At 64.0% G+C, this 55,158-nt stretch carries 57 protein-coding genes (2 of these 57 running past the window's edge); 16 read left to right on the forward strand and 41 right to left on the reverse strand.

Annotated features, from left to right (window positions below):
• The 8 genes from BA022_RS00775 to BA022_RS00805 form a co-directional block, all read right to left on the reverse strand.
• A protein-coding gene (locus tag BA022_RS00775) for a glycosyltransferase family 2 protein (protein WP_088886255.1) crosses the window boundary here: on the reverse strand, positions 1–154 show its beginning. It extends 872 nt beyond the left edge of the window; the window shows 154 of its 1,026 coding nt (coding positions 1–154); the start codon lies at positions 152–154; its stop codon lies off the left edge, out of view.
• Entirely contained in the window at positions 151–1,203 is a 1,053-nt protein-coding gene (locus tag BA022_RS00780) for a glycosyltransferase (RefSeq protein WP_088886256.1), read from the reverse strand. The genes BA022_RS00775 and BA022_RS00780 overlap by 4 nt, the downstream gene beginning before the upstream one ends.
• On the reverse strand, positions 1,200–1,889 hold the full coding sequence (locus BA022_RS00785) for a class I SAM-dependent methyltransferase (protein WP_088886257.1): 690 nt from the start codon (positions 1,887–1,889) through the stop codon (positions 1,200–1,202). The genes BA022_RS00780 and BA022_RS00785 overlap by 4 nt, the downstream gene beginning before the upstream one ends.
• Positions 1,882–3,261, reverse strand: a complete 1,380-nt coding sequence (locus tag BA022_RS19010) for a glycosyltransferase (protein WP_187305996.1) — start codon at positions 3,259–3,261, stop codon at positions 1,882–1,884. The genes BA022_RS00785 and BA022_RS19010 overlap by 8 nt, the downstream gene beginning before the upstream one ends.
• An 11-nt stretch (positions 3,262–3,272) precedes the next feature.
• A complete protein-coding gene (locus tag BA022_RS00790) occupies positions 3,273–3,938 on the reverse strand; it encodes a methyltransferase domain-containing protein (RefSeq protein WP_088886258.1) in 666 nt (221 codons plus the stop codon).
• 6 nt (positions 3,939–3,944) lie between these two features.
• The gene (locus tag BA022_RS00795) at positions 3,945–5,381 is read right to left on the reverse strand and encodes a lipopolysaccharide biosynthesis protein (RefSeq protein WP_088886259.1); all 1,437 of its coding nucleotides are present in this window, start codon (positions 5,379–5,381) and stop codon (positions 3,945–3,947) included.
• A 147-nt stretch (positions 5,382–5,528) separates the two neighbouring features.
• On the reverse strand, positions 5,529–7,514 hold the full coding sequence (locus BA022_RS00800; RefSeq protein WP_088886260.1) for a polysaccharide biosynthesis protein: 1,986 nt from the start codon (positions 7,512–7,514) through the stop codon (positions 5,529–5,531).
• A gap of 4 nt (positions 7,515–7,518) precedes the next feature.
• Entirely contained in the window at positions 7,519–8,157 is a 639-nt protein-coding gene (locus tag BA022_RS00805) for an LON peptidase substrate-binding domain-containing protein (protein ID WP_088886261.1), read from the reverse strand.
• A gap of 88 nt (positions 8,158–8,245) precedes the next feature.
• Between BA022_RS00805 and BA022_RS00810 the strand changes: the two genes are divergently transcribed.
• Positions 8,246–8,794 (forward strand): YggT family protein, encoded by a 549-nt coding sequence (locus BA022_RS00810; RefSeq protein WP_088886262.1) that lies wholly within the window; start codon positions 8,246–8,248, stop codon positions 8,792–8,794.
• 78 nt (positions 8,795–8,872) lie between these two features.
• Here BA022_RS00810 and accD read toward each other — a convergent pair whose 3' ends face one another.
• The 25 genes from accD to grpE all read right to left on the reverse strand — a co-directional run bounded on the left by accD (position 8,873) and on the right by grpE (position 35,542).
• Positions 8,873–9,745 carry an acetyl-CoA carboxylase, carboxyltransferase subunit beta gene (accD, locus tag BA022_RS00815; protein ID WP_088886263.1) on the reverse strand — a complete coding sequence of 291 codons (873 nt, stop codon included), beginning with the start codon at positions 9,743–9,745 and terminating at the stop codon, positions 8,873–8,875.
• Between the two features lie 60 nt (positions 9,746–9,805).
• The gene (trpA, locus tag BA022_RS00820) at positions 9,806–10,615 is read right to left on the reverse strand and encodes a tryptophan synthase subunit alpha (RefSeq protein WP_088886264.1); all 810 of its coding nucleotides are present in this window, start codon (positions 10,613–10,615) and stop codon (positions 9,806–9,808) included.
• Positions 10,612–11,880: a tryptophan synthase subunit beta gene (trpB, locus tag BA022_RS00825; RefSeq protein ID WP_088886265.1), complete on the reverse strand. Its 1,269-nt coding sequence runs from the start codon at positions 11,878–11,880 to the stop codon at positions 10,612–10,614. The genes trpA and trpB overlap by 4 nt, the downstream gene beginning before the upstream one ends.
• Positions 11,881–12,624, reverse strand: coding sequence for a phosphoribosylanthranilate isomerase (locus tag BA022_RS00830; RefSeq protein WP_088886266.1), 744 nt, complete (start codon positions 12,622–12,624; stop codon positions 11,881–11,883).
• Positions 12,621–13,445, reverse strand: a complete 825-nt coding sequence (gene truA / locus BA022_RS00835; protein ID WP_088886267.1) for a tRNA pseudouridine(38-40) synthase TruA — start codon at positions 13,443–13,445, stop codon at positions 12,621–12,623. Before truA ends, BA022_RS00830 begins: the two co-directional genes overlap by 4 nt.
• Positions 13,446–13,515: 70 nt before the next feature.
• Complete coding sequence (locus BA022_RS00840) at positions 13,516–16,173, reverse strand: motility hub landmark protein FimV (RefSeq protein WP_088886268.1); 2,658 nt, start codon at positions 16,171–16,173, stop codon at positions 13,516–13,518.
• 268 nt (positions 16,174–16,441) lie between these two features.
• A complete protein-coding gene (gene asd / locus BA022_RS00845) occupies positions 16,442–17,572 on the reverse strand; it encodes an aspartate-semialdehyde dehydrogenase (RefSeq protein ID WP_088886269.1) in 1,131 nt (376 codons plus the stop codon).
• 262 nt (positions 17,573–17,834) lie between these two features.
• Positions 17,835–18,602 carry an SDR family oxidoreductase gene (locus tag BA022_RS00850; protein WP_088886270.1) on the reverse strand — a complete coding sequence of 256 codons (768 nt, stop codon included), beginning with the start codon at positions 18,600–18,602 and terminating at the stop codon, positions 17,835–17,837.
• Between the two features lie 163 nt (positions 18,603–18,765).
• Positions 18,766–19,839, reverse strand: a complete 1,074-nt coding sequence (leuB, locus tag BA022_RS00855; protein WP_011806354.1) for a 3-isopropylmalate dehydrogenase — start codon at positions 19,837–19,839, stop codon at positions 18,766–18,768.
• Between the two features lie 96 nt (positions 19,840–19,935).
• Complete coding sequence (gene leuD / locus BA022_RS00860; protein ID WP_011806353.1) at positions 19,936–20,586, reverse strand: 3-isopropylmalate dehydratase small subunit; 651 nt, start codon at positions 20,584–20,586, stop codon at positions 19,936–19,938.
• 41 nt (positions 20,587–20,627) lie between these two features.
• Positions 20,628–21,035, reverse strand: a complete 408-nt coding sequence (locus tag BA022_RS00865; protein ID WP_088886271.1) for a hypothetical protein — start codon at positions 21,033–21,035, stop codon at positions 20,628–20,630.
• Between the two features lie 32 nt (positions 21,036–21,067).
• Positions 21,068–21,190, reverse strand: a complete 123-nt coding sequence (locus BA022_RS00870; RefSeq protein ID WP_011806351.1) for an entericidin A/B family lipoprotein — start codon at positions 21,188–21,190, stop codon at positions 21,068–21,070.
• A gap of 13 nt (positions 21,191–21,203) precedes the next feature.
• Positions 21,204–22,625, reverse strand: a complete 1,422-nt coding sequence (gene leuC / locus BA022_RS00875; RefSeq protein WP_088886272.1) for a 3-isopropylmalate dehydratase large subunit — start codon at positions 22,623–22,625, stop codon at positions 21,204–21,206.
• A 40-nt stretch (positions 22,626–22,665) separates the two neighbouring features.
• Entirely contained in the window at positions 22,666–23,622 is a 957-nt protein-coding gene (locus tag BA022_RS00880; RefSeq protein ID WP_047350751.1) for a LysR family transcriptional regulator, read from the reverse strand.
• 184 nt (positions 23,623–23,806) lie between these two features.
• Positions 23,807–25,171 (reverse strand): MBL fold metallo-hydrolase, encoded by a 1,365-nt coding sequence (locus BA022_RS00885; RefSeq protein ID WP_088886273.1) that lies wholly within the window; start codon positions 25,169–25,171, stop codon positions 23,807–23,809.
• 44 nt (positions 25,172–25,215) lie between these two features.
• The gene (locus BA022_RS00890) at positions 25,216–26,376 is read right to left on the reverse strand and encodes a cytochrome P450 (RefSeq protein ID WP_011806347.1); all 1,161 of its coding nucleotides are present in this window, start codon (positions 26,374–26,376) and stop codon (positions 25,216–25,218) included.
• A 63-nt stretch (positions 26,377–26,439) separates the two neighbouring features.
• Positions 26,440–27,924: a 4-hydroxy-3-polyprenylbenzoate decarboxylase gene (gene ubiD / locus BA022_RS00895; RefSeq protein WP_088886274.1), complete on the reverse strand. Its 1,485-nt coding sequence runs from the start codon at positions 27,922–27,924 to the stop codon at positions 26,440–26,442.
• A gap of 56 nt (positions 27,925–27,980) precedes the next feature.
• A complete protein-coding gene (locus tag BA022_RS00900) occupies positions 27,981–28,568 on the reverse strand; it encodes a UbiX family flavin prenyltransferase (protein ID WP_088886275.1) in 588 nt (195 codons plus the stop codon).
• Positions 28,565–28,963, reverse strand: coding sequence for a putative zinc-binding protein (locus tag BA022_RS00905; protein WP_015913934.1), 399 nt, complete (start codon positions 28,961–28,963; stop codon positions 28,565–28,567). The genes BA022_RS00900 and BA022_RS00905 overlap by 4 nt, the downstream gene beginning before the upstream one ends.
• A complete protein-coding gene (gene ubiT, locus BA022_RS00910; protein WP_088886276.1) occupies positions 28,960–29,478 on the reverse strand; it encodes a ubiquinone anaerobic biosynthesis accessory factor UbiT in 519 nt (172 codons plus the stop codon). The genes BA022_RS00905 and ubiT overlap by 4 nt, the downstream gene beginning before the upstream one ends.
• Before the next feature lie 25 nt (positions 29,479–29,503).
• Positions 29,504–30,406 carry a U32 family peptidase gene (locus BA022_RS00915; RefSeq protein ID WP_088886277.1) on the reverse strand — a complete coding sequence of 301 codons (903 nt, stop codon included), beginning with the start codon at positions 30,404–30,406 and terminating at the stop codon, positions 29,504–29,506.
• 108 nt (positions 30,407–30,514) lie between these two features.
• Positions 30,515–31,561 (reverse strand): ubiquinone anaerobic biosynthesis protein UbiU, encoded by a 1,047-nt coding sequence (gene ubiU / locus BA022_RS00920; RefSeq protein WP_011806341.1) that lies wholly within the window; start codon positions 31,559–31,561, stop codon positions 30,515–30,517.
• 190 nt (positions 31,562–31,751) lie between these two features.
• On the reverse strand, positions 31,752–32,882 hold the full coding sequence (gene dnaJ / locus BA022_RS00925) for a molecular chaperone DnaJ (RefSeq protein WP_015913930.1): 1,131 nt from the start codon (positions 32,880–32,882) through the stop codon (positions 31,752–31,754).
• A 95-nt stretch (positions 32,883–32,977) separates the two neighbouring features.
• On the reverse strand, positions 32,978–34,918 hold the full coding sequence (dnaK, locus tag BA022_RS00930) for a molecular chaperone DnaK (protein WP_088886278.1): 1,941 nt from the start codon (positions 34,916–34,918) through the stop codon (positions 32,978–32,980).
• A gap of 87 nt (positions 34,919–35,005) precedes the next feature.
• Entirely contained in the window at positions 35,006–35,542 is a 537-nt protein-coding gene (gene grpE / locus BA022_RS00935; RefSeq protein ID WP_011806338.1) for a nucleotide exchange factor GrpE, read from the reverse strand.
• Positions 35,543–35,781: 239 nt separating this feature from the next.
• Here grpE and rpsF point away from each other — a divergent pair, with 239 nt between their 5' ends.
• From rpsF to dnaB, 5 genes are all read left to right on the forward strand, one after another.
• Entirely contained in the window at positions 35,782–36,159 is a 378-nt protein-coding gene (gene rpsF / locus BA022_RS00940; RefSeq protein WP_011806337.1) for a 30S ribosomal protein S6, read from the forward strand.
• A 25-nt stretch (positions 36,160–36,184) separates the two neighbouring features.
• On the forward strand, positions 36,185–36,475 hold the full coding sequence (priB, locus tag BA022_RS00945; protein ID WP_088886279.1) for a primosomal replication protein N: 291 nt from the start codon (positions 36,185–36,187) through the stop codon (positions 36,473–36,475).
• Between the two features lie 18 nt (positions 36,476–36,493).
• Complete coding sequence (gene rpsR / locus BA022_RS00950) at positions 36,494–36,775, forward strand: 30S ribosomal protein S18 (protein ID WP_011806335.1); 282 nt, start codon at positions 36,494–36,496, stop codon at positions 36,773–36,775.
• A gap of 14 nt (positions 36,776–36,789) precedes the next feature.
• Entirely contained in the window at positions 36,790–37,242 is a 453-nt protein-coding gene (gene rplI, locus BA022_RS00955; protein WP_011806334.1) for a 50S ribosomal protein L9, read from the forward strand.
• Positions 37,243–37,423: 181 nt separating this feature from the next.
• Positions 37,424–38,842: a replicative DNA helicase gene (gene dnaB, locus BA022_RS00960; RefSeq protein WP_011806333.1), complete on the forward strand. Its 1,419-nt coding sequence runs from the start codon at positions 37,424–37,426 to the stop codon at positions 38,840–38,842.
• A 71-nt stretch (positions 38,843–38,913) separates the two neighbouring features.
• Here dnaB and BA022_RS00965 read toward each other — a convergent pair whose 3' ends face one another.
• The 4 genes from BA022_RS00965 to BA022_RS00980 all read right to left on the reverse strand — a co-directional run bounded on the left by BA022_RS00965 (position 38,914) and on the right by BA022_RS00980 (position 42,226).
• Positions 38,914–39,279, reverse strand: coding sequence for a hypothetical protein (locus BA022_RS00965; protein ID WP_088886280.1), 366 nt, complete (start codon positions 39,277–39,279; stop codon positions 38,914–38,916).
• The gene (locus BA022_RS00970) at positions 39,279–41,042 is read right to left on the reverse strand and encodes a PhoH family protein (protein WP_088886281.1); all 1,764 of its coding nucleotides are present in this window, start codon (positions 41,040–41,042) and stop codon (positions 39,279–39,281) included. The genes BA022_RS00965 and BA022_RS00970 overlap by 1 nt, the downstream gene beginning before the upstream one ends.
• 155 nt (positions 41,043–41,197) lie before the next feature.
• Entirely contained in the window at positions 41,198–41,686 is a 489-nt protein-coding gene (locus BA022_RS00975) for a peroxiredoxin (protein ID WP_011806330.1), read from the reverse strand.
• Between the two features lie 165 nt (positions 41,687–41,851).
• Entirely contained in the window at positions 41,852–42,226 is a 375-nt protein-coding gene (locus tag BA022_RS00980; protein ID WP_088886282.1) for an Mth938-like domain-containing protein, read from the reverse strand.
• A 152-nt stretch (positions 42,227–42,378) separates the two neighbouring features.
• Here BA022_RS00980 and BA022_RS00985 point away from each other — a divergent pair, with 152 nt between their 5' ends.
• From BA022_RS00985 to moaD, 6 genes are all read left to right on the forward strand, one after another.
• Positions 42,379–43,611, forward strand: coding sequence for a pyridoxal phosphate-dependent aminotransferase (locus BA022_RS00985; protein WP_088886283.1), 1,233 nt, complete (start codon positions 42,379–42,381; stop codon positions 43,609–43,611).
• A 70-nt stretch (positions 43,612–43,681) separates the two neighbouring features.
• Entirely contained in the window at positions 43,682–45,043 is a 1,362-nt protein-coding gene (locus BA022_RS00990) for a homoserine dehydrogenase (RefSeq protein WP_088886284.1), read from the forward strand.
• A 15-nt stretch (positions 45,044–45,058) separates the two neighbouring features.
• Positions 45,059–46,489 (forward strand): threonine synthase, encoded by a 1,431-nt coding sequence (gene thrC, locus BA022_RS00995; protein ID WP_088886285.1) that lies wholly within the window; start codon positions 45,059–45,061, stop codon positions 46,487–46,489.
• A gap of 79 nt (positions 46,490–46,568) precedes the next feature.
• On the forward strand, positions 46,569–47,120 hold the full coding sequence (gene mobB / locus BA022_RS01000) for a molybdopterin-guanine dinucleotide biosynthesis protein B (RefSeq protein ID WP_088886286.1): 552 nt from the start codon (positions 46,569–46,571) through the stop codon (positions 47,118–47,120).
• Positions 47,117–48,361, forward strand: coding sequence for a molybdopterin molybdotransferase MoeA (locus tag BA022_RS01005; RefSeq protein ID WP_088886287.1), 1,245 nt, complete (start codon positions 47,117–47,119; stop codon positions 48,359–48,361). Before mobB ends, BA022_RS01005 begins: the two co-directional genes overlap by 4 nt.
• Positions 48,358–48,621: a molybdopterin converting factor subunit 1 gene (moaD, locus tag BA022_RS01010; protein WP_011806323.1), complete on the forward strand. Its 264-nt coding sequence runs from the start codon at positions 48,358–48,360 to the stop codon at positions 48,619–48,621. Before BA022_RS01005 ends, moaD begins: the two co-directional genes overlap by 4 nt.
• Before the next feature lie 6 nt (positions 48,622–48,627).
• Here moaD and BA022_RS01015 read toward each other — a convergent pair whose 3' ends face one another.
• From BA022_RS01015 to BA022_RS01025, 3 genes are all read right to left on the reverse strand, one after another.
• Positions 48,628–48,957 (reverse strand): hypothetical protein, encoded by a 330-nt coding sequence (locus tag BA022_RS01015; protein WP_011806322.1) that lies wholly within the window; start codon positions 48,955–48,957, stop codon positions 48,628–48,630.
• Between the two features lie 78 nt (positions 48,958–49,035).
• On the reverse strand, positions 49,036–49,176 hold the full coding sequence (locus BA022_RS01020) for a DUF3149 domain-containing protein (protein WP_088886288.1): 141 nt from the start codon (positions 49,174–49,176) through the stop codon (positions 49,036–49,038).
• A gap of 112 nt (positions 49,177–49,288) precedes the next feature.
• Positions 49,289–49,543 carry a hypothetical protein gene (locus BA022_RS01025; protein ID WP_088886289.1) on the reverse strand — a complete coding sequence of 85 codons (255 nt, stop codon included), beginning with the start codon at positions 49,541–49,543 and terminating at the stop codon, positions 49,289–49,291.
• A 66-nt stretch (positions 49,544–49,609) separates the two neighbouring features.
• On the opposite strand from BA022_RS01025, the gene moaE reads away from it, so the two are divergent.
• From moaE to BA022_RS01040, 3 genes are all read left to right on the forward strand, one after another.
• Complete coding sequence (gene moaE / locus BA022_RS01030; protein ID WP_011806320.1) at positions 49,610–50,086, forward strand: molybdopterin synthase catalytic subunit MoaE; 477 nt, start codon at positions 49,610–49,612, stop codon at positions 50,084–50,086.
• A gap of 68 nt (positions 50,087–50,154) precedes the next feature.
• The gene (clpB, locus tag BA022_RS01035) at positions 50,155–52,758 is read left to right on the forward strand and encodes an ATP-dependent chaperone ClpB (RefSeq protein WP_088886290.1); all 2,604 of its coding nucleotides are present in this window, start codon (positions 50,155–50,157) and stop codon (positions 52,756–52,758) included.
• 64 nt (positions 52,759–52,822) lie between these two features.
• A complete protein-coding gene (locus BA022_RS01040) occupies positions 52,823–53,128 on the forward strand; it encodes a hypothetical protein (RefSeq protein ID WP_088886291.1) in 306 nt (101 codons plus the stop codon).
• Between the two features lie 83 nt (positions 53,129–53,211).
• Here BA022_RS01040 and BA022_RS01045 read toward each other — a convergent pair whose 3' ends face one another.
• On the reverse strand, positions 53,212–53,616 hold the full coding sequence (locus BA022_RS01045) for a GFA family protein (RefSeq protein WP_015913916.1): 405 nt from the start codon (positions 53,614–53,616) through the stop codon (positions 53,212–53,214).
• 115 nt (positions 53,617–53,731) lie between these two features.
• Between BA022_RS01045 and BA022_RS01050 the strand changes: the two genes are divergently transcribed.
• Positions 53,732–55,158: the 5' portion of a coniferyl aldehyde dehydrogenase gene (locus BA022_RS01050; protein ID WP_041838875.1), read on the forward strand. The gene runs 10 nt beyond the window's last position; only the first 1,427 of its 1,437 coding nucleotides appear in the window; its start codon is at positions 53,732–53,734; the stop codon falls past the right edge of the window.

Here is a 55,158-nt window from a genome sequence, read left to right on the forward strand (position 1 = left end):
CGTCATCACTCACTCCGTCAGCGATCAGTACTTCCATGCCCCAACCCTCGGGCAGTTGTTGGCCCAGTACGGAGTCGCAAAAATCATCAATAAACGCGATCTCATTGCGACAAGGGGCGATGACACTTATCAGTCGATGTGTAGGAGGGGTCATTGCAGGAGCCCTCGGTACAGCCGGTCCATATGATCCATTTGGGTTTTGCGATCGCCGCTGAGTGCAATGCGCTCGGCGTTCTGAAGCCCCACCTGCTGCATGCCCACATCATCTTTCATGAGCCGCGCCAGCACTTCGGCAAGCGCGGTTGCGTTGCCGGCCGGGATGAGTAGATCCGAAGAGATCCATTGCCTGTTGGCATCCAAGTCGGTAGCCACCACCGCCAAGCCGCAGGCCATGCTCTCCAGCATGGCCACAGAAGTCGCATCGCTCTCAGGGATGCTGACGGACACTTTGCACCGTGCCAGTACGTTAGCCATGCCTGCGTCATCAAGATGGCCGTGGAATGTCACGTTGCGCGTCAGACCCAACGTTTGAACTTGTGCACGCAGTGTTGACTCGAGCGAGCCTCCCCCCAAAAGGTGCAATGCTAGAGGCGCATCTGGCAGCATTTGGCGCAACAGCGCAAAGGCTTGGATTAACGTTCCAATGTGATAGTTGGGTTCCCAGGCGCGCAGGCTGATGATTTGCAGACCTTCTTTATGCTCCCATGGTGTTGGAGCGAAGCGCATGCGGTCGACTCCCCAGTGAATCTCATGCACCGGCGCGCTTGGACTGTAAAGCCGCGCAGCCTCGACGAGGCTGGCGGAGTCGCCCGTGATCAGATCGGCGCGGCGGAGGATCCACCTGGTAAGCCAGCGCATCCAAGGACGGGTGTGCGGCGTAACGAGTAAATCGCTGCCCCATGCCGTCATCACAAGTGGATGGCGGGCGCAGCGTGCGGCGAGATAGCCGTAGGAGGTGAGATAGTGTGCGTGCACGATATCGGGTGTCAGTTCACGCATGTACCGCCGTGCTGCGCCAACACGAAATAACCAGTCAGTTGTTCTGCGTATAGGGGAGAGCACCCTCTGAGATACCCCAGAGGTAGCATCAGGACGCGCTGTAATTAACGAAACACGATAACCACGCCCTATCATCTCATTGGCCCAGCGTTGGATATGAGGGCTGGTTGCATCTCCAAGAAGGCAGATATGCCGCTGGCTCATAATTTTTGTCCCCAACCCAGCCAGTGGGTTTTATAGAGACCTATCAAATCAAACGCTCGCATGCCGCGCTCGCCAAATATGGCATTGATTCTACGCAGCAGTCCGAGGTGAGTAGTAAGAGGATGCCAATTCCATCGTAGTCCAGGCAGTAGTTTTTCTATCTCGGCTCGAGGTATGTCACGGAAATGTGGATCTCGCGTGTTTGTCCGCGCAGCGTCGTACCACAATAACCAGCCGCCGGGACGAAGCACACGTAGCATTTCTGTAGCAAGCGCATAACGAGTGGAATCCTCAACGATTGAACTAAAAACTACGTTCTGAATGACGAGATCAAAACTTGCGGATGGGAATGGTAAAGTAGTATCAGATATCAAATTGACCTGTGCAATACCAAGCGATCGAGCTTCTTCAATTCGATGAGCACTTACATCCACGCCGAAAATATTCTTTGGACGCGCCCCCCAGCGCAAGAAACTAGCAAACTCTTGGCCTTGTCCGCAGCCAACATCGAGCAGGACTGCCTCTTTTATCTTTAAACCTGTACGCTTCAAACCTTGCAGCGTTATGCGCTCACGCTCTTGCATAAGATGTACAGCGACCGGATTGGCTAAGGTCCAAAAGCCACTCAGCAATTGGTCAGCATCACGTTCCTGATAGCGACGCTGAATGCGATCAATTTCATCCATATTTTTTACGACGGTGGGTTTGAACGTGGCGCTGCTGGCATTCGCGAATAAAATTAGCTAGTTGTCGAGAGAGTTCACGGCGCTCAAAAGTCGTGACCGGTTGAATTTCTTCGTTTCCTTCCGCAGGGTCTTTCAATCTGCTTGATGCTAATGTGTGGAATGCGTTCGTTAACCCATCAACATCTTCACTTCTGATAACGAGACCTCTTGAGTGACGTCGGATTAGATGTGCTGCATCACCATCCGGATCTCCCAACATCAAGATGGGCTTGCCAACCCTGAGGTACTCAAATATTTTGCCGGGTAGCCAGCCGCGCACAGCATCGCCACGTCCATTGCCACCCACCACCAGTAGCAAAGCATCTGCAGAATCGAGCTCTGCCAAGGCGTGAGCATGCGGAACGTAAGGAATGATTTCAACTATTCCGGGGAATTGTTGTTCAAACACTTGAAATGCATGTAGGAATCGGGCGCCAATGTTTCCTATCAATCGAACACGTAGATTGTGTGATGGCTTTTGTGGATTTGTGAGATAGCGTTTAAGGCCTTCAAGAAGCGCGTGTGGGTCGCGAGGCCCATAAAATGTGCCTGTATGCACAATAGTAAAATCACTATTTTTCTGAGCAAGTGTTGATTGCGTTAAGAAGTCCGCCTCATCATAACCGTTAGGAATGAAAGCGGTAAGTACTCCTGGTGGCACCCGTGAGGCTAGCATTCTGTGCCAGGTGGGGGTAACTGTAATAACACCTGTAGCACGAGCGAGCCACCGTTCCTCGGTGCGGCGATCTAATATTTTTCGCCAAAAAGGCAGATCATAAGATGGATTGTCAGTCCACAAGTCCCGAAAATCGATGATCCAAGGAAGATTAAACTCAAGTGCGAGCCGCTCGCCCAGCATATGAGTGGAAACTGGGGGGGCGCTGCTCATAATCAATTCTATCGGCTCGCCATTCTCCGCCGATTCGCGAATTATCTGCCGTGCCTTTTTGAGCGCTTGGTGTGCCCAGGCAGCAGCGTCATCGGGCATCTGGAGGCTGCGGGCGCTAAGAAGAATTATTTCTCGTAATCTCTTTTGAATACTTGTAGAGATTCTGGATAAATGAGTTAGAGATGACGTGGGTGCCCCATTTTTATCAGATCGCCGTCGTGTGGCCATTCTCGACATCCAAGGGGTAAATTTGATGCGGTGTACATCTATTTCTCTTGGAATTTCTTGCAAGAATGTGTCGTCGCGAACATAGCATGGATCATCGCATGCCAGAATAACCGGTTTTACACCATAAATGGGGAGGTATTTGCTAAATTTTAAAGCACGCTGTACACCTGCCCCCCCCATGGGGGGGTAATAGTAGGCAATTTGTAAAATCTTCATGATTTCACGTGTTAGTTTGCTTTTTGAAGTAACCAATAATCGCAATAGGGCAGCGTTTGGAAACGTTTGGTCTGCCATCCCTGGGTGTTCAGCAGGTGATTTATTTGAGAACGAGAGATATGGCCGTCGCCAATTTCCCAGCAATGATTGGGATCAATCCAAATCCGCCTACGTATGAATCGGTTATATGCTTCGCTAAGACTTGTCACACCTACAGGGAAGCGGAGGTTAAGCAGACGTTGCCGTGGCGTAGACACCAGCATGTGACCTTTGCGATGTGGTAGCGTGAGAAAAAGCAAACCACCTGGCCGTAAGTAGTCTTGCAGATTGTGTAAACAGTTTGGTAGCTCAGAAAATGGTAGGTGTTCTAAAATTTCCGTAGCGACTGCGGCGTCAAAGCGCGCTTTTAAATTCGGGCGGTTTTCTCGAAGATCGCCTTGTATCTCGGGGCTCAGCGCAGGGTTAAGGTCAAGTACCGTGTAGCTGGTAACAAAAGGCTCTATACATCGGCGTACCACACCGTCGCCTGTGCCTGCCTCAAAAACATCGCCCTGTGCATATGTTATGAGGTCTTTAATGATAAAAAAATGCCGAGTCCAAGTGTAAAAGTCTAAATCCGCCAAATAACTGCGTTGACTTACGGTAAATTGGAGATCGAAATCGTGTGCGGTGGGCATAAATGGTCAAGATAGCGAATGGCGTAACATAGATTCATCGGACCACCAATCTAGCGCCAGGTATGTTACCCCGGCAGTCATTAGTATTGGCAATACATAGATTAAGCTCAAAAGGTTGAATATTGCCAAGAAAAATAGAGGTAGCGCGCAAAGGCATGCACTGATGAAAAAACGTATTATTTGAAATAGGGGAAAGCGCCAGATTATTATAGAGCGGATGGCTTGATTTGTCATTGCTGCCAAGATAACATTGGCAAGTGCTGCGGCGAGAGCTGCGCCGCGCATTTCGAATTGGGGTATTAATAAAAAAGCCAAAATCAGATTGAGGCAAATTGCTATGGCGGCAAGTTGGAGCATTTTGAGTCCTTTGCCCTCCAATAATAGGCTGTAAACGAGAATTTGTTGTATGCCGAGTGCTAGTACTGAAATTGATAGGTAGATGAAAACTATAGGCTCAACTTGGTAGTCTCGAGTCGTGAGCCAGGGTAATACCTGTGCGCCGAAAATCGATACAGTCAGAACTACTGGAGCCGAGAGGAAGCAATATAAAAGTAGCGTTTTCTTCATTAACTGAGCCGCCTTTGCATGCTCTCCCAATGCCCATTGTCGAGACATCATCGGGAAAAGCGTGAAGCCCAAAGCGCTATGGATCATAAAGGGTACTGCTGCCATGGAGGCTGCGGCGGCATAAATCGCCACGGTCTCAATGCTGGCCCATGCGGCTAAAAGATAGCGATCAACATAACCGCTGAGGGTGGTTAGAATTGTGAGTGCGACCAGTGGCGACGCCTCTAAGAACTGCATCCGAATCGTTGGCGGCACGCGTAAGCTATCTGTGGCTGGACCGCTGCATGCGGCGTGCCGGCTAAGCGCCAAAATGAATATCGCTAGTATGGTGAGCGCTATACTGTAATGCCACAGCCAGACAGATAAGGGAGATCCGCTGAAGGTCGCAATCAGTATGGCGAAACTTACTCTATACGTGCTGCGTAATATTAAGATGCTGGCAATTGCGCCGATGCGGCTGAGTGCACGCCACCAAGCAATTGCAAATTCGATAGCTGCCTCAGCGAATGTCCATAGCAGCAATGCTTTTACCAGGGTGGAATATTGCGCATTTCCATAAACTATGCGCGCTACCGTGGAGGGGGTGCTAAGTGCTGTTAGGGCCCATAATAAGCCAAAGCATATGCACAGCAGTCCTATTCGATCAAAAGCGAATTTTCGTGCGGTGGGGCCGGTGTCGGTTGCATGATAGCGAATGATGAGCGTCGGAAAAGCATATAGAATAATAATTATTCCTAGGCTAGCGCTTATGCCCGTCTGTGACCAAGCGCCGTAGTCGTCCTGGTTTAGTATTCTTGTGAGTACCGGCAGTAAAATTAGGCTAAGGAGTCGGTCAAAAACAATAGCACCGGCGTAGGCGATTGTGGCGTGCCGCATAGGTTTTTAATGCATCACTCGATAGCCCATTTCGAGCGCCGAACTGAATTTAAGGATACTGTCTGCATTTTGTTGCGCGTGAGATTTTGTGCAATTTTGTTATGATATTGGTAATTCGCGCTTAGCGATATTTGTTTTTTGGGTTAATTAATTGGTTTTTTGTTGTTGTGGCTTGTCGGCTGCTGTATTCGCGGAGTCTTGACTGCTGAACTTTCGGGTTTCTTCATTTTCTAGGTGATAGCCGGGAACGAGTTGGGCAAGAATTTGTCGTATTGTTGTATTGTTTCCCTGTTGGGCGCTAATCTCAAGGGTGGAAAGTAGTGGGGATAATTCACTCCAGGGTAAATAATCTTCTCTTGCTTGTAGAATGCGTGGATGTGCAGTTCGCGTAGGATGTGCGCCGATAAGCAATTCCTCATACAATTTTTCACCGGGTCGAAGACCGGTAAATTCAATGACGATGTCGCCATTTGGATGTTGCGAGTCGCATACTGTCAAGCCAGACAATGCCACCATGCGCTGGGCCAACTCTAAGATTTTGACGGGGGCCCCCATGTCCAGCACAAACACATCTCCTCCCCCAGCCATCGCGCCCGCCTGTATTACCAACTGCGCTGCTTCGGGAATGGTCATGAAGTATCGTGTGACCTGGGGATGTGTAACGGTGACTGGCCCTCCCGTTGCTATTTGTGTCCGGAAGAGCGGGATTACGCTGCCGCTTGAGCCTAGAACATTGCCGAAGCGAACCATGGAAAAGCGCGTGGGGCTCTGCCAAGAGGTATCGCCAATTGCCTGATCGCTGAAGGGAGGGCGATCGCTCGCTGCAATGGCCTGCAGTATCAACTCGGCTATGCGTTTGCTCGCGCCCATAACATTCGTTGGGCGCACGGCCTTATCCGTGGAAATGAGAACGAAGTGCTGGACATTATGCTTGACCGCTGCGCGTACCATATTGAGCGTGCCAAATACATTGTTGAGTACGCCTTCGCCCGGATTGGCTTCCACTAAAGGAACATGTTTATAGGCAGCAGCATGGTAAATGGATTGTGGCTGGTGTATTTGGCAAATGTCCGTTATACGCCCTGCATCAGTGACGTTCGCAAGCAGGGGGACCAGTTCGCAGGAATGTACGCCCTGGTCACATAGTGATTGCAGTTCACGATGGATAGCATAAAGGGCATACTCACTGTGGTCTACAAGTAATAGCTTTGCTGGCACTTCATGCACGATCTGTCGGCACAGCTCGCTACCAATACTTCCGCCTGCACCGGTTACCATAACCACTTGGCCCACCAGATTGCGCCCGAGGAGATGGGGTAAGGGTGCCACTGGCTCGCGGCCAATCAAGTCTTCCAGACCTAAGTCCTGGAAATCTGCGATTGTTACGCGCCCGCTTGCCAGATCGGACATACCGGGCAGCGTTCGGATACGTAGAGGCAGTTCCCGCAAAGTTTCCAGGATAACGCGTCGCCGCTGCCGGGGGGCGCTTGGCATGGCGAGCAAGACATCGGTAGGTTTCAAGCGTTGTGCCAGTTCTGGCAAACTGTGCGCTGGATATACCTGTACGCCGTTAATGCTGCGACCAGCTTTGCTGGAGTCATCGTCTATGAAGCCAATTAATTCATAGTCGCGTATACCCATTAACCCCGCCGCGGTCTGTGCTCCCGCGCTGCCTGCGCCGTAAATCAGCAGACGACGTGGCGCTTCGCTCGGCTGGCCTGCTAACCAGAGCCAGCCCAGCGCGCGGCTTGCACCCACGAGCAGGAGGAAAATCACTGGCTGCAAAACACCTACACTGCGCGGAACACCTTCCCATTGCGCGACCAGCAGAATGGTTAACAATACCGCTCCGTATAGCACCACGGCTTTACCCGTTGTGATAAGGGCTCGGATACCTGTATAACGAAAGATGGCGCGATACAGGCCGAAATACACGAAAACCGGGAAGGCCAGCAATGGGGCGAGGCCATATGCCAGCCATTGAAGTCCTTCTGGCCAATGCAAATTCTCCAGACGCAGTGTAAAGGCAAGCCACATGGCGGCTAAGCCCATGACAGCGTCCAAAGCAGCGACGAATAGGCGTTTAGCGTTGATGGGCCATTGCAAAAGACGAAGAGGTAGATTGCGGGACATGGATTTATGCAGCAGTGATACCCATGCGCCCCAGTATGCGAGCTACGAATTCGAGCCGCACCAGCGGACTTTCCAGTTGCATGAGTTGTTGTTTGATTTCCGCAGATATAGGGAGCAGCTCGCACCAACGATTGGCAACCCAACCGCAATCCTCAAATTGAGAGGTTGATAATTCGATATAAGAAGTTACATTGAATCCACGTATATACAGCAATTCCCCTGCTCGCGCTAAAGCTTGTGCTACGCGTTGTAGGTGGTAGGGCACTGGAACATGCGCGTCAGTAGGAAGATGTTCCACATTGGCCGTCCAGAGGCCATGGGGGAGCACCTGATGATTGAGAATCCGAAAACGCTCCATGCCTTGACAACGCACATGCAGCAACCCGGGCCGATGTTCTACCAATTGGTTAACAACAGCTAACGTTCCGATGTTGTGCACATACTCACGGAGTGACTTCGCCTTGTACTCCTCATGATCACTCGCGACGGCGACGGCTCCGAAGGGTGCATTTATCTGGTGGCATTTGCGCACCATATCCAAGTAACGTGCCTTGAGGACGCTCAGCGATAGGACGCTACCTGGAAATAGCACAGAGCTAATTGGAAGCAGGGGTAGGGAGGTCAGCGTAAGAGGAACGGACATGATGGCATTGCGTGAGCATCGCTATCATCCCACGTAGACCACTCTGGGCGCCGAACATCGGGTGAGAGCGCCACTCTTGCTAGTTATTATGTTGTTTCAAGTCCTCTCTTTTCTCCTCGACGTTGCCAGCGGCCTGCTTACCGGGGCTTGCCTGTTCCGGCTGTACATGCAGCTGCAGCGGGTGTCGTTTGCCAATCCCGTGGGCCGTCTCGTGTTTGCCCTGAGCGACTGGCTGGTGCTGCCACTGCGCAAGCTCGTTCCGTCGGTGGGGCGGTGGGATCTGTCCTGCCTTGCGGCGGCGCTGCTGCTGCAACTGGTCCAGTATCTGCTGCTGTGGCTTCTGGTGGGCGGGGGGATGGGACTGGCCTGGCTGCCGTGGATGGCGCTTTTTGGCCTGGCGCGCGTGGCCGTGTCGGGATTGATGGGCTTGCTGATCGTTTATGCCGTGCTCTCGTGGGTGCAGACGCGATCGCCCATCAGCGATGTGATCACCCGCCTGTGCGAGCCGTTGTTGCGCCCCGTGCGCCGTGTTCTACCGCTATTGGGCGGGGTGGACCTGTCGCCGCTGGTGGTGCTGATACTGCTGCAGGTCGTGATGATCGTGCTGGGGCATCTGCAGGCCAGCGTCATGATGTAGCGACATTGTTCTCAATAAAAATAGCTGCTAGCGCCCGTCCACTAAGCGCTAGCAGCTATTGTTTTTGATGTCCGTGGTTCAGGCTACCGCGTCGGCCGGCAGGCGCTGCAGCATGGACAGGCATTGCGCCACGGTCTGGCGCAGTTCGCGGCGGTCGCAGATGAAGTCCACAGCGCCCTTGGTCTGCAGGAACTCCGCGCGCTGGAAACCCTCGGGCAACGTGACGCGCACGGTGGATTCGATCACGCGCGGGCCGGCAAAGCCGATCAGGGCCTTGGGCTCGGCAATCACGATATCCCCCACGAAGGCGAAGCCGGCCGACACGCCACCCATGGTAGGGTCGGTCAGCACGCTGATGTAGGGCAGGCCTTTCTTGGCCAAACGGGTGAGGGCCGCATTGGTCTTGGCCATCTGCATCAGGCTGAGCAGGCCTTCCTGCATGCGTGCGCCGCCCGTGGCGGTGAAGCAGATGAAGGGCACCTTCTGCTCGATGGCGGTTTCCACGCCGCGGACGAAGCGCTCGCCCACCACGGAACCCATGGAGCCGCCCATGAAATCGAATTCGAAGCAGGCCACCACGACGTTGATGCTCTTGACCGCGCCGCCCATCACGATGAGCGCGTCGGTTTCGCCGGTGTTCTCCAGGGCTTCTTTCAGGCGTTCGGGATACTTGCGGCTGTCCTTGAACTTGAGAGCGTCGACCGGCAGCACTTCCTGGCCGATCTCATAGCGTCCCTCGCCGTCCAGAAAGGCGTTGAGCCGCGCACGGGCACCGATGCGGTGGTGGTGGCCGCACTGGGGACAGACGTTTTCGTTGTGCTCCAGATCGGTCTTATAGAGCACGTTCTCGCAGCTCGGGCACTTGATCCACAGGCCCTCGGGCATCTGGCGACGCTCGGTAGGGTCGGTCTGCTGGATTTTGGAAGGCAGGAGTTTTTCGAGCCAGGACATAGGTTTCCTCTGTTCAGATCGCGGCTGCGCGCGGGCCGTGGCCGGCGCGCAGGGCCGTCATTATGCGTCCAGCGCCTTGCGCACCCCACGCAGAAAGTCCACGGTGATACCGACCACTTTCTCATGGGGCTGGTCTTCGATGAGCTGGATGATGCGGCTGCCGATGACCACCGCATCGGCCACGCGGCCGATGGCCTGCGCGGTGGCGGCATCGCGAATGCCAAAGCCCACGCCGACGGGGACCTTCACATGCTCGCGGATGCGCGGCAGCATGGCCTCGACGGCGGCCGTGTCCAGCGCGCCGGAGCCGGTCACGCCCTTGAGCGAAACGTAGTAGACGTAGCCGCTGGCTACGCGAGCCACCTGCTGCATGCGTTCCGCCGTGGAGGTAGGCGCCAGCAGGAAGATCAGGTCGATGCCGTGGCCGCGCAGGTCGGCGGCGAACTGCTCGCACTCCTCGGGCGGGTAGTCCACGATCAGCACACCGTCCACGCCGGCTTCGCCCGCGTCGCGGGCGAAGGCGCCCTTGCCGTGGCGTTGCTCGTAGCGCTCCACCGGATTCGCGTAGCCCATCAGCACCACGGGCGTGGTGCTGTTGCGCAGGCGGAAGCTGCGCACCATCTCCAGCACCTGGGCCAGGCCCACGCCCAGTGCCAGGGCCTTCTCGCCCGCCTTCTGGATGACGGGGCCGTCGGCCATCGGGTCGGAAAAGGGCACGCCCAGTTCGATCACATCGGCGCCGGCCTCGACCATGCCGTGCATCAGGGCCGGTGTGATGTCGACGAAGGGAAAGCCTGCTGTGACGTAGGGGATGAGCGCCTTGCGGCCCTTGGACTGCAGCTCTGCAAAAGTGTCAGCGATGCGGCTCATGCGGCGGGTCCTCCCTTGACGGTCAACCCGCGCATGGAAGGACGGTCGTAGAAGTCCACGCCAGACAGGTCGGCCACGGTGCCGATGTCCTTGTCGCCGCGGCCGGACAGGTTCACGAGGATGGATTGCTGGGGCGTCATGGTCTTGGCGAGCTTGAGCGCGTAGGCCACGGCGTGGCTGGATTCCAGGGCCGGGATGATGCCCTCGGTGCGGCACAGGTAGTGAAAGGCTTCCAACGCTTCCGTATCGGTGATGCCCACGTACTCGGCTCGCTTGATTTCCTGCAGCCAGGCGTGCTCGGGGCCCACTCCGGGGTAGTCCAGGCCGGCGCTGATGCTGTGCGTCTCCGTGATCTGGCCATTCTCATCTTGCAGGATGAAGGTGCGGTTGCCGTGCAGCACGCCACTGGAGCCGCGCTGCAGGCTGGCGGAATGCTTGCCGCTGTCCAGGCCTTCGCCTGCGGCTTCCACGCCGATCAGGCGGGTTTTCTCGAACGGGATGTAGGGGTGGAAGATGCCCATGGCATTGCTGCCACCGCCCACGCAGGCCACGACGGCGTCGGGTTGCTCGGCGGCGATCTTCTGTTCGGCCAGCATGGCGGGCATCTGCGTGAGGCATTCCTTGCCGATCACGCTCTGGAAGTCACGCACCATCATGGGATAGGGGTGGGGGCCTGCCACGGTGCCGATGATGTAGAAGGTGTTGTCCACGTTGGCCACCCAGTCCCGCATGGCCTCGTTGAGCGCATCTTTCAGCGTCTTGCTGCCCGACTCGACGGGCACCACGGTGGCGCCCAGCAGCTTCATGCGGTAGACGTTGGGGCTTTGGCGCTTGACGTCCTCGGCGCCCATGTACACCACACACTCCAGGCCATAGCGCGCGCAGATGGTGGCGGTGGCCACGCCGTGCTGGCCGGCGCCGGTCTCGGCAATGATGCGCGGCTTGCCCATGCGCTTGGCGAGCATGGCCTGGCCGATCACGTTGTTGATCTTGTGTGCGCCGGTGTGGTTCAGGTCTTCGCGCTTGAGGTAGATCTGCGCGCCGCCCATCTCGCGGCTGGTGCGCGCCGCGTGGTAAACCGGTGAGGGGCGGCCCACGAAGTGCGCAAGCTCATAGTGGAATTCCTTGAGGAACTCCGGGTCGTTCTGGTAGCGCGCATAGGCTTCGCGCAGTTCGTTGATGGCGTGCGTCAGCGTCTCGGAGACGAAGCTGCCGCCATAGGGGCCAAAATGGCCCGAAGCATCGGGTTGGGTATATGCAGGCATTTACAAATAAGGAACTGGTGCCGCATCGGCCGCGCGTACGGCGGCGATGAAGCGGTCGATCTTGCCGGCGTCCTTGATCCCCTTCAGGGGCAGACCATCGGGGCCCGTGGCCTCCACGCCGGAACTGACATCAACGGCCAGCGCCCGGCAACGCGGGCGCACTTGCCGTATGCCATCGGTCACGTTTGCAGGCGTGAGTCCACCAGACAAAACGAGATGACAGTCGACGTTTGTTGGAAGGAGTGACCAATTGAATGCCTTGCCACCGCCGCCATAGCCCTCGACATGGGCGTCGAGCAGGATGGCGCGGGCGTGAGAGTGATCGTGGGCGTATTTTACGAGGTCGAACCGTGCCGCACCTTCGCCCAGGGGAATGCGCGCGGCGCGCAGGAAGGGAATGCGGCCCCCGTCGCTGGAGCGCAGGCAGTCCTCGGGCGTTTCGTCACCATGGAATTGCGCTGTAGCGCCCGGTACATCAGCGCAGGCAGCTATCACATCAGTAGCATGGGCGTTCACGAACAACAGCACTGGCGTGACAAAGGGCGGCAGCCGCCGGGCCAGTTGCGCTGCGCGCTCCGGGGTGACGGCGCGCGGGCTCGCGGGATAGAGCACGAAGCCGACGGCGTCGGCACCGCTGGCGACGGCCGCGTCCACGTCCTGCTCGCGCGTGAGGCCGCAGATCTTGATGCGTGTGCGCGCGGTGGAGTGGACGGGGGTGGTCAGTGCTGCGGTCGGACTGCTCATGGCAGCCAATCATACGCAGCCGTGCGCGTCGGCAGGCCCCATTCCGCGCCGTATACCGGGCCCTGGAAGTACAGGCCATCGGGCGAAAAGGTAGGAGCAGCCGCGTCGCGCGACCGCGCCTCCAGCACCGTGCGCATCCATTCGGGCGGATACAGCCCCTGGCCGATGGCGACGATGCAGCCCATGATGTTGCGGATCATGTGGTGCAGGAACGCATTGCCCTCGAACTCAAAGCGCCAGTAGCAGGGGACACACCCGTGGGTACCGGTGGACTCGCCCGCTGGCGGAGCCCGGCGTGTGATGTCGATGCGGTGCAATGTCTTCACCGGCGACTTGGCCTGGCAGGCTGAGGCGCGAAATGATGTGAAGTCATGCTCCCCTAGCAAATGCTGCACGGCCCTGTGCATGGCCTGCTCATCGAGGGCATGAAACACCCAGCCCACGCGCCCGGCATCGACGCTAGGGCGTACGGGCGATTGCAGCAATACGTAGGCGTAGCGCCGGGCCACGGCGCAGGCGCGGGAGTGAAAGGCATCGGGAACGGGTTGCGCCCACTGCACGGCGATGTCCGCCGGCAGGAAGGTGTTGGTGCCGCGGACCCATGAAAACGGCGCACGCTGCAGTTCGGTGTCGAAGTGCACCACCTGCATCAGCCCGTGCACGCCGGCGTCGGTGCGCCCGGCACAGATCGTGTGCACCTCCTGCGTGGCAAAGCGGCCCAGGGCCGCTTCCAGACGGTCTTGCACCGTGTTGCCAGAGGGCTGACTCTGCCAGCCGTTGTACGCCTGGCCGTTGTAACTGACGCCGAGGGCCACCCTCATCGGATGCTCCTTTCGGAGGGCAATGGCACGTCAGCGCGGCAATGGCCGCGTGCCCACCGCCGCATGGACATCAGCCCAGTTCGGCGAGCAGTCGCTGGGCGCGGGCCTTCAGCTCACCGGACGATTCGGCGATGACCTCTTCCACCAGGGCCCGAGCGCCTTCGCTGTCGCCAATGGTGTTGAACTCTTCCGCCAGTGCGAGCTTGGTGGCCAGAGGGTCGTCCGGCAGCGCGTCGGCAGCGGAGGACGCTGCCTTGGCGGCGACGGAGGGCGCGACGTGAGCGGCCGCCGTGGGGGTGTCAAGGTCCAGCGACAGATCGCCGAGGTCGAATTCCAGGGATTCCGAGGTGACGGCCTTCGCGTCGCGGCTGGTCAGGGGGGCGACGCCGGAGTCCATCAGGGACAAGTCATCGTCCAGGTTCAACGGAAGAGGCTCGCTTTGCACGTCGGGCTCTGTCGTCGTCTGCGGCGTCACCGCTGGCTCGTCCCAGGAGGCCTGGGGTAGTTCCAGGTCGCCCAGATCCAGGGACGGGACGGGCGCCTGGGCGGCCGGCACTACCGGCGCGGCTGCGGCGGTGTTGTTGGCTGCGGCCATGGCAAACGTGCTTGGCGCCGGGGCCGGGGCCGACGGTGCTTCGTGCAGATCGAGATCCAAGTCCAGATCGAGGTCTGGCAGCACAGAGTCCGGTCCGCCCGTGGGTGCCGCGGGAGCAGTTGCTGCGCCCAGCGTGCTTGCAAAGGCCGCGGTCGATGCAGCGGCCGCTGTGGCGCTGGCGGCAACGGCAGGACGGCCACCGGGCTGGTACAGCGGATTTTCGGGGTCGAGCGTACGGCCCAGGTCGGACACGCGGGTCCAGTCGGGCCCCTGGCCGTTGGTGAGCCTGAACACGTCGTTGGCGACGGACTCCAGCGCCTTGCGGTCCTGGCGCTTGGCATAAATCTCGGCCAGTTTGGCGGGGATGGAGACGCGCTCCGGATGGTGGCGCAGCGCCTCCTTGAGAATTTCCTCCGCCTGCAGGTCACGGCCGTAGGCGAGGTAGACGTCGGCTTCCGCCACCGGATCCACATCGCCACCGGCATCCAGTTGGCTGGGCGAATAGGTCATGGACGAGGAGCCGGTCGTGAGTTCGCTGTTGGCCGTGTCCACACGCTGGCCGCCACTGGCGCCGAAGAAGGAATCCGGCTGCAGGCTGCTTTCCGAGAACGAACTGTCCAGGGCACCCTGGTTGCGGCGGCTTTGAACCACGCGGTAGCCGCCATAGCCCAGCAACGCAAGTACGAGCGCCAGTGCGCCTCCTGCCAGCAGTGGGTCCTCCGTGAGGGCATCCAGGAAGCTGGGCGCTTCGTAGGGAACGGGCTGGGGGGCTGGACGCGGGGCCACGGCGGCGGGAGCGGGTGCTGCGGCAGAGGCCTGGGATGCTGCTTCGGCGGGAACAGCCGCCTCGGCGGCAGAGGCCTCGGGCGCTGGCGCGGCAGCTTCTGCCGTGGCAGTGCTCATGTCGCCGCTTGCAGCCGCGGTAGCGGGCGCGGGCAACCCCCCGGCGGCGGGTACTGCCACCGCCGGCTGGCTGGCAGGGGCGGAAGGCGCCATGGGTCCTGGCGCCGCTGCGCCAGCGCCGGCTGGCGCGGAGGCGCCGCTGAGCTGGTTCAGGTCCGAGATGTTCTTGGACAGCTCCGCCATGCGGGCGCTGTTCTGTTCGGCCTGCTTGTCGCGGGCCATCTGCTCCTCGGTCTTCTGGGCCTGAACGCTGCCTTTGGAGAGAGTGAGCTTATCGGGGCCGGCAGCGGCGGGCTTGCTCTCGTCCACCTGGGTCTGCACAGTGCCGCGCGCGGAGCGCTCTGCGGCCGCAACCTCGGCCTTGGGCGCTGTCGCAGCCATGCGGCGGCGGAATTCATTGAAATCGCGGCTTTGCGCAGCGACGATCTTGCGAGCTTCGGTGGCGTCCGTGGCTTGCGCCTCCGTTTCGCTAGGCATCTGCAGCACTGCGCCGGAACGCAGACGATTCACATTGCTGTTGACGAACGCGTCCGGATTGGCGCGCATCATTGCTACCAGCATCTGGTCCAGCGAGACGCCAGCGGGGCGATGGGCTTCCGCGATGCGGCCGGCCGTATCCCCGGGGCGCACGCGAATCTCGTCACCGCCAGCGGACGCGGGTGCCTCTGCGGGGGTGGGACGGCCGGCAACGGCGGGTGCGGGAGGGGTTGCTGGGCGTGCGGCAGGCGCGGGCGCCGCGGTGGTGGCGGGGGCGCGCGGCGCAGTTGCCGCGGCACGGGGTGACGTTACCTGAGGGGCTGCGGTCACTGCCGCCTGCGGGCGGCTCGCCGGCGGGTCGAACAGCATCGTGTAGCTACGCACGATATGGCCGGAACTCCAGGTCGCATCGATAACCAAATCCACGAAAGGATCGTTGACCGGGCGGGTACTGCTCAAGCGCAGCACCATGGAGCCATTCGTGCGGCGGTGCAGTTGCACTTGCACGCTGTGCGCAGCGGGGGAATATTCCATGCCCTGGCTGCGGAAAACTTCAGGGCTGGCGGTGCTCACGCGCAGCGATTCGGCCTCGGCAGCAGTGATCTGGGGCAGTTCGACTTCCGCGCGCAGGGGCTCGCCAAGTGCCGACTGGACATTCACGCGGCCCAGGGCGAGAGCACTTGCATCGGTGGTGTAAAGACCAGCCGAGAGGATGGCCGCGGTGGCCAGGACAGAAAATTTCCAGCGATGCATGTGTGCGACGAATGAAGAGATGGATGGTGCCGAGGGGGCGGTATTTTTCTGGTCGTGATCGAGCCGCCCAGGCGCGTGAAAATATGTAAAAAGCACCATAGCATCAATGTTTTGCACTGACAAGCTGAGGTGTCGCGCCACGTTTTATACGGTGCAGGAAGAGGCCGGGACGGCCTTATTCCTGTTGGTAATGGACAACGATCGGTAACAGGCCGTATCAATCTATGACCTCGAAAAAACGCCACCAGAAGGTGGCGTTGAATCGGCGTCAGGCGTCCAGCAGGATGCGTAGCATGCGGCGCAGCGGCTCGGCGGCGCCCCACAGCAACTGGTCGCCGATGGTGAACGCGCCCACATACTCCGGACCCATGGCCAGCTTGCGGATGCGGCCGACGGGAATAGTCATGGTGCCGGTGACGGCCACGGGAGTCAGGTCCTTCAGCGTCGCCTCACGCGTATTGGGAACCACCTTCACCCACTCGTTGTCGGCAGCGATCATGGCCTCGATGTCGGCTACGGGCACATCCTTCTTGAGCTTGAAGGTCAGTGCCTGGCTGTGGCAGCGCATGGCGCCTACGCGCACGCAGAAACCGTCCACCGGCACCGCGGCGGTGTTGAAGCCTTCCCCCTGGCCCAGGATCTTGTTGGTCTCGGCCATGCCCTTCCACTCTTCCTTGGACATGCCGTTGCCCAGGTCCTTGTCGATCCACGGGATGAGCGAGCCGCCCAGCGGTACGCCGAAATTGGCCGTCTCCGCGCCCGACAGGCTGCGCTGCTTGGCGATGACCTTGCGGTCGATTTCCAGGATGGCGCTCTTGGGATCGTCGAGCAGGGCCTTCACCTCGGCATTCAGCGTGCCGTACTGCGTCAGCAGTTCGCGCATGTGCTGCGCGCCGCCGCCGCTGGCCGCCTGGTAGGTCTGGGTGCTCATCCACTCGACGAGCCCGGCCTTGTACAGCGCACCCACGCCCATCAGCATGCAGGACACGGTGCAGTTGCCGCCAATCCAATCCTTGCCGCCGTTCGCCAGTGCGTTCTTGATGACGGGCATGTTCACCGGGTCGAGCACGATGACCGCGTTCTTTTCCATGCGCAGGGCGGAAGCGGCGTCGATCCAGTGGCCGTTCCAGCCGGCCGCGCGCAGCTTGGGGTACACCTCGTTGGTGTAGTCGCCGCCCTGTGCGGTGAGGATGATGTCGCAGCGCTTGAGTTGTTCGATGTCGAACGCGTCCTGCAGCGTGGTCTCGTTCTTGGCCTGGGTGGGCGCCTTGCCGCCTGCGTTCGAGGTGGAGAAGAACAGGGGCTCGATCAGTTCGAAGTCCTTTTCCTGCGCCATGCGGTCCATCAGGACCGAGCCGACCATGCCGCGCCAGCCGACCAAACCTACCAACTTGCTCATTTCATCGCCCTTTCAAAGTAAAAAACAGTACGCACGCGACCGGTGGCTGCTTTCTTCCGCCCCCGGCTCGTCTAGGCCAGGGAGGGCGCACGACGATGCCGGAGCTGGATCAGCCCGTAATGGTCGTGGTTTTGGTGATTGCGCGCGCAGCCTTGCGTGCCTTGGCGGCAGAGGCGGTGTTCAGGGCGAACGGGCGGGCGGCAAACATAGCTGGGCATTGTAGCGGAACCCATGCAGGCCATGGCTGGGCATGCCGCCGCCATCACCGCTGGATGGACACCCCGCCATCCACCAGCATGGCTGTCCCGGTGACGAACGATGCCTCGTCGGACGCCAGGTACAACGCGGCCTGGGCAATCTCCCGGGGCTGCGCCAGGCGCTTGAGTGCATGCAGTTGGGCGACCTGGGCCAGCGCCTCGGGTGTTCCGTTCATCGCGCGCGCCATGGGGGTGAGGGTACCGCCGGGCAGCAAGGCATTCACACGGATGGCCTTCGCTCCGAACTCCGTGGCCAGTGCCTGGGTCAGGCCGATCAGGCCGGCCTTGCTCGCGGCATACGCGGCCGTGCCCGCAAATGCGGCGGTATACCCCACGAAGGTGGAGGTGAGGATGATCGAGCCACCTCCGCGCGCCAGCATTGCGGGAATCTGGTGCTTGGCGCCCAGGAAGGCACTGGTGAGGTTGGTCTCCAGGGTGTCGCGCCAATCGCTCGACTGCACGTCCGGCGTGGGTTGCAGCGGCCCCATGGTGCCCGCGTTGTTGAAGGCGATATCGAGGCCGCCAAAACGCTCCACGGCAGTGGCGACGAGCGCTTGTGCGTAGGCCTCGTCGCGCACGTCGCCGGCCACTGCCGCAGCCGACCCTCCCTGCTGAGTGATGGCAGCGACGAGTTGGTCCAGCTCCGCTTGGCGCCGTGCGCCCACGACGACGGCCGCACCGGCCTCCGCGAAAAGCAGGGCCGCTGCGCGGCCGATGCCGGAACTGGCGCCGGTGACGATGGCGACGCGATGGGAGAGGGACGGTTGGGACATGGGACGCTCCTTCGGGTTGGGTGAAGGAAGAGTCTCCCGGCCCGCGGGCGACGCGTCTGGCCGGATCCGGACTTGCGATGCCGCTTGTGCCGCTGGTGCTGCTTGCGCGCCACGAAAAAGCGGCCCCGAAGGGCCGCTGGCGCGTTGTGCGGGAGGCCGCCTGTCAGGCAGCGAGGGCCTTCACCACGGCATCGCCCATCTGTGCCGTGCCCACCTTGGTGGTGCCGTCGCTGTAGATGTCAGGCGTGCGCAGGCCTTGGGCCAGCACCTGCTGCACCGCGGCTTCGATGCGGCGCGCGGCTTCTTCCTGGTTCAGGCTGAAGCGCAGCATCATGGCGGCGCTGAGGATGGTGGCCAGGGGGTTGGCTACGCCCTTGCCGGCGATGTCCGGGGCGCTGCCGTGGCTGGGCTCGTACAGGCCTTGCTTCTTATCGTTCAGGCTGGCCGAGGGCAGCATGCCGATGGAGCCGGTGAGCATGGAGGCTTCGTCGGAGAGGATGTCGCCGAACATGTTGCCGGTGACGATCACGTCGAACGCCTTGGGCGCTTTCACGAGCTGCATGGCCGCGTTGTCCACGTACATGTGCTGCAGCTCCACGTCGGGATAGTCCTTGTGTACCTCGGTCACGACGTCCTTCCAGAACTGGAAGGTTTCCAGCACGTTGGCCTTGTCCACGCTGGTGACCTTCTTGTTGCGCTTGCGCGCGGCCTCGAACGCGACGCGGGCGATGCGCTCGATCTCGGGCTTGCTGTAGCGCATGGTGTCGAATGCTTCCTCGGCGCCGGGGAAGTGGCCGTCGGCGGCGGTGCGACGCCCGCGCGGCTGGCCGAAGTAGATGTCGCCGGTCAGCTCGCGGATGATGAGGATGTCCAGGCCGGCCACCAGTTCAGGCTTGAGGCTGGACGCATGCGTGAGCTGCTCGTAGCAGATCGCGGGACGGAAGTTGGCGAACAGGCCCAGGTGCTTGCGCAGGCCCAGGATGGCCTGCTCGGGGCGCAGCGGGCGCGCCAACGTGTCGTACTTCCAGTCGCCCACGGCGCCGAACAGGATGGCGTCGGCACTCTTGGCAAGATTCAACGTGGACTCCGGCAGCGGGTGGCCCGCGGCCTCGTAGGCGGCGCCGCCCACGGGTGCCGTCTCCATCTCCAGCTTCAGGTCCAGGGCTTCGAGCACCTTGACGGCCTCGGCGACGATCTCGGGGCCAATGCCGTCACCCGGCAGAACTGCGATTTTCATGGTCATTCACTTCTGTTTTGATAGCTGTCAGCGCTTGATGGATAAGCGCCGGATGCTGTTTTTGCTTGTAATCAATCGGTCAGGGCCGGTGGTGGGTCACGCGGCCATGGTGTGGCTCAGCCACGGCTTGCTGGCCAGGCGTGCGGCTTCGAAGGCGCGGATCTTGTCGGCATGGCGCAGCGTCAGGCCGATGTCGTCAAAGCCGTTGAGCAAGCAGTACTTGCGAAACGGCACCACGTCGAAGGGAATCTCCTCGCCCTGGGGACGCACCACCACCTGGCGCTCCAGGTCCACGGTGAGCTGGTAGCCGGGGAAGGCGGCCGCTTCGTTGAACAGCTGGTCCACCGTGGCTTCGGGCAGCACGATGGGCAGCAGGCCGTTCTTGAAGCAGTTGTTGAAGAAGATGTCGGCGAAGCTCGGCGCGATGATGGCGCGAAAACCGTATTGGTCCAGCGCCCAGGGCGCGTGCTCGCGGCTGGAGCCGCAGCCGAAGTTCTTGCGCGCCAGCAGGATGCTCGCGCCCTGGTAGCGCGGCTGGTTTAGCACGAAGTCGGGGTTGGGCTTGCGCTGGGATTCGGGCACGCCCGGCTCGCCCTTGTCGAGGTAGCGCCACTCGTCGAACAGGTTGGGGCCGAAGCCCGTCTTCTTGATCGACTTGAGGAACTGCTTGGGGATGATGGCGTCGGTATCGACGTTCTCGCGGTCCATGGGGGCGACGAGGCCCTTGTGGAGGGTGAATTTCTGCATGGTGGTGTGTCCGGAAAGAAGTGGCGTTGGGGCCCGCGGGCTTACTGGCCGTTGGTCCAGGTGCCGGCCTTGATCTGTGCGCTGGAGGTTTCGCAGGCCTTGCGCTTGTCCTGCAGCGCATCGGCGGTCAGGTTGTAGTAGTAGGCATCCACCGGCTGACCCATCAGCCCCTTGCAGGCGCCGCTGGCCGGGCGCGGGCACTGCGGCAGGTAGCTCACCTTGCCGGGCTTGCCGCCCAGTTGGGCGGACATCTGCGCCAGGCCGCCGCAGCTGCCCTTGATCTGGTCGTCGGGCACGCCGGCGGCGAATTCCATGCAGTCCTTGACCTGCGTGGTCTTGCCACTGAAGGTGATGCTGCCTTCGATGACGCAGGCGCGATTGGCGGCCCACGACAGGGCGGGGGTGGCCAGCAGCAGCGTGGTGGCGAGGCAGGCGAGGGCTTTCTTCATGCGGAGCTCCTGGGATGGCGGTGTGGAGGGGCTTACTTGGCGGCGCGTTCGATGGCGCTGCCGGCGCGCTGCACGTCCTGGCCCATGCCCTTGACGGTGTTGCAGCCGGCCAGCACGAAGGCCAGCGCGAGCAGGGCGGCGAGAGACTTGTTCATGGTGGGAGGCTCCTTAAGCGAACTGGCGGATGTCCACGAAGTGGCCATGGATGGCGGCGGCCGCGGCCATGGCGGGGCTCACGAGGTGCGTGCGCCCGCCCGCGCCCTGGCGGCCTTCGAAGTTGCGGTTGGACGTGGAAGCGCAGCGCTCGCCGGGCTCCAGGCGGTCGGCATTCATGGCCAGACACATGGAGCAACCGGGCTCGCGCCATTCAAAGCCCGCGGCCTTGAAAATCGCATCCAGCCCCTCGCGTTCGGCCTGTTCCTTCACCAGGCCCGAGCCAGGTACCACCATGGCCAGCTTGATGTTTTTGGCGACCTTCTGGCCGAGCTTCTTCACCACGGCGGCGGCTTCGCGCATGTCCTCGATGCGGCTGTTGGTGCACGAGCCGATGAACACCTTGTCCACGAAGATGTCATCCATCGGCTTGCCGGGCTGCAGGCCCATGTAGGTCAGCGCACGCTCGATGGCGCCGCGCTTGGACGGGTCCTTCTCCTTGTCCGGGTCGGGCACCACGGCGTCGATGCCCAGCACCATCTCGGGGCTGGTGCCCCAGGTGACCTGCGGCACGATCTCGGCGGCGTTCAACTCCACCACCGCGTCGAACTTGGCGTCCGCGTCCGAGTGCAGCGTCTTCCAGTACGCCACGGCCTGGTCCCACTCCACGCCCGTGGGCGCGAGCGGGCGGCCCTTCACGTAGTTGATGGTTTTGTCGTCCACTGCCACCAGGCCCGCGCGCGCGCCGGCTTCGATGGCCATGTTGCACACGGTCATGCGGCCTTCCATGCTCAGGTCGCGGATGGCTTCCCCGGCAAATTCAATCGTGTAACCCGTGCCGCCGGCGGTGCCGATCCTGCCGATGATGGCCAGCACGATGTCCTTGGCCGTGATGCCAGGGGCGACCTTGCCATTCACTTGGACCAGCATGTTCTTGGCCTTCTTGGCCAGCAGGGTCTGCGTGGCCATCACGTGCTCGACCTCGCTGGTGCCGATGCCGTGGGCCAGCGCGCCGAACGCGCCGTGGGTGCTGGTGTGGCTGTCGCCGCAGACCACGGTCATGCCCGGGAGGGTGGCGCCGTTCTCGGGGCCGATCACGTGCACGATGCCCTGGCGCTTGGACAGGAACGGGAAGAACGCTGCCGCACCGGACTCTTGGATGTTCTTGTCCAGCGTGACGATCTGCTCCTTGCTGATCGGGTCGGCAATGCCGTCGTAGCCGCGCTCCCAACCGGTGGTGGGGGTGTTGTGGTCGGCCGTGGCCACGATGGAGCTCACGCGCCAGACCTTGCGGCCCGCCTCGCGCAGACCCTCGAAGGCCTGCGGGCTGGTCACCTCATGCACCAGGTGGCGGTCGATGTAGAGCACGGCGGTGCCGTCCTCTTCCGTGTGGACGACGTGCTCGTCGAAGATCTTGTCGTACAGGGTGCGTCCCATGGCAGTCTCGTTTCTTGGGTTCAGTGGGGTGGTGAGAATTCTAGGTGGGGGTGTCGCCGTCCTCGGCGGGCGTCGCGGCAGGCGCGGGCGCCAGGTGTTCGACCAGCAGCCGTGCCGTGACGGGCAGGGCTTCGAAGTCGCGCGCCACCAGGCGCAGCGCGCGCCGAGCCCAGGGTTCGTCCAGCGGTACGGCGGCCAGTTGCCCCACGCCGCGCATCAGCGAAAACGCCCGGTCGGGCAGCAGGCCCACGCCCAGACCGTTGTCGATCATGCGGCACATCGCGTCCAGGCTGGTGACCTGGATGCGCTGGCGCAGCGGGCGTGCGGCCTGCGCGGCGGCCTGGCGCATGGCCAGGCTGATGCTGCTGCCCGCGTGCAGCCCGACGATGTCCCAGTCCAGCACTTCTTCAAAGCGGATCGATGCGCGGGTCGACAGGGCGTGCGTCTGGGGCACGACCAGCACCAGCCGGTCGCTGCGGTAGGGGCGGCTTTGCAGGCCTTCGTGGGCGGCCGTGGCGGGTACGTTGCAGATCCCCAGATCCGCCGCGCCTTCGTGCACGGCCTGCAGCACGTCGGGCGAAAGGTGCTCCTGCAGATCGATCTTGATCTGGCTGTGTGCCTGGGCGAACGCGCCCAGGTCCTCGGGCAGGAACTGCACGATGGCCGAGATGTTGGCGTGCATGCGCACATGGCCGCGCACGCCGTCGGCGTACTCGGAAAGCTCACCCTGCATGCGCTCCAGCCCGAACAGCACGTTGCGCGCGTGGTGCAGCAGGCTTTCGCCAGCGGGGGTCAGCGTCACGCCGCGGCTGTGGCGGTACAGCAGGGCCGTGTCGACCGCAGCCTCCAGGTCGGACAGGCGCTTGCTCACCGCCGAGGCGGCGATGAACTCCCGCTCGGCCGCGCGGCCGATGCTGCCCAGTTCGCAGACGGCCACGAACAGTTGCAGCGAGGTGAGGTCAATGCGGCGCGCAAAGCTGCGCTCTGAGCTTTTCATCGGGGGTGGAGCGACTTCTCGTTTGACGAGGTGAGTCCCCTATTTTCCCCTGTATATCTGCCGGTTGTCATCGCGATACGCGATGGCTCACATGCCGCTGGATGGGCATCGCGGCGGATTTGCTATGAAAAATATAGCTTCCAGCGCTCATCAAATAAGCGCTGGAGGCTGTTTGGCTCTTGTTTTAGAGCGTCACGCTGTCGCCATGCTCGGGAACCTCCACGGGCCAGCCCAGCGCGTGGTCGATGCGCTGGCGCAGCATGTCGGCCGCTGCCATCTCCCCATGCACCACGTACACCTGCCGGGGTGTGGAGGGCATGGAGCGCAACCAGGCCACCAGTTGGTCGCCATCGGCGTGGGCCGAGGCCGTGGCCAATTGCACCACCTCGGCACGGATGGCCACGTCGCGCCCGTGGATGCGGATGGTTTTTTCGCCCGCGGCGATGCGGGCGCCGCGCGTGCCGCCCGCCTGGTGGCCGGTGAGGATGATCATGTTGCGATGGTCGCCCGCGTGCAGCGCCAAATGGTGCAGCACGCGCCCGCCCGTGGCCATGCCACTGGCCGACAGGATCACGCGCGGCCCGTGCAGACGGGCCAGCGCCTTGGATTCGTCCACGCTGTGCACCAGCGTCGTGCCGCGCGCCATGGCGTGCAGTTCGGAGCGGTTGATCCGGGTCTCGCTCAGGTGGTTCTGGAACAGCTCCGTGGCGCTCACGGCCATGGGGCTGTCCAGGTACACGCGCAGTCCGGAAGGCACTTCGCCGCGGGCCTTCAGCTGGGCGATGGCGTACATCACCGTCTGCGCGCGCCCCACGGCGAATACCGGCACCACCGCCACGCCGCCACGCGCGGCCAAGCGTGCCAGCGCGGGCCCCAGCTCGTCCAGCACCGTGCCGGGCGGGTGGCTGCGGTCGCCGTAGGTGGACTCGATGAGCACGGTGTCGGCCGCGGGCGGCGCGTCGGGCGCGTGCATCAGCAGGTCGTCCGGGCGGCCCAGGTCGCCCGAGAACAGGATGCGCCGCCCTCCCACCTCCAGCAGCACGCTGGCCGCACCCAGGATGTGGCCTGCATTCTGGAAGGTGGCGCGCCAGCCGCGCATGGGCTCGAAGGTCTGGTGCGTGGGCTGCACTTGCAGCAGCGACAGGCAGTGCTGCGCGTCCAGGCGCGTGTACAGCGGCAGGGCGGGTTCGTGCTTGCTGAGCTTGTGCCGGTTGAGGAAAGCCGCGTCTTCTTCCTGCAGATGGCCGCTGTCGGGCAGCAGGATGGCGCATAGATCGCGCGTGCCGGCCGTGCAGAACACCGGCCCGCCAAAGCCGTCCTTGGCCAGCAGCGGCAGGTAGCCCGAGTGGTCCAGGTGGGCATGGGTGAGCAGCACGGCGTCAATATCCTGCGGTGCCACCGGCAGCGGGTTCCAGTTGCGCAGGCGCAGCGGCTTGTAGCCCTGGAACAGGCCGCAGTCCACGAGCAGCGCCTGGCCGCCGTGGCGTACGAGGTATTTGGAGCCGGTGACGGTGCCGGCCCCGCCGAGGAAAGTGATGCTGACGGACATGGAATGGCTTTGTGAAGTGACGACCGTCAGCGTAGCAGGCGGCGCTACGCGGGTGTTTGATGCAAACGCACCCGCAGCGCGGCGTAGCCGGCGTCCGGGGCTGTGGCCCGCGTAGGCGCATGGCCTGCGGGCAGTGCGATGGCGCTGGTGCGCGCCAGCAACTCCTCCATCAGCACCCGCAGTTCCAGCCGCGCCAGCGGCGCGCCGGGGCAGACGTGGATGCCTGCGCCATACAGCAGGTTGAGCGCGGGATCGCGGTCCATGCGGAACTCATCCGGGTCGCCGAACACGCGCGGGTCGCGGTTCGCGGCGATCCAGTGGATGGACAGGCGCTCGCCCATCGGCACGGGGCAGCCGCCCAGCGTCACGTCGCGGGTGGTGATGCGGCGGTTGGCCACGAGCGGGCCGTCGATGCGCAGCACCTCGTCGATGGCCGTGGGCAAGAGGCCGGGCTGCGCGCGCAGGCGTTGCTGCCAGTCGGGGTGGCTCGCCAGCCAGTGCAGCAGGATGCCGATGGAGGCGGCAATCGTGCCGACCTCGCCCACCGTCCAGTTGCGCAGCACGCTGGCAAGCTCGCGCAGGTCCAGCAGACGGCCCTCCACACGGGTGTGCATCAGTTCGCTGGTGATGTCCTGCGTGGGCGGCGCCTCCAGGCGGGCCTGGCGCACGCGCCCGACCAGGTCTTCGAACTCCTGCGCAACGGCCGAAGTCTGCGTGCGGTCGCCCGAGCGGGTGGCGGCCTGGCTGCGGCGCAGCCAGCCGAGCAGCTCGTCCTGCAGCAGCGTGGGCCAGCCGAGGAACGCGGACTGCACGCGTACCGCGAAGGGCAGGGCGAACTCGTGGGTGATCTCCAGCTCGCCGCCCAGGGCCAGGGCCTCCTGCACCGTGGCGGCCGACAGCGCGCGACACACGGGCTCGAAGTGCGCCATGCGCTCAGGGGCGAAGAACGGGTCAAGCGCGCGGCGGTACTGCGTGTGCAGGGGCTGGTCGTAGCCGTTGGGCACGGCCGGGTGGGCCGACACCGCACTGCTGAAGGTGGCATGGTCGCCGAGCACCTGCATGACCTCGGCGTGGCGCAGCACGGACCAGTGCTGCGCGTCGCTGTGCGCCAGCGGGCAGCGCTCGCGCAGCTGGTCGTAGGCGGCGCGCTGGTCGCGCAGGACTTCGGGGGCTTGCGGGTCCCAGCGGGGCGGTGTCGTGGTCATGGCAGTCTCCTTGGAAGGCTTCCTGCGGCTTCGCCCACCCGGCGAGGCGATCGCAGACGGGTTCTACAGTCCCAGCGCGTCGGCCAGCGCGTTCATGCGCTGGCTCACGCCGGCATCCATGGCCATGGGGCGGCCCCATTCGCGCTGGGTCTCCCCGGGCCATTTGTTGGTGGCGTCCAGCCCCATCTTGCTGCCCAGGCCTGCCACGGGTGAAGCGAAGTCCAGGTAGTCGATGGGCGTGTGCTCGATCAACAGGGTGTCGCGCGCCGGGTCCATGCGTGTGGTCAGGGCCCAGATGACTTCCTTCCAGTCGCGTGCGTCCACGTCTTCGTCCACCACCACGATGAACTTGGTGTAGAGGAACTGGCGCAGGTGGCTCCACACGCCCATCATCACGCGCCGTGCATGGCCCGCATAGGCCTTGCGGATGCGCACCACGGCCATGCGATAGCTGCAGGCCTCGGGCGGCAGGTAGAAGTCGATGATCTCCGGGAAGGCGCGCTGCAGCAGCGGCACGAACAGTTCGTTCAGCGCCAGGCCCAGCATGGCCGGCTCGTCGGGCGGCTTGCCCGTGTAGGTGCTGTGGTACAGGGCGTCCTGGCGCTGCGTGATGCGCTCGACGGTGAACACGGGGAACTCGGCGCACTCGTTGTAGTAGCCAGTGTGGTCGCCGTAGGGGCCTTCCAGCGCGTGCTGCCAGCCGCTGGGGTGGTTGGCGTCGGGGCGAATGTGGCCTTCGAGCACGATCTCGGCGCTGGCCGGCACCTGCAGCGGCACGCCCAAAGCGGGCGCCACCTCGGTGCGCGCGCCGCGCAGCAGCCCGGCGAACTGGTATTCGGACAGCGTGTCGGGCACGGGCGTGACGGCGCCCAGGATGGTGGCCGGGTCGGCCCCGATGGCCACGGCCACCGGGTAGGGCTGGCCGGGGTTGAGCCGGCAGTGGTCGGCAAAGTCCAGCGCACCGCCGCGGTGCGACAGCCAGCGCATGATGAGCTGGTTCTTGCCCAGCAGCTGCTGGCGGTATATCCCTAAGTTCTGGCGTGCCTTGCGCGGCCCGCGCGTGATGGTGAGGCCCCAGGTGACCAATGGCGCCACGTCGCCAGGCCAGCAGTGCTGGATGGGCAGGCGGGTCAGGTCGACGTCGTTGCCCTCCCACACCACCTCCTGGCAGGGCGGGCGGCGCACGGTGGCCGGGGCCATGCTCCACAGCGTCTTGAGCAGATCGCGCTTGCCCCACAGGTCCTTCATGCCGCGTGGCGGCTCGGGCTCCTTTAGCTGTGCCAGCACCTCACCAAAGGCGCGGATCTCCGGCAGCCCCGCCACGCCCAATGCGCGGGCCACGCGCCCGGGCGTGCCGAACAGGTTGGCGAGCACCGGCATGGTACGGCCCGCGGGGTGCTCGAACAGCAATGCGGGGCCGCCCGCGCGCAGTACGCGGTCGGCCAGCGCGGTCATTTCCAGGTGAGGGGATACGGGCTCGGCAATGCGGCGCAATTCGCCCGCGGCCTCCAGCTGGGCCATGAAGTCGCGCAGGTCGCGGTAATGCATGCTTTGAATGAAATCAGGCTCCAGCGCTTATCCAGCAAGCGCTAGAAGCTATTGTTTCAGGAGTCCAACGGCAGGCCCTGCCATTGCGGCGCCAGGGCGTGCTCCAGCCCCAGCAGGTCCAGCACGCGGGCCACGCTGTGGTCCACGATCTCGCCCACGCTGGTGGGGCGCTGGTAGAACGCGGGCATGGGCGGGCACACGATGCCGCCCATCTCGGTCACCGTCGCCATGTTGCGCAGGTGCACCAGGTGCAGAGGGGATTCGCGCACCATCAGCACCAGGCGGCGCCGCTCCTTGAGCACCACGTCGGCCGCGCGCGTGAGCAGGTTGTCCGCCAGGCCGTGGGCCACGGCCGCCAGCGTGCGCATGGAGCAGGGCGCCACCACCATGCCGTGCGCGGCGAACGAGCCGCTGGCAATGCTGGCGCCCACGTTGGCGAGGTCGTGCACCACGTCCGCCAGCGCCTCGACGCTGGCGCGGTCCATATCCAGCTCGTGGCGCAGGTTGCGCCAGCCGGCGTCGGAAACAACGAGGTGGGATTCCACATTGGGCATGTCCTGCAGCGCCTGCAGCAGGCGTGCGCCGTACACGGCGCCGCTGGCGCCCGAGATGCCCACGATCACGCGGCGGGGCGGCGGGCTCATGCGGCGGCCTTGGAGCGCAGGGGATGGTCGTGCAGGTCGGCCTGGATGCGCGCCAGCACCTGGGCGGCCTCGGCCGGGTCGAAGTCCTGGTGGTTGCGCTTCTTCACGCCGTACTCATGCAACTGGAAGTGGCGTGCCGGCGTAATGCCGTGGCGCGCCAGGCTGCTCTTCACGCACACCAGGGGGCAGCCGTCGAGCGCGATGATGGGACGGCCCGAGCGCGCCAGCTTGACCAGCTTGGGCACGTCGCCCCCCACGCCAGCGATGCACGACATCTCCGCCACGCCCTCACGGTCCAGCCGCACGGCGACATGGTTGGCCAGCTGCGCGGCGCTGGAGCAGCCGGAGCAGGAATAGACCAGCGGGTGGACATCGCAAGGGGCAGGTTCCGTCACGAACGACCTCCAAAGAAGGGCGGAAGAGGCGGCAATTGTCGCGCAAGCTGCGGGGCCCAGCGCGAGAGCACGGCGCGCGGCGCCCAGTGGCGCGGGTCGAGCACGGGCAGGTCGATGGCGTCCAGCGCGTTCTTGACCACCAGGCCCAGCTCGGTGTCGCCCTCCATCACCAGGCGGCGGTTGAAGAACAGCGTGTCCGGGTCCTGGCGGCGTTGCGCCAGCAGCACGAAGTCCTGCGCATTGGCGCTGATCGCGAGGTCCGGGTTGGCCTGCGGCGCGCTGGGCGCAAAGCGCTGGCCGTTCCAGGTGAAGTCGAAGGCCACGCGCGCGTCGCGCACGCGGATGGACAGGCGCTTGTCCTTGAGCAGGTCCTTCACGTCCTGAGGCAGATGGTGCGACAGGGCCAGGTTGATGGCTGTAACCAGCAGGACCGAGCCCGGATAGGCGGGCAGACGCGAGAGCACGGCGCCCACGGGGCGCGGCAGGGTGAACGGTGCGGGTGGGGTAGCGGTCATGGCTTGAAGGAGTAAGTGCGGTGGCTCAGGATGTCACGGCGGGCTGCACCAGATCCAGTCCGGGCTTGCCGTGCCAGTAACCGTTGCAGGGGGCCTCGGGCATCAGGGGGCGCATGCGGTCAAGGGCACCTGCATCGGGTTGGGGCGCCTTGCGGGCTGCGTCGAAGGCGGCGATAACCTCTGCCATGTGCTGCGATTGGGGGGACAGGCGCAGCAGTTCCACGCCCAGCGCGCGCAGCGCAGGTACGTCCTGGATGAGGTTGTGCACGCGCGCCGACTGGGTCTGGATGCCGTTGAGCACCAGGAAGCCCTCGCCTTCGCGGGTGGCCAGCAGCTGGCCGTCCGGGTGCTCGATGCAGCGAAAACCGCAGTCGTCCTTGGGCAGGTTGTAGTGGCGTGCCGTGAAGCAGCGCGCCGAGAACGCCAAGGGCATGCGGCCGTAGGCGAAGACTTCGGTCTCCAGCCCCGCGGGTTTGTGTTGCTGCAGCACGGCCAGGTCGGCCTGGCGCATCTCCAATGGCATGACCCAGCGGCTGGCGCCCAGGCCGACCATCCAGTTCAGCGAATCGGCATTGAACAGGTTGAGCTGGGGGCCGGCGACGAAGGCGCGCTTGCCTGCGAGCTGGTGCACGGCGCCCATGTCGTTCGCCTCGATGAGGAATTCCTCGTCCTGGGCGATCTTGTGCATGGCGGATACGTCGGACGTGGATTCCAGCAGCACCATGGTGGAGAGCACCGCCTGCTTGCCGGCGTCGCGCAGCATGCGTGCGATGTCGATCCAGTCGCTCTGGCGCAGCTCGCGGCGGCGCGAGCACACGGCTTCGCCAAGGTAGACGACGTCCACCGGCGTCTCGGCCATGGCCTGGTAAAAATCAAAAACGGTATCGCGCGGCCAGTAGTACTGCAGCGGGCCCAGGGCTAGTTTCATCTTGATGCTCTCAGTTCTTCAGGGGGCCAAGCGCAGTCCCCGCCGCATAAATCGGCGTGACCCAGGCCCAGGCTGCCGGGCAACGGCACAGGGGGTGTTCTTCGCACTTCATTTCCAGGGGCGGTGGTAGGCGCCCAGCGTGTGCTGCTGGCCCTCGGCCACCTGGTCCAGGCTGGCCATCCAGGCGGTCTTGGGGCTGTACAGGTGGCCTTGCGCCATGCAGTGGTCGATGGCCTCGCGCCAGACCTTGGTCACCTGGGCCACGTACGCGGGGCTGCGCTGACGGCCCTCGATCTTGAAGGCACGCACGCCCATCTTCACAAGCTTGGGCAGCAGTTCCAGCGTATTGAGGCTGGTGGGTTCCTCCAGCGCGTAGTAGTTGCTCTCGTCGCCCACGTCGAAGCGGCCCTTGCAGAGCGTGGGGTAGCCGGCGTTCTCGCCGTTGCCGTAGCGATCGATGAGCACGCCATTCAGGCGCGACTCCAGGCCCTTGGGCGTCTCCTGCCAGCGCACGAACTTCGCGGGTGAGCACACGCCGTGCGTGTTGGGCGACTCACCCGTGGCATAAGACGACAGCGCGCAGCGCCCTTCGACCATCACGCACAGGCTGCCGAAGGCGAACACCTCGATCTCCACCGGCGTGCGGTCGATCACCTGGCGCACCTGCTCCAGCGAGAGCACGCGCGGCAGTACGGCGCGCTGGATGCCGAACTGCTGGTGGTAGAAGTTGATGGCGTCGTGGTTGGTGGCCGAGCCCTGCACCGACAGGTGCAGCCGCAGCTGCGGATGGTGGCGCATGGCGTATTGCATGAGGCCGGGATCGGCCATGATCACGGCGTCGATCCCCCAGGCGGCCGCGCGGTCCAGGGCGGCGCGCCAGGGAGCGGGGTTGGCGGCCTGCGGGTAGGTGTTGAGTGCCAGCAGCACCTTGCGCCCGCGCGCATGGGCGTAGGCAATGCCGTTCTGGATGGCCGCCTCGTCAAAGTTCAGACCCGCGAAATTGCGTGCATTCGTCGCGTCGCGCAGTCCGAGGTAGACGCAGTCGGCTCCGCCGTCAACGGCCGCCTTGAGTGCAGGCAGGCTGCCGGCGGGGCAGACCAGTTCGGGTGCGGAAGGGATGTCGGGGGAAGTCGGTTGGCGGGCTGGGTCGGTCACGGGGGCGCTCTTTCGGCTGGCTTGTGCGCGGATCGTCTGATCCTGCGCAGGCTGCGTACCTTAGGTCGCGGTGAATACCCATAACCTGATTTTTGTCAACGATGGGCCGGTCGTTCCTGAATAAACAGATCGGGATTGACCAAAGCCCAGGCAAAAAAAGGCCCGCTGTCCGCGGGCCTTGTCCAGGGGGTCAGCTGAAGAAGCTCTTGAGCCGGTCGGTCCAGCTCTCGGTGGACGGCGAATGCTTGGCACCGCCCTTCTTGAGCGACTCGTCCAGTTCCTTGAGCAGCTTGCGCTGGTGCTCGGTGAGCTTGACCGGGGTTTCCACGATGATGTGGCAGTACAGATCGCCGGGGTAGCTGGCGCGCACCCCCTTGATGCCCTTGCCCCGCAGGCGGAACTGTTTGCCGGCCTGTGTGCCTTCGGGGATATCGATGGCCGCCTTGCCCTGCAGCGTGGGCACCTCGATCTCTCCACCCAGCGCCGCGGTGATGAAGCTCACCGGAACCTGGCAGTGCAGATCGTCGCCGTCGCGCTCGAAGATGTCGTGCTTCCTGATGCGGATCTCGATGTACAGGTCGCCCGGCGGCCCGCCATTGGTGCCCGGTTCCCCGTTGCCGGTGGAGCGGATGCGCATGCCGTCGTCGATGCCGGCGGGGATCTTCACCTCCAGCGTCTTTTGTTTCTTGACCCGGCCCTGGCCGTGGCAGGCCGTGCAGGGCTCGGGAATGATCTTGCCCGTGCCGCGGCAGTGGGGGCAGGTCTGCTGCACGCTGAAGAAACCCTGGCGCATCTGCACCGTGCCAGAGCCCTGGCAGGTGCCGCAGGTCTTGGCGCTGGTGCCGGGTTTGGCGCCGCTGCCGTGGCAGGTCTCGCAGCTTTCCCAACTGGGAATGCGGATCTGCGCTTCCTTGCCCTTGGCAGCCTCTTCGAGCGTCACGTCCATGGCGTAGGACAGGTCGTTGCCGCGGTACACCTGCCGGCCGCCGCGTCCGCGCGCGCCGCCGAACATGTCGCCGAAGATGTCTCCGAAGGCTTCGGCAAAGCCACCAAAGCCCTCGGCGCCACCCATGCCGCCACGCATGTTGGGGTCTACGCCCGCGTGGCCGTACTGGTCGTAGGCGGCGCGTTTCTGTGCGTCGGACAGGATCTCGTAGGCCTCCTTGGCCTCCTTGAACTTCTCCTCGGCGGGCTTGGCAGCGTCACCCTGGTTGCGGTCAGGGTGGTACTTCATGGCGAGCTTGCGATAGGCTTTCTTGAGCTCGTCGTCCGAGGCGTTCTTGGGAACGCCAAGGACCTCGTAAAAATCTCTCTTGGACATGGGCAATCTTCAGGCCGGTTGGGAGCACGAACGCCGCGCGAACCCCGGCTGGCGGGGCCCGACGCGGCGGCTAGGCACGGGATGCGCTGGCGCGATCAGCCCTTCTTGACTTCCTTGACCTCGGCATCCACCACGTTGTCGTCCTGCGCGGCGGCGCCGGCGGAGCCACTGGCGGCAGCTTGCGCACCGGCAGCCTCGGCCCCTTGAGCGGCCTGTGCATCGCCGTACATCTTCTCGCCGAGCTTCTGGCTGGCAGCCATCAGTGCGGTGGTCTTCTCGTCGATGGCGGCCTTGTCCTCGGTCTTGAGGGCAGCTTCCAAGTCCTTCACGGCGGCCTCGATCTTTTCCTTCTCACCGGCGTCCAGCTTGTCGCCGTGCTCGGACAGGCTCTTGTTCACGGTGTGCACGGCGGCTTCACCCTGGTTGCGAGCCTGCACCAGCTCCAGCTTCTTCTTGTCGTCGGCGGCGTTGAGCTCGGCGTCCTTCACCATCTTCTGGATCTCGTCCTCGGACAGGCCGGAGTTGGCCTTGATGGTGATCTTGTTCTCCTTGCCCGTGCCCTTGTCCTTGGCGCCCACGTGCAGGATGCCGTTGGCGTCGATGTCAAAGGTCACTTCGATCTGGGGCGTGCCGCGCGACGCCGGGGGAATGCCTTCCAGGTTGAACTCGCCCAGCAGCTTGTTGGCGCTGGCAATCTCGCGCTCGCCCTGGAACACCTTGATCGTCACGGCGGGCTGGTTGTCCTCGGCCGTCGAGAAGGTCTGCGCGAACTTCGTCGGGATCGTGGTGTTCTTCGTGATCATCTTGGTCATCACGCCGCCCAGGGTCTCGATGCCCAGCGACAGCGGCGTCACGTCCAGCAGCAGCACGTCCTTGCGGTCGCCCGACAGCACCTGGCCCTGGATGGCTGCGCCCACGGCCACGGCCTCGTCAGGATTCACGTCCTTGCGCGGATCTTTGCCAAAGAACTCCTTGACCTTGTCCTGCACCTTGGGCATGCGGCTCATGCCACCGACCAGGATCACGTCGTTGATGTCGGACACGCTGATGCCGGCGTCCTTGATGGCCGTGCGGCAGGGGGCGATGGTGCGCTCGATCAGCTCGTCCACCAGGCTTTCCAGCTTGGCGCGGGTGAGCTTGATGTTCAGGTGCTTCGGGCCCGATGCATCGGCCGTGATGTAGGGCAGGTTGATGTCGGTCTGCGCGCTGTTGGACAGCTCGATCTTGGCCTTCTCGGCGGCTTCCTTCAGGCGCTGCAGGGCCAGCACGTCCTTGGACAGGTCTACGCCCTGTTCCTTTTTGAACTCGCCGATGATGTAGTCGATGATGCGCTGGTCGAAGTCCTCGCCGCCCAGGAAAGTGTCGCCGTTGGTGGACAGCACTTCGAACTGCTTTTCGCCATCGACGTCGGCGATCTCGATGATGGACACGTCGAACGTGCCACCACCCAGGTCATACACGGCGATCTTGCGGTCGCCCTTGTCCTGCTTGTCCAGGCCGAAAGCCAGCGCGGCGGCGGTAGGCTCATTGATGATGCGCTTCACATCCAGGCCCGCGATACGGCCGGCGTCCTTGGTGGCCTGACGCTGAGCGTCGTTGAAGTATGCGGGAACCGTGATCACGGCCTCGGTCACCGGCTCGCCCAGGAAGTCCTCGGCGGTCTTCTTCATCTTGCGCAGCACTTCCGCGGAGATCTGCGGGGGGGCCAGCTTCTGGCCGCGCACTTCCACCCAGGCATCGCCGTTGTCGGCGCGGGTGATGGTGAAGGGCATCAGGTCGATGTCCTTCTGAACTTCCTTCTCGTCGAACTTGCGGCCGATCAAGCGCTTGGCGGCGTAGATGGTGTTCTTGGGGTTGGTCACGGCCTGGCGCTTGGCAGAGGCGCCCACCAGAATCTCACCGTCTTCCTGGTACGCGATGATGGACGGCGTGGTGCGCGCGCCTTCGCTGTTCTCGATCACGCGCGTGTTGTTGCCTTCCATGATGGCCACGCAGCTGTTGGTGGTGCCCAGGTCAATACCGATGATTTTTCCCATGTTTTTCTCCGTGATGTCTGAAATGGCTGGATAGCCAGTAACTTGTGGATAACTTGCCCGTCTTCAAGCGGCGGTGCTGAGATTTATTTACTTGGGCGCGGCCACCGTGACCAGCGCAGGGCGCAGGACGCGGTCAAAGATCAGATAGCCCTTTTGCAGCACGCTCACGACGGTGTTGGCTTCCTGGTCGGCGGGCACCATGCTGATGGCCTGGTGCTGGTGCGGGTCGAACTTGGTGCCGGCCTCGGGGTTCACGATGACCACCTTGTTGCGCTCCAGCGCCGACATCAGCTGGCGCAGGGTGGCGTCCGACCCCTCGCGCAGTTGCTCGGCCGTGGCGTTCTCGATGGCCAGGGCGGCGTCCAGGCTGTCGCAGACAGGCAGCAGGCTTTCGGCGAAGCTCTCGATGCCGAACTTGCGGGCCTTGGCTACCTCATCCTCCGCACGCCGTCGGGCATTCTCGGCCTCGGCCTTGGCGCGCAAAAATTGATCGGCCAGGTCGGCGCTCTTGGCTTTGAGTTCGGCCAGTTCGCCCTGCAGGCGGTTCAGTTCGTCGGCGGCATTGGCGGACATCGCTGCTTCAATCTCTTCAGGAGAGGGAGGGGGATTCTGGTTCTCGGACATGTCGACTCGGGTTGAATTGGAATGCTTGTGCGCGCCAGTTAGGGGCGCATCCGCGGTTTTCAAGCGCGAATGGTGCAAATGGCGTTCTTTGCGTGCAACGCGGGGGCTCTGGCGTGCCGCGTGCAGGAGTGTGGACGGTGCGCAGTGTACAAGGTGAGCGCGCGTTGCTATAATCTTGCGCTTTGCCTTGCCACACCGCTACACGACGCGGCGGGTGGTGTCATCCAAAAGGAGTTTGCATGCGTCACTACGAAATCATTTTGTTGATCCATCCGGATCAGAGCGAACAGGTTCCGGCCATGCTGGAGCGCTACAAGGGCATGATCGTTGCCGGCGGCGGCCAGGTGCACCGTGTGGAAGATTGGGGTCGCCGTCAACTGGCTTACCTGATCAACAAGCTGGCCAAGGCCCACTACCTGTGCCTGAACATCGAAGCCGACCAGGCTGTGATGGCCGAACTCGAGCACGCCTTCAAGTTCAACGACGCCGTGCTGCGTCACCTGACGGTGCAGAAGAAGAAGGCCGAAACGGGCGCGTCCTCCATGATGAAGACCGTCGAGCGCGAAGAAGCACGCAAGGCCAGCCAGGCCGAGTTTGCCGCTTCGAACGAGCGCTGATCGACCAGCCTGTCAGCCAGGAGGTGTGAACAACCATTGGGTCCTGACAGCCTGTATCGCCGAGGTCCAGCCTCTGCGCTACACGCCCGCCGGCCTGCCGGCGCTGGATATACGACTCGAGCACGAGTCGCTCCAGCGGGAAGCCGGGGCGGATCGGCAGGTCAAGGCCAGCGTGAAAGCCCTCGCATTTGGCGCTCTTGCGGAGCGTCTGGCCCGGCAAGCGCTGGGAAGCGTCTGGAAGTTCCAGGGCTTCTTGGCCACGGGGCGCGGCGGCAAGGGATTGGTGTTCCACATCCAGGATATTCAACAAGATTAATTTTCAAGAGGTCCGAAAATGGCCACGTTCAAGAAATTCAACAAGGACAAGCGCCCGAAGCGCAACACCCAGTCGCTGCTGTTCAAGCGCAAGCGCTTCTGCCGCTTCACGGTCGCAGGCGTCGAAGAAATCGACTACAAGGATGTCGACACCCTGCGTGACTTCATCGCAGAGAACGGCAAGATCATCCCCGCGCGCCTGACCGGCACGCGCGCGATCTACCAGCGCCAGCTCAACACCGCCATCAAGCGCGCCCGCTTCCTGGCCCTGTTGCCCTACAGCGACCAGCACAAGATCTAAGGAGCACGATTACCATGCAAATCATCCTGCTCGACAAGGTCGTGAACCTCGGTAACCTCGGCGAGATCGTCAAGGTCAAGGACGGTTACGCCCGCAACTTCCTGATCCCCACGGGCCGCGCCCGTCGCGCCACCGAAGCCGCCAAGGCCGAGTTCGAGGCCAAGCGCGCCGAACTTGAAAAGGCTGCCGCCGAGAAGCTGGCTGCCGCCCAGGCACAAGGCGAAAAGCTGGCCGGCACCACCGTCAAGCTGACGCAGAAGGCTGGCGTGGACGGCCGTCTGTTCGGCTCCGTGACCAACCATGACATCGCCGAAGAGCTGAACAAGCAAGGCTACAACGTGGTGAAGTCGCAAGTCCGCCTGCCCAACGGCCCGATCAAGGTCGTGGGCGACAACACCGTCACGGTGGCCCTGCACACCGACGTGGCCGTTGAAGTCACCGTGTCCGTCTACGGCGAAACGGCCTGATCGGTTCACACCCTGGCTCTGCCATACAAAGCCGCCCTTGGGCGGCTTTTGTTTTTTCACCCGCACCTGTGCACCTGCTGCCCACTGCCTTTGCACGCCTTATCCACAGAGTTGTGCAATGACGGGCGTGGCACCGCCCGCTAGCATCGTCTGCTTGCCCTCCTGAAAGCCCCTGAGTCCCATGTCTGCCGTTGTGCCCACCCTTCCTGACGGTTATGCCGTCCCATCGCTGGATCGCGAGGTGGCCCAGTTGCGCGTTCCGCCCCATTCCATCGAGGCAGAGTCCAGCGTGCTGGGCGGCCTGTTGCTGGACAACATGGCGTGGGACCGCGTGGGTGACCTGCTGGTGGATGGCGATTTCTACCGCCACGAGCACCAGCAGATCTACGCCGCCATCGGCGCGCTGATCAACGCCAGCAAGCCTGCGGACGTGATCACGGTCTACGAGCATCTGCAGGGCATGGGCAAGGCCGAGGAGATCGGCGGGCTGGCCTATCTGAACAGTCTGGCCCAGTACGTGCCCAGCGCCAGCAACATCCGCCGCTACGCAGAGATCGTGCGCGAGCGCGCCATCCTGCGCAAGCTGGTGACCGCCAGCGACGACATCGCCACCAACGCCTTCAATCCCCAGGGCCGGCCGGTGGAGCGTATCCTGGACGAGGCTGAGCAGAAGATCTTCGCCATCGGCGAAGAGGGCTCGCGGATGAAGCAGGGCTTCCAGTCGCTCGACTCGCTCGTGATCGACCTGCTGGACCGCGTACAGGAGATGGCCGACAACCCCATGGACGTGACCGGCGTGCCCACGGGCTTCGCCGACCTGGACCGCATGACCAGCGGTCTGCAGGCAGGCGACTTGGTGGTGCTCGCGGCACGCCCCTCCATGGGCAAGACCTCGTTCGCCGTGAACATTGCCGAGCATGTGGCGCTCAACGAGGGCCTGCCGGTGGCCATCTTCTCGATGGAAATGGGCGCCGCCCAGCTGGCGGTGCGTATCGTGGGCTCGATCGGGCGCGTGAATCAGGGCAACCTGCGCACCGGCAAGCTCAGCGACGAGGAGTGGCCGCGCCTGACCGAAGCCATCGAGCGGCTGCGCACCGTGAGCCTGCACATCGACGAAACGCCGGGCCTGACCCCATCCGAGCTGCGCGCCAACGCGCGCCGCCTGGCGCGCCAGTGCGGCAAGCTCGGCCTGATCGTGGTCGACTATCTGCAGCTCATGAGCGGCTCGGGCAGCAACAGCTCCGACAACCGCGCCACCGAGCTGGGCGAGATCTCGCGGGGCCTGAAGATGCTGGCCAAGGAGCTGCAGTGCCCGGTGATCGCACTGTCGCAGCTCAACCGTTCGGTGGAGCAGCGCACCGACAAGCGTCCCATGATGAGCGATCTGCGGGAATCCGGCGCCATCGAACAGGACGCGGACATCATCATGTTCATCTACCGCGACGACTACTACAACAAGGAGTCCAAGGAGCCGAACATTGCCGAAGTCATCATCGGCAAGCAGCGTAACGGCCCCACGGGCACGGTGAAGCTGTTCTTCCAGAAGAACCAGACGCGCTTTGAGAACCTGGCGGTGGGCGCAGGTGACGATTACTATTAAGAGTAAAAAATGGCTCTAGCGCTCACTGGGTAAGCGCTAGCAGCTATTTATTTAATAGTGATTGAGCGGTCTCAACGCGTCAGTGCCCAGGCGAGCAGCGCCAGCGTGCATACGCCGAGCCCGCAGACGGCGAGCAGCAGGTGCAGGCTGCGCCGGCGCAACCCATCGACGGCGCGCACCAGTTGGGCGTTCTGCTCGGCCAGCGATTCGATCAGCGCGGCGGACGCGCGCTGGTCTTCTTCCAACTGGGCCATCCGGGCTTGCAGTACTGCCAGTTGATCGGGCGTACTGTCGATCCGCTGCGCGGGCGCCTCGGGCGGCGGCGCCTTGCGCGTGTTGCTGATGAGCTTGCGCGCGGCCTGCATGATCTGGGGCGTGGCCTCGATCACGTCGCCCCAGGGCACAAGCTTCAGCGCGGACATCCAACCCACGGCCATCAGAGTACCTCGCTGGCGAAGTCGGCCAGGCGCGAGCGCTCGCCGCGCGCGAGCAGGATGTGCCCGCTGTGTGGCCAGCCCTTGAACCGGTCCACCGCATAGGTCAGGCCGGAGGAGCCTTCCGTGAGGTAGGGCGTGTCGATCTGTGCCAGGTTGCCCATGCAGATGATTTTGGTGCCGGGGCCCGCGCGGGTGACCAGCGTCTTCATCTGCTTGGGCGTCAGATTCTGCGCCTCGTCGATGATGACGTACTTGTTCAGAAAGGTACGCCCGCGCATGAAGTTCATGCTCTTGATCTTGATGCGGCTGCGGATCAGCTCGTTGGTGGCCGCGCGGCCCCACTCGCCAGCATTGCCCCCGTCGCCCTTGGCAAGAAATTCCAGGTTGTCGTCCAGCGCGCCCATCCAGGGGCCCATCTTTTCTTCCTCCGTACCGGGCAGGAAGCCGATGTCCTCGCCCACGCTCACCGTAGCGCGGGTCATGATGATCTCGGTATAGCGGCGCTCGTCCAGCACCTGGGTCAGGCCCGCGGCCAGTGCCATCAGCGTTTTGCCTGTGCCGGCCGTGCCGGTCAGCGTCACGAAGTCCACGTCGGGGTCCATGAGCAGGTTCATGGCGAAGTTCTGCTCGCGGTTGCGGGTGTTCACACCCCATACCGTATTCTTGGACGAGCCGTAGTCCTTGAGCGTCTCCAGCACCGCCGTCTTGTCCCGGATCTCGGTCACGCGCGCATACAGGCTGGGCTCGCCCGGCGCCTCGAAATACACAAACTGGTTGATCATCAGCTGCGCCACCACGGGGCCGCTGATGCGGTAGTACATGTGCACGCCGCTCTGCCAGCTTTCGACGTTCTTGCCGGCCTTGGTCCAGAAGTCCGTCGGCAGCGCAAGGCTGCCCGAATAGAGCAGGTCGCCGTCTTCCAGCGTCTTGTCGTTCTGGTAATCCTCCGCGACCAGGCCCAGGGCGCGCGCCTTCACGCGCATGTTGATGTCCTTGGACACCAGCACCACCTCGCGCGGCGCATGCAGCTTGCGCAGCGCTTCCACCACGCCCAGGATCTGGTTGTCGGCCTTGCCCTGGGGCAGGCTGGAGGGCAACTGGTAGTTCAGGGGGGCGGTCTGGAAGTACAGGCAACCGCCGGCGGCGCGCTGGCCCGTGGAATCCAGGCGCAGGCCCAAGGCCATGTCGGCGCTGCCATGGGCTGCCGCCAGCGCATCCAGCGTACGGCTGGCCTGGCGGCCGTTGCGGGCCACCTCGGTCATGCCCTTCTTGTGGCCGTCGAGTTCCTCCAGCACGATCATTGGCAGGAAGATGTCGTGTTCTTCGAAGCGGAACAGACTCGTGGGATCGTGCAGCAGCACGTTGGTGTCGAGCACGAACATCTTCTTCGGCCCGGCAGCACGCTTCTTGCGCAGTGCAGCGTCCGGTGCGGCGCGCGGCGCGGCAGCCGGGGGCACTGCGGTGACGGGGGGCCTCATGCGCACTGCGCCCTCATCCGCAGGGCGTGCGCGCGAATGGGCGGGTGCAGCAGATACCCCCGCTTTGGTCGAGCGGCCTGCACTGGATGGGATGGCGGTATCAGGTGCGGCGGCTTTCTTGGCGGCGCTGGTCTTGGTGGCCGCGCGCTTGCGAGTGGGGGCGGCCGCTGTAGCGGGCCGGGCCGCGGAAGCCTCCGCGGCCTCGTCATCCTCGAAAACCGTCATGCGATAGGCGTCTGGTTTGAGCAGGGCGGCGCGCTGGGTCGGGGCGGGGGGCAGGGGCATTGCAGGGAGCCTTGAGGAAAGTAACGTTCAAAAAGCACAAAGCCGCCTAGGAGACCGAGGCGGCTTTGGATTGCGGGGAGCGTGTTGCGTTTCTCAGCAGCATTGACCCATTATGCATGCTCCCCGTGACGGCCCACGGTAGAGCCGTCGGGTGTTCAGGCGGCTTTCTTGACAGGGGCTTTGATCGCCTTCACGGCCTTCAATACCTCGTCCACATGGCCGGGTACCTTCAGGCCGCGCCATTCCTGCACCAGAATGCCTTCGGGATTGACGAGGAAGGTGCTGCGCTCGATGCCCTTGACCTTCTTGCCGTACATGATCTTGTTCTTCACTACGCCGAACATGTGGCACATCTTCTCTTCGGTGTCGGCGATCAGCTCGAAGGGCAGCTCCAGCTTTTCCTTGAAGTCGTCATGCGACTTCATGTTATCGCGTGACACGCCGAAGACCACAGCACCGGCCTTCTCGAAATCCTTGAACTTGTCGCGGAACTGCATGGCCTCGGTAGTGCAGCCCGGGGTGTTGTCCTTCGGGTAGAAATACAGAATCAGAATCTGGCCCTGGTGCGAGACGTTGGAAACCTTGATTCCGCCAGTCGCGTTGGCTTCAAATTCAGGAAGGGGTTTGTTGACAACGATCGCCATGGCACTTCTATCTCTCACGAATTAGTCGAAGAAAAGCCGGGGGAGTGGGGGTGTACTCTTTTTTGGGTGGTGCCCCCGACCGCAACAGGCTATTTTACCCCGAAACCCCCTCCAGGAGAACCGGCCGCACTGGCACCCGGATACGGCGTCAGGGGAAATCTGCCGTTACTCGGTTTCCAACAGCAGGGCTGCGATCACGTTGCGCCCTTCGCCTGCCAGGACGTTGTAGGTCCGGCAGGCGGCCTGGGTGTCCATGGTTTCCAGGCCGATACGCCGCGCCATCAGTGGCTGCAACCAGGCGGGCGGTGGAAAGCGGTTGCGCAGGCCGCTGCCGAAGATCACCACCTCGGCGTCCAGTTCGGCGAGTTGCGCGAAGTGCGCGGCAGTCAGGTCCTCGAAGCGGCGGCAGTTCCAGGCGATGCGCTGGCCGCGCGCACCGATGATGACGCTCTCGGTCACCCGATCGGCGTCCACGCCGATCCAGTCCGGCCCGTAGGCGGTGATGGACTGGGTATCGGGGCGTTCGGGCTGGAATTTCATGGGCGTTGCGGAGGCTGCCCGCACCCTGCGCGGTTGTGCGGCGGCCGGGGCCTTGGGTGGAACTGTGGTCAAATTATAGGTTTCACCGAGGCGCCCTGCGCCCGGCGGGGCCGCAGCCCCACTTGTGCCCCTCTCCTCACGCCTGCCCGCACATGAAGCCCATCCGCAAATCCGCCAAGCTCAACAATGTTCTCTACGATGTCCGGGGCCCCATCGTGGACGCGGCCAAGCAGATGGAGGACGAGGGCCAGAAGATCATCAAGCTGAACATCGGCAACCTGGCGCCGTTCGGCTTTGACGCGCCCGAGGAGATCCAGCAGGACATGATCCGCAACCTGTCCAACTCGGCGGGCTACTCGGACAGCAAGGGCATCTTTGCGGCACGCAAGGCCGTGATGCACTACAGCCAGCAGCAGGGCGTGGCCGGCGTGACGCTGGACGATATTTACCTGGGCAACGGCGCGAGCGACCTGATCACCATGGCCACCAACGCGCTGCTCGACGACGGCGACGAGCTGCTGGTGCCCGCACCCGACTACCCGCTGTGGACGGCGGCGGCCAGCCTGTCGGGCGGTCGGCCTGTGCACTACCTGTGCGATGAAGACAACGGCTGGATGCCCAGCCTGACGGACATCCGCGCCAAGATCACCCCGCGCACGCGCGGCATCGTGGTCATCAACCCCAACAACCCCACGGGCGCGCTGTACTCGGACGAGCTGCTCAAGGGCATCGTGCAGATCGCGCGCGAGCACAACCTGGTGCTGTTTGCCGACGAGGTGTACGACAAGGTGCTGTACGACGGCGTCAAGCACACGGCCATGGCCAGCCTGTCGACCGACGTGGTCACGCTCACGTTCAACTCGCTCTCCAAGGCCTACCGCTCCTGCGGGTACCGCGCCGGGTGGATGGTGATCTCGGGCGACAAGACGGCCGCGCGCGACTACATCGAAGGCATCAACATGCTGGCCAACATCAAGCTCGGCTCCAACGTGCCGGGCCAGTGGGCCATCCAGACCGCGCTGGGCGGATACCAGAGCATCAACGACCTGGTCAAACCCGGCGGGCGCCTGTGCCGCCAGCGTGACCTGGCCTACGAGCTGATCACCGCCATCCCCGGCGTCACCTGCGTCAAGCCGCAGGCGGCGCTGTACATGTTCCCCCGCCTGGACCCCGAGATGTACCCCATCGCGGACGACCGCCAGTTCTTTATGGAAGTGCTGCGCGCCACGCGGGTCATGCTGGTGCAGGGCTCGGGCTTCAATTACCCCGACAACCAGCACTTTCGCATCGTGTTCCTGCCGCACGAAGACGACCTGCGCGAGGCCATCGGCCGGCTGGCGGGCTTCCTGGCCGCCTACCGGCAGCGCCACGCCAAGGCGGCGTGAACTTCATTTTTGATAGCTGCTGGCGCCCGTCAATAGGGCGCTGGAGCCTTTTTTGACGGGTAACCCTGATATGAAACCGATCCAAGTGGGCCTGCTGGGCATTGGCACCGTGGGCAGCGGCGTGTTCAACGTCCTGTCGCGCAACCAGGAAGAAATCCGCCGCCGCGCCGGCCGCGGCATCGAGATTGCTTGTGTGGCCGACCTGGACACCGCCCGCGCCCGCGCCATCGTGGGCGAGAACGCCCGCGTGGTGGGCGACGCACGCGAAGTGATCGCCAACCCTGAGATCGACATCGTGGTCGAGCTGATCGGCGGCTACGGCATCGCCAAGCAGCTGGTGCTGGAGGCGATCGCCGCCGGCAAGCATGTCGTGACGGCCAACAAGGCCCTGCTGGCCGTGCATGGCACGGAGATCTTCAAGGCCGCGGCCGAGAAGGGTGTGGTGGTCGCCTACGAGGCGGCGGTGGCCGGCGGCATTCCGATCATCAAGGCGCTGCGCGAAGGCCTGGCGGCCAACCAGATCCAGTGGGTGGCCGGCATCATCAACGGCACGACCAACTTCATCCTGTCCGAGATGCGCGACAAGGGCCTGGACTTCGACGTGGTGCTCAAGGAAGCGCAAGCGTTGGGCTACGCCGAGGCCGACCCCACCTTCGACATCGAGGGCGTGGACGCCGCCCACAAGGCCACCATCATGAGCGCCATCGCCTTCGGCATTCCGGTGCAGTTCGACAAGGCCTACGTGGAGGGCATCACCAAGTTGTCCGCCGTCGACATCCGCTATGCCGAGCAACTGGGCTACCGCATCAAGCTGCTGGGGATCGCCAAGCGCCGCCAGGGCGACGCGACCAAGCGCACGCCCGATGGCGTGGAGCTGCGCGTGCACCCCGCGCTGGTGCCGGCCAAGCGCCTGATCGCCAATGTCGAAGGCGCGATGAACGCCGTGGTGGTGCACGGGGACGCCGTGGGCACCACGCTGTACTACGGCAAGGGCGCGGGCAGCGAGCCCACCGCCAGCGCCGTGATCGCCGACCTGGTGGACATCACCCGCCTGATCGAGGCCGACCCCGCGCACCGCGTGCCGCCGCTGGCCTTCCAGAGCCACACGCTGCGCGAGGCGGGGCAGGAGCTGCCCGTGCTGCCCATGGCCGACGTGGTCACCAGCTACTACCTGCGCATCCGCGTGGCCGACGAGGCCGGCGTGCTGGCCAAGATCACCGGCATCCTGGCCGGCGCGGGCATCAGCATCGACGCCGTGCTGCAGCGCGAGGCCGACGAGGTGGGCGGCGAAGGCAGCACGCAGACCGACCTGATCATCCTCACGCACGACACGCGCGAGGGCGACATGGACGCCGCGCTCGCCCAAATCCAGGGCCTGCCCACGGTGCTGGCCAGCATCACGCGCATCCGCAAGGAAGAGCTCAACAACTAAGAGGGGCTGCACGCCATGCTGTACCTGTCCACCCGCGGCCACGCGGACCGCAAGCATTTCTGCGACATCCTGCTCGAAGGCCTGGCGCCCGACGGCGGCCTGTACCTGCCCGAGCGCTACCCGCAGATCAGCGACGCCGAGCTGACCGCGCTGCGTACCGCCTATCACACGCAAGGCTATGCCGAGCTGGCCTTCCGCATCCTGTCGCTGTACATCGACGACATCCCGCCCGCGGACCTGAAGCGCCTGTGCGAGAAAACGTACACCGCCGAAGTGTTCGGCACGGGCGAGATCGTGCCGCTGCGCCACCTGGAAGACGGCCTGTGGATCGAGGCCCTGTCCAACGGCCCCACGCTGGCCTTCAAGGACATGGCCATGCAACTGCTGGGCAACCTGTTCGAGTACGAACTGGCCCGCCGTGGCGAGCAGCTCAACATCCTGGGCGCCACCAGCGGCGACACCGGCAGCGCGGCCGAGTACGCCATGCGCGGCAAGCAGGGCGTGCGCGTGTTCATGACCAGCCCGCACGGTCGCATGAGCCCCTTCCAGCAGGCGCAGATGTTCAGCCTGCAGGACGCGAACATCCACAACCTGGCCATCGAAGGCGTATTCGACGACTGCCAGGACATCGTCAAGGCGGTGAGCAACGACCACGCGTTCAAGGCCCAATACAAGATCGGCACCGTCAATTCCATCAACTGGGCGCGCCTGCTGGCGCAGGTGGTGTACTACTTCGCGGGCTACATCCAGGCGACGGAGACGAACGGCCAGAAGGTCAGCTTCACCGTGCCCAGCGGCAACTTCGGCAACATCTGCGCCGGCCATGTGGCGCGCCAGATGGGCCTGCCCATCGATCGCCTGATCGTTGCCACCAACGAGAACGATGTGCTCGACGAGTTCTTCCGCACCGGCGCCTACCGCGTGCGCGGCAGCGCGCAGACCTACGAGACCTCCAGCCCGTCCATGGACATCTCCAAGGCCAGCAACTTCGAACGCTTCGTGTTCGACCTGCTGGGCCGCGATGGCGAGCGCACGCGCCAGCTGTTCGCCGAGGGCGTGGCCAAACAGGGCTTCTTCGACCTGGGGGCCGACCCCGTGTTCCGAGACGCACGCGCCAAGTACGGCTTCGAGAGCGGCAAGAGCACGCACGCCGACCGCCTGGCCACCATCCGCGACACGTACGAGCGCTTCGGCCAGATCATCGATACCCACACCGCCGACGGCGTGAAGGTGGCGCGCGAGCACCGGGGCGATCCCGCCGTGCCCATGATCGTGCTGGAGACGGCCCTGCCCATCAAGTTCGCCGAAACCATCCAGGAAGCCCTGGGCCGCGCACCCGAGCGCCCGGCCAGGTTCGAGGGCATCGAGCAATTGCCCAAGCGCCTGCAGGTGCTGGCGGCCGATGCCGAGCAGGTCAAGGCCTATATCGCAGCCCATTGCGATTAGGGATCAAATCGGCCTCTGGCGCTTATCCGTCAAGCGCTGGTAGCTATTAATAGATGAGTGAAACTGAAGGAGTGTCGGGATGAAGGTGGTTGGCTTTGCCGGCTATTCAGGCAGCGGCAAGACCACGCTGGTGGAGCAGCTGATTCCCGAACTGCGCCTGCATGGCCTGCGCGTGTCGGTGGTCAAGCATGCGCACCACAAGTTCGACATCGACCATGTGGGCAAGGACACCTGGCGCCACCGCGAGGCCGGCGCCTACGAAGTGGCCGTGGCCTCCGACCGGCGCATGGCGCTGATGCGCGAATTCGCGCAGGAGCACACGCCCAGCGTGCACGAACTGCTGGCCGAGCTGGATCCGCGCGTGGACTGGGTGCTGGTGGAAGGCTTCAAGGAAAGCGACCTGCCAAAGATCGAGATCTGGCGCGCCGCATCACCCGATTACCGCGAACGGCCCGCACTCTATCCGCACGATCCCTGCATCGTCGCCGTGGCCACCGACGCGCCGCTGCCGCCAGTGCCTACCGCGCTGCCGGTGCTCAACCTGGACGACCCTCACGCCGTGGTGCAATGGCTGCTGGCACAGGGCGCGCGTTTTGACTATGTGCCCGACCGGGCGGAGGCCTGCGAATGAAACCCCAAGCGCGTGCACCCCTCAAGCCACTGGACGAAGCCCTGGCCGAACTGCTGGCGCAGGCCGCCCCGCTGGCAGGCGCCGACACCGTCAACACCTTCGACGCCGACGGTCGCGTGCTCGCGCAGGCCGCCACCTCGCCGCTGCAGGTGCCGCCCAACGACAACAGCTCGATGGACGGCTACGCCGTGCGCTGCGCCGACGTGCCGGCAGCGGGGGTGGAGTTGCCGGTGGCGCAGCGTATTCCCGCGGGCGCCTTCGGCGTGCCGCTGGCGGCGGGTACGGCGGCGCGCATTTTCACGGGCGCGCCGGTGCCCGAGGGGGCCGATGCCATCGTGATGCAGGAAGACTGCGAGGCGCTCGACGGGGATCGCGTGCGTGTGAATGCCGTACCGGCCCAGGGTCAGTGGATTCGGCGCGCGGGCGAGGACATCACCCGGGGTGCTGAGGTGCTGGCCGCTGGCACGCGCCTCACCCCCGCAGAGCTGGGTCTGGCTGCCAGTATCGGCTTGGGCACCCTGCAGGTGGCGCGCCGGCCCCGCGTGGCGCTTTTTTCCACGGGCGACGAACTCGTCATGCCGGGTGATGTGCCGCCCGCGCAGATGAAGCCCGGCGCCATCTACAACAGCAACCGTTTCTTCCTGCGCGCCATGCTGCTGCGCCTGGGCTGCGAGGTGAGCGACCTGGGCATCGTGCCCGACCGGCGCGAGGCCACCGTGGCCGCGCTGCGCGAGGCTGCCCAGGGACATGACCTGATCCTGACCAGCGGCGGCGTGAGTGTGGGCGAGGAAGACCACATCAAGCCGGCGGTGGAGCGCTTGGGCACGCTGCAGCTCTGGCAGATCGCCATGAAGCCGGGCAAGCCCTTCGCCTACGGCCAGATTCCCCACGCGGGCGGCAGTGCACACTTCATGGGCCTGCCGGGCAACCCCGTGTCCAGCTTCGTCACCTTCGGCCTGCTGGTGCGCCCCTTCCTGTTGCGCCTGCAGGGCGTGCGTGATGTTGCTCCTAAAGCGATAGCTGCTACGGCTGGATTCGACTGGCCCCGGGCCGATAAACGCCGTGAATTCCTGCGCGTGCGCCAGGGCGCCGATGGCACGCTGGAGCTGTTTCCCAACCAAAGCTCGGGCGTGCTTACCTCGGCCGCCTGGGCGGACGGCGTGGTGGACAACCCCGCCGGCCAGACCATTGCGCGAGGCGATACCGTGCGCTTCCTGCCATTTGCGGAGTTGCTGTCATGACCACGCCCTTCACGATCACGGTGCGCTACTTCGCCTCCATCCGCGAGGCCGTGGGCATGGGGCAGGAGACGGTGCAGACCGGCGCCACCACGCTGGGCGCCTTGCGCGATGAACTCATCGCCCGTGGCGAGCCCTGGGCCACCTGCCTCTCGCGCGGGCGCGCCGTGCGCGTGGCCCTCGACCAGACCATGGCGCATGACGCCACGCCGTTGGCGGCAGGCGCCGAGGCGGCGTTCTTTCCGCCCGTCACGGGCGGCTGACGGCGTTCAAGGCTGCTGCACCGCCAGGGCGGGCAGCTCGGGGCTGCGCCACCCCAGCAGCTCGGCCAGGCGCAGCGTGATCCAGCGCGCCTCGGCTGGGGTCACGCCCGCGTCCGGGCCGGCCAAGCCGGCGTGGATGCCCAGCAGCACCCCTTCTTCCGACCGCGCACCGCCGTGGTACAGCTGCTGCGCCTGTTCCACCAAGTGGCAGGCCAGGTCCTCGCACCACTCGTAGCGCGCCCGCACCTCGGCGGCAGGCGCCTGCAGGCGTGCGCGTGTGTCGCTGTACAGCGCGATGAAGGAGGGCGGGACCAGGATCTGGTTGTCGTCGTGCATCCGCCTATTGTCTGGCACGGCGAAAAAACACAGGCGCCGCTCTTGCCGGAGACGGCGCCCGCGCGGGTCTGGAGCGGATCAGCGCTTTTGCTGTGCCGGGGGCGCATCGTTGCGCGTGAACAGCCAGATGAAAAAGCCCCCCATGCACAGCATGAAACCGATGCCTATGGCGCTGAACAGACCCACCTCGGTGGTGAAGAGTTGCTTGAGCAGTTGCATGGCGTTTTTCCTCCGTCGTTATGTGATGGAGCCATTGCAGCGCAGCCCGGCGGGAGCCCCTTTGAGACAAGTCAAAAATCCGGGTATACCCCACTATTGCCGTCAAGTACCTTCAATCAGGCACGAACAGGCGCTCAAAGCGCTGCTGATCGCCTTCCAGCTCGAAGGTCACGAGCTGGCCCATCTTCGCGTCAGCCTTGCGGTGGGCGGAGAACAGGCTGTAGCGGCCCGCCAGGTCGAAGCTGGGCAGATCGATCAAGGCATAGGGATGGGGCACGAAAGTCTGGAAATCAAACACCACACGGTGCGCATTGCGCGGCGAGGGGTAGAGCAGGTAGTCGTCGGTGGTGATGGTCTGCAGGGCCATGGTGTGCAAGTGTGGGGTGGGCGTTAAAGTGCCGTCAATCCCGCAATTCTGCCGCTGACCACTGCCATGCACCGCGTTTCCATCCAGACCCATGACTTCGACGTTTCCACCGAGCTGGCGGCGCTGCGTGCGCGGGACGCGCGCGTGGGGGCGGTGTGCTGCTTCGTGGGCACGGTGCGCGACCGCAACGAAGGGGACAGCGTGGCCTCCATGGAGCTGGAGCACTACCCGGGCATGACCGAGAAATCCATCGAGGCCATGGTGGATGCGGCGTTTGCACGTTTTAACCTCTATGGCGTGCGCGTGATCCACCGCGTGGGGCTGCTCGCGCCCTTGGACCAGATCGTGATGGTGGCCGTGACCTCGGCGCACCGCGGCGAGAGCTTTCAGGCCTGCGAGTTCGTCATGGACTACCTCAAGACCCAGGCGCCGTTCTGGAAGAAGGAGCAGACGCCAGATGGTGCGCGCTGGGTGGATGCGCGCGTAAGCGACGATGCGGCGCTGGCGCGCTGGGGCATCGCCGCGCCGCCCCAGGTGGGCTGACTTTTATCGTCCGGCGGCTTGAAATCGAGGCCCCGGAGCCCTAGCTAGCGACAAGTTGGAGGTTTCACATGCGTCTCGATAAATTCACCACGAAGTTCCAAGAAGCGCTGTCTGATGCACAGTCGCTGGCCCTGGGGCATGACAACGCCTACATAGAGCCCGTGCACATGCTGGTGGCCATGCTGCGCCAGGATGAAGGCCCGCGCGCGCTGCTGCAGCGTGCCGGCGCCAATGTGCCGGGCCTGCTGGCCGCGGCCGAGGCCGCCGTCAAGCGCCTGCCCCAGGTGCAGGGCCAGGACCAGGTGCAGGGCAGCCCCGAGCTGGGCCGTGTGCTGCAGGCCACCGAGAAGGAGGCCATCAAGCGCGGCGACCAGTTCATCGCCAGCGAATTGTTTTTGCTGGCGCTGGTCGACAGCAAGGGCGAGGCCGCGCAGCTGGCCAAGGACAACGGCGTGACCCGCAAGAGCCTGGAGGCGGCCATCGACGCCGTGCGTGGCGGCCAGAAGGTGGACAGCGCCGAAGCCGAGGGGCAGCGCGAGGCGCTGAAGAAATACACGCTGGACCTGACCGAGCGCGCCCGCCAGGGCAAGCTGGACCCGGTGATCGGCCGCGACGACGAGATCCGCCGCGCCATCCAGGTGCTGCAGCGGCGCAGCAAGAACAACCCCGTGCTGATCGGCGAGCCCGGCGTGGGGAAGACCGCCATCGTCGAGGGGCTGGCCCAGCGCATCGTCGAGGGCGAAGTGCCCGAGACGCTGAAGAACAAGCGCGTGCTGGTGCTGGACATGGCCGGCCTGTTGGCGGGTGCCAAGTACCGCGGCGAGTTCGAGGAACGCCTGAAGTCCGTGCTGAAGGAAGTGGCGCACGAGGAAGGCCGCATCATTCTCTTCATCGACGAGATCCACACCATGGTCGGCGCCGGCAAGGCCGAAGGCGCCATGGACGCGGGCAACATGCTGAAACCCGCACTGGCGCGCGGCGAGCTGCACTGCATCGGCGCGACCACGCTGGACGAGTACCGCAAGTACATCGAGAAGGATGCGGCGCTGGAGCGGCGCTTTCAGAAGGTGCTGGTGGACGAGCCCAGCGTGGAAGACACCATCGCCATCCTGCGCGGCCTGCAGGTGCGCTACGAGGCGCACCACGGCGTGGACATCACCGACCCGGCCATCGTGGCCGCGGCCGAGCTGTCGCACCGTTACATCACCGACCGCTTTCTGCCCGACAAGGCCATCGACCTGATCGACGAGGCCGCGGCCAAGATCAAGATCGAGATCGACTCCAAGCCCGAGTCGATGGACAAGCTTGAGCGGCGCATGATCCAGCTCAAGATCGAGCGCGAGGCGATGAAGAAGGAGACCGATGAGGCCTCGCAAAAACGCCTGCAGCTCATCGAGGAAGAGTTGGGCAATGTGGAGCGCGAGTACGCCGATCTGGAAGAGGTCTGGAAAGCCGAGAAGGCCAGCGCGCAGGGCTCCGAGCAGATCCGCAAGGACATCGATGCCATCCGCACGCAGATCGACGACTTGAAACGCAAGGGCGACTTCAACAAGGTCGCCGAGCTGCAGTACGGCACGCTGCCAGAGCTGGAAAAGCGCCTGAAGGAAGCGCAGGACAGCGAGGCCGGCGGCACGGGCACCAAGCACAAGCTGCTGCGCACCCAGGTGGGTGCCGAGGAAATCGCCGAGGTGGTCAGCCGCGCCACCGGCATTCCCGTGGCCAAGATGATGCAGGGCGAGAAGGACAAGCTGCTGCACATGGAGGAAAAGCTGCACGAGCGCGTGGTGGGCCAGGACGAGGCGATCTCCGCCGTGGCCAATGCCATCCGCCGCTCGCGCTCGGGCCTATCGGACCCCAACCGGCCGCTGGGCAGCTTCCTGTTCCTGGGGCCCACGGGCGTGGGCAAGACCGAGCTGTGCAAGGCGCTGGCCGGGTTTCTCTTCGACAGTGAAGAGCATCTGGTGCGCATCGACATGAGCGAGTTCATGGAAAAGCATAGCGTCGCGCGCTTGATTGGCGCGCCTCCCGGCTATGTGGGCTATGAAGAGGGCGGCTACCTGACCGAGGCCGTGCGCCGCAAGCCCTACAGCGTGCTGCTGCTGGATGAGGTGGAAAAGGCCCACCCCGACGTGTTCAACGTGCTGCTGCAGGTGCTGGACGACGGCCGCCTGACCGATGGCCAGGGGCGCACCGTGGACTTCAAGAACACGGTGATCGTGATGACCAGCAACATTGGCTCGCACCTGATCCAGGCCATGGTGGGCCAGGATGCCGAGGACATCAAGGAAGCCGTGTGGGGGGAACTCAAGGGCCATTTCCGTCCCGAATTCCTCAACCGCATCGACGAGACGGTGGTGTTCCACGGGCTGGATGCCAAGCACATCGAAGCGATTGCACGCATTCAGTTGCGTCTGCTGGAGTCGCGGCTGGCCAAAATGGACCTGGCCCTGCAGGTGTCGCCGGCCGCGATGGGCGAACTGGCCAAGGTGGGGTTCGATCCGGTGTTCGGGGCGCGTCCGCTCAAGCGGGCCATCCAGCAGCGCATCGAGAACCCGCTGTCCAAGCTGCTGCTGGAGGGCCGCTACCCGCCCAAGAGCGTGATTCCGGTGGATGTCGATCCTGTGACAGACCCAGGGGTATTCCACTTCGGCGAGGCCCGCCCCGCGGGGTGAGGTCTACCATTGAACGAGGGCGCGGGCCTTTCCCGCGCCCTCATCTGCCAGAAAGGGGCATGGTTTGAACGAAATTGTGGCCGGCGCGATCCGGTGGACGTTGCGGCTCGTGGTCGTCGCCATGGGTGCGCTTTTTTTCCTGAGTCTGCTGGCCGCGGCCGCCGTTCTGGCACTCGTGTGGGGCGCACGCGCCGTGTGGGCGCGCCTCACGGGCCGCCCGGTCATGCCCTGGGCCATGCGCATGAACCCGCGCGAGGGGTGGAGCACCGTGTACCGCAGCACGGCGCGCTGGACGGCGCCCGGCCCGACGGCGCATGCCCCGCAGCGCAGCACGGACGTCACCGACGTCGTGCCGCGCGAAGTGCATTAGTTGCTATTGAAATATGAGCTACTAGCGCTTGCTGGATGAGCGCTGGAGGCTTAAAAAGCTATAGCACTCTTTGCCCCGCGCATTCAGCCGTTGGGCGGCCCGTATTGCGCGATCACCTGTTGCTCGGTGAGCGTCGGCGTCTGGTTCGCGAAGGCGTAGTACGCGGGCTTCTTGTCGATGTAGATCTGGCTGGCCAGTTCGAAGTCCTGCGTCTCGAAGGCCCCGGCGGGAATGAAATATTCGCCCGTCGCCAGCAGCTTGTAGTACAGGTGTGTTCCGCAGCGCGTGCAGAAGGCCCGCTGTGCCCAATCAGAGGACGCATACACGCCGATATGCTCCTCACCCGTGAACTCCACCTCCGGCCCGCAATGCACGGCCAGCAGCGGCCCGCCACCCCAGCGGCGGCAGAAGCCGCAATGGCAGGCGCCGATTTCCTTGGCCACGGGGGACGTGAAGTGGACTGCGCCGCAAAGACAATGACCGTTCATCTCGTGTTCCTTTCAAGCGGAAGGGCAGGGGCGCATCTTACGGGGGTAGGGCGGCAACACAATGTCACGCGCGGCTCGGTCTGGCGGTGGGGCGGCGAGCCCTATCATGCACGGCATGAGCCCTGATGACATCCGCCACCTGTTCGACCTCCAACGCCAAGCCAGCCGCGCCCACCCCGATGTGCCCTTGATGGTGCGTCGAGAGCGTTTGCTGCGGCTGTCCAAGATGCTGGACGAACATGGGCCGGTGCTGGCGGCGGCGGTGCAGGCGGACTTTGGCATGCGCTCTCAGCGCCTGACGGAGGTGGCCGACCTTTTCGTGCTGCGCGCGGAACTGGGGCATACGCTCAGGCATCTGGCGCGCTGGAGCCGGCGCACGAGGGTGCGCACGCCGCTGTTCCTGCAGCCAGCGCGTGGCTGGATCGAGCGCCAGCCGCTGGGCGTGGTGGGCATCATCTCGCCGTGGAACTACCCGGTGCAGCTGGCGCTGGGGCCGGCCATTGGTGCGCTGGCCGCGGGCAACCGGGTGATGCTCAAGCCGAGTGAGCTCACGCCCCACACGTCCGCCCAACTGGCCGCGCTGGTGGCGCAGTTCTTCGCACCCGAAGAGTTCTGCGTGGTGCAGGGCGACGCGGCCACGGCCGCGCTCGTGGCATCGCTGCCATTCGACCATCTGGTGTTCACCGGCTCCACCGCCGTGGGGCGCAAGGTGGCGCAGGCGGCGGCGGCCAATCTCACGCCGACCACGCTGGAGCTGGGCGGCAAGTCGCCGTGCATCATCGATGCGGACTGCGACATGCAGGAGGCAGCGCTCAAGATCGCCCATGGCAAGCTGCTCAACGCGGGCCAGACCTGCATCGCACCCGACTACGTGCTGCTGCCGCGTGGCAACGAGGCGGCCTTTGCCGAGGCGTTCCGCGTGGCGGTGGCGCGGCTGTTTCCGTACTTCGAGGGCAACCCGGATTACGCCTCCATCATCAGCACGCGCCACCTCGCGCGGCTGCGCACCATGCTGCAGCAGGCCCAGACGCAAGGGGCGGAGGTACACGTGCTGCAACCCGTGCCGGGCTCGCCCCCGCCACCGCCTCCGGGTATCGGCGACGGGGTAGGGCGGCAGATGGCGCCAACGCTGGTGTTCGGTGCCAGCCCGAACATGCAGCTCATGCAGGAAGAGATCTTCGGGCCCGTGCTGCCCGTGCTCAGCTACGAGCGCCTGGACGATGCCATTGCCCACATCAACGCGCACCCGCGTCCGTTGGCGCTGTATTGGTTCGGGCGCAGCGAGGCGGTGCGCGACGATGTGCTGCGGCGCACCGTGAGTGGCGGCGTCTCGGTGAACGACACGCTGATGCACATCGCGCACGACGCGCTGCCTTTTGGCGGCGTGGGTGACAGCGGCTGGGGCGCCTACCATGGCGAGGCCGGCTTTCTGCGCTTTTGCCACCAGAAGTCGGTGCTGGCGCAGTCGCGCTGGTCGCTGGGACACCTGCTATACCCGCCCTATGGCGCGCGTTTCGACCAAGTGATGGCGCTGCTGCGCCG

The organism is Diaphorobacter nitroreducens (assembly GCF_002214645.1).
Classification (GTDB): domain Bacteria; phylum Pseudomonadota; class Gammaproteobacteria; order Burkholderiales; family Burkholderiaceae_C; genus Diaphorobacter; species Diaphorobacter nitroreducens.

Excerpts from the sequence above, each read along its gene's own strand:
- rpsF (WP_011806337.1), top strand. The coding sequence starts at position 35,782 with ATGCGTCACTACGAAATCATTTTGTTGATCCATCCGGATCAGAGCGAA.
- BA022_RS00810 (WP_088886262.1), top strand. The coding sequence starts at position 8,246 with ATGTTGTTTCAAGTCCTCTCTTTTCTCCTCGACGTTGCCAGCGGCCTG.
- BA022_RS00870 (WP_011806351.1), bottom strand. The coding sequence starts at position 21,190 with ATGAACAAGTCTCTCGCCGCCCTGCTCGCGCTGGCCTTCGTGCTGGCC.
- rplI (WP_011806334.1), top strand. The coding sequence starts at position 36,790 with ATGCAAATCATCCTGCTCGACAAGGTCGTGAACCTCGGTAACCTCGGC.
- BA022_RS00805 (WP_088886261.1), bottom strand. The coding sequence starts at position 8,157 with ATGTCCGTTCCTCTTACGCTGACCTCCCTACCCCTGCTTCCAATTAGC.
- BA022_RS00780 (WP_088886256.1), bottom strand. The coding sequence starts at position 1,203 with ATGAGCCAGCGGCATATCTGCCTTCTTGGAGATGCAACCAGCCCTCAT.
- leuC (WP_088886272.1), bottom strand. The coding sequence starts at position 22,625 with ATGGGACGCACCCTGTACGACAAGATCTTCGACGAGCACGTCGTCCAC.
- dnaJ (WP_015913930.1), bottom strand. The coding sequence starts at position 32,882 with ATGTCCAAGAGAGATTTTTACGAGGTCCTTGGCGTTCCCAAGAACGCC.
- dnaK (WP_088886278.1), bottom strand. The coding sequence starts at position 34,918 with ATGGGAAAAATCATCGGTATTGACCTGGGCACCACCAACAGCTGCGTG.
- BA022_RS00800 (WP_088886260.1), bottom strand. The coding sequence starts at position 7,514 with ATGTCCCGCAATCTACCTCTTCGTCTTTTGCAATGGCCCATCAACGCT.
- trpA (WP_088886264.1), bottom strand. The coding sequence starts at position 10,615 with ATGAGCCGCATCGCTGACACTTTTGCAGAGCTGCAGTCCAAGGGCCGC.
- ubiT (WP_088886276.1), bottom strand. The coding sequence starts at position 29,478 with ATGACCGCTACCCCACCCGCACCGTTCACCCTGCCGCGCCCCGTGGGC.
- BA022_RS00915 (WP_088886277.1), bottom strand. The coding sequence starts at position 30,406 with ATGAAACTAGCCCTGGGCCCGCTGCAGTACTACTGGCCGCGCGATACC.
- BA022_RS19010 (WP_187305996.1), bottom strand. The coding sequence starts at position 3,261 with ATGAAGATTTTACAAATTGCCTACTATTACCCCCCCATGGGGGGGGCA.
- ubiD (WP_088886274.1), bottom strand. The coding sequence starts at position 27,924 with ATGCATTACCGCGACCTGCGCGACTTCATGGCCCAGCTGGAGGCCGCG.
- BA022_RS00840 (WP_088886268.1), bottom strand. The coding sequence starts at position 16,173 with ATGCATCGCTGGAAATTTTCTGTCCTGGCCACCGCGGCCATCCTCTCG.
- moaE (WP_011806320.1), top strand. The coding sequence starts at position 49,610 with ATGCACCGCGTTTCCATCCAGACCCATGACTTCGACGTTTCCACCGAG.
- BA022_RS00990 (WP_088886284.1), top strand. The coding sequence starts at position 43,682 with ATGAAACCGATCCAAGTGGGCCTGCTGGGCATTGGCACCGTGGGCAGC.
- BA022_RS00830 (WP_088886266.1), bottom strand. The coding sequence starts at position 12,624 with ATGAGCAGTCCGACCGCAGCACTGACCACCCCCGTCCACTCCACCGCG.
- BA022_RS00885 (WP_088886273.1), bottom strand. The coding sequence starts at position 25,171 with ATGTCCGTCAGCATCACTTTCCTCGGCGGGGCCGGCACCGTCACCGGC.
- BA022_RS00785 (WP_088886257.1), bottom strand. The coding sequence starts at position 1,889 with ATGGATGAAATTGATCGCATTCAGCGTCGCTATCAGGAACGTGATGCT.
- BA022_RS00965 (WP_088886280.1), bottom strand. The coding sequence starts at position 39,279 with ATGGCCGTGGGTTGGATGTCCGCGCTGAAGCTTGTGCCCTGGGGCGAC.
- truA (WP_088886267.1), bottom strand. The coding sequence starts at position 13,445 with ATGAGGGTGGCCCTCGGCGTCAGTTACAACGGCCAGGCGTACAACGGC.
- BA022_RS00850 (WP_088886270.1), bottom strand. The coding sequence starts at position 18,602 with ATGTCCCAACCGTCCCTCTCCCATCGCGTCGCCATCGTCACCGGCGCC.
- BA022_RS01005 (WP_088886287.1), top strand. The coding sequence starts at position 47,117 with ATGAAACCCCAAGCGCGTGCACCCCTCAAGCCACTGGACGAAGCCCTG.
- BA022_RS01020 (WP_088886288.1), bottom strand. The coding sequence starts at position 49,176 with ATGCAACTGCTCAAGCAACTCTTCACCACCGAGGTGGGTCTGTTCAGC.
- BA022_RS00980 (WP_088886282.1), bottom strand. The coding sequence starts at position 42,226 with ATGAAATTCCAGCCCGAACGCCCCGATACCCAGTCCATCACCGCCTAC.
- BA022_RS01015 (WP_011806322.1), bottom strand. The coding sequence starts at position 48,957 with ATGCACGACGACAACCAGATCCTGGTCCCGCCCTCCTTCATCGCGCTG.
- mobB (WP_088886286.1), top strand. The coding sequence starts at position 46,569 with ATGAAGGTGGTTGGCTTTGCCGGCTATTCAGGCAGCGGCAAGACCACG.
- BA022_RS00900 (WP_088886275.1), bottom strand. The coding sequence starts at position 28,568 with ATGAGCCCGCCGCCCCGCCGCGTGATCGTGGGCATCTCGGGCGCCAGC.
- BA022_RS00975 (WP_011806330.1), bottom strand. The coding sequence starts at position 41,686 with ATGGCGATCGTTGTCAACAAACCCCTTCCTGAATTTGAAGCCAACGCG.
- accD (WP_088886263.1), bottom strand. The coding sequence starts at position 9,745 with ATGTCCTGGCTCGAAAAACTCCTGCCTTCCAAAATCCAGCAGACCGAC.
- BA022_RS00890 (WP_011806347.1), bottom strand. The coding sequence starts at position 26,376 with ATGACCACGACACCGCCCCGCTGGGACCCGCAAGCCCCCGAAGTCCTG.
- asd (WP_088886269.1), bottom strand. The coding sequence starts at position 17,572 with ATGAGCAAGTTGGTAGGTTTGGTCGGCTGGCGCGGCATGGTCGGCTCG.
- BA022_RS00865 (WP_088886271.1), bottom strand. The coding sequence starts at position 21,035 with ATGAAGAAAGCCCTCGCCTGCCTCGCCACCACGCTGCTGCTGGCCACC.
- thrC (WP_088886285.1), top strand. The coding sequence starts at position 45,059 with ATGCTGTACCTGTCCACCCGCGGCCACGCGGACCGCAAGCATTTCTGC.
- BA022_RS00880 (WP_047350751.1), bottom strand. The coding sequence starts at position 23,622 with ATGAAAAGCTCAGAGCGCAGCTTTGCGCGCCGCATTGACCTCACCTCG.
- moaD (WP_011806323.1), top strand. The coding sequence starts at position 48,358 with ATGACCACGCCCTTCACGATCACGGTGCGCTACTTCGCCTCCATCCGC.
- trpB (WP_088886265.1), bottom strand. The coding sequence starts at position 11,880 with ATGCCTGCATATACCCAACCCGATGCTTCGGGCCATTTTGGCCCCTAT.
- BA022_RS00790 (WP_088886258.1), bottom strand. The coding sequence starts at position 3,938 with ATGCCCACCGCACACGATTTCGATCTCCAATTTACCGTAAGTCAACGC.
- dnaB (WP_011806333.1), top strand. The coding sequence starts at position 37,424 with ATGTCTGCCGTTGTGCCCACCCTTCCTGACGGTTATGCCGTCCCATCG.
- BA022_RS00970 (WP_088886281.1), bottom strand. The coding sequence starts at position 41,042 with ATGCCCCTGCCCCCCGCCCCGACCCAGCGCGCCGCCCTGCTCAAACCA.
- leuB (WP_011806354.1), bottom strand. The coding sequence starts at position 19,839 with ATGAAAATCGCAGTTCTGCCGGGTGACGGCATTGGCCCCGAGATCGTC.
- BA022_RS01025 (WP_088886289.1), bottom strand. The coding sequence starts at position 49,543 with ATGGCCCTGCAGACCATCACCACCGACGACTACCTGCTCTACCCCTCG.
- grpE (WP_011806338.1), bottom strand. The coding sequence starts at position 35,542 with ATGTCCGAGAACCAGAATCCCCCTCCCTCTCCTGAAGAGATTGAAGCA.
- BA022_RS00795 (WP_088886259.1), bottom strand. The coding sequence starts at position 5,381 with ATGCGGCACGCCACAATCGCCTACGCCGGTGCTATTGTTTTTGACCGA.
- clpB (WP_088886290.1), top strand. The coding sequence starts at position 50,155 with ATGCGTCTCGATAAATTCACCACGAAGTTCCAAGAAGCGCTGTCTGAT.
- leuD (WP_011806353.1), bottom strand. The coding sequence starts at position 20,586 with ATGCAGAAATTCACCCTCCACAAGGGCCTCGTCGCCCCCATGGACCGC.
- rpsR (WP_011806335.1), top strand. The coding sequence starts at position 36,494 with ATGGCCACGTTCAAGAAATTCAACAAGGACAAGCGCCCGAAGCGCAAC.
- BA022_RS00985 (WP_088886283.1), top strand. The coding sequence starts at position 42,379 with ATGAAGCCCATCCGCAAATCCGCCAAGCTCAACAATGTTCTCTACGAT.
- BA022_RS01045 (WP_015913916.1), bottom strand. The coding sequence starts at position 53,616 with ATGAACGGTCATTGTCTTTGCGGCGCAGTCCACTTCACGTCCCCCGTG.